The 54,859-nt window shown below is 74.5% G+C and carries 60 protein-coding genes and 1 pseudogene (2 of these 61 cut by a window edge); 22 read left to right on the forward strand and 39 right to left on the reverse strand.

Annotated elements, in window-relative coordinates; genetic code table 11:
• A protein-coding gene (locus tag FE634_RS18455) for an Fpg/Nei family DNA glycosylase (RefSeq protein WP_148240865.1) crosses the window boundary here: on the forward strand, positions 1 to 552 show its 3' portion. It extends 270 nt beyond the left edge of the window; 552 of the gene's 822 nt are visible here — the last part of the coding sequence; its start codon lies off the left edge, out of view; its stop codon occupies positions 550 to 552.
• Positions 553 to 570: 18 nt separating this feature from the next.
• Here FE634_RS18455 and FE634_RS18460 read toward each other — a convergent pair whose 3' ends face one another.
• From FE634_RS18460 to FE634_RS18475, 4 genes are read right to left on the reverse strand one after another with little or no spacing between them, the layout of a single operon-like run.
• Positions 571 to 2,268, reverse strand: a complete 1,698-nt coding sequence (locus tag FE634_RS18460) for an alkaline phosphatase D family protein (RefSeq protein ID WP_148240866.1) — start codon at positions 2,266 to 2,268, stop codon at positions 571 to 573.
• Between the two features lie 25 nt (positions 2,269 to 2,293).
• The gene (locus FE634_RS18465) at positions 2,294 to 2,602 is read right to left on the reverse strand and encodes a DUF4235 domain-containing protein (RefSeq protein ID WP_137294510.1); all 309 of its coding nucleotides are present in this window, start codon (positions 2,600 to 2,602) and stop codon (positions 2,294 to 2,296) included.
• On the reverse strand, positions 2,599 to 2,808 hold the full coding sequence (locus FE634_RS18470; protein WP_138876722.1) for a DUF3618 domain-containing protein: 210 nt from the start codon (positions 2,806 to 2,808) through the stop codon (positions 2,599 to 2,601). Before FE634_RS18470 ends, FE634_RS18465 begins: the two co-directional genes overlap by 4 nt.
• Positions 2,801 to 3,220, reverse strand: coding sequence for a phage holin family protein (locus tag FE634_RS18475; protein WP_137294508.1), 420 nt, complete (start codon positions 3,218 to 3,220; stop codon positions 2,801 to 2,803). The genes FE634_RS18470 and FE634_RS18475 overlap by 8 nt, the downstream gene beginning before the upstream one ends.
• An 85-nt stretch (positions 3,221 to 3,305) precedes the next feature.
• Between FE634_RS18475 and FE634_RS18480 the strand changes: the two genes are divergently transcribed.
• The gene (locus FE634_RS18480) at positions 3,306 to 3,866 is read left to right on the forward strand and encodes a Dps family protein (RefSeq protein WP_137294507.1); all 561 of its coding nucleotides are present in this window, start codon (positions 3,306 to 3,308) and stop codon (positions 3,864 to 3,866) included.
• A gap of 85 nt (positions 3,867 to 3,951) precedes the next feature.
• On the opposite strand, the gene FE634_RS18485 is transcribed toward FE634_RS18480, so the two are convergent.
• The 9 genes from FE634_RS18485 to FE634_RS18525 all read right to left on the reverse strand — a co-directional run bounded on the left by FE634_RS18485 (position 3,952) and on the right by FE634_RS18525 (position 13,642).
• Complete coding sequence (locus tag FE634_RS18485) at positions 3,952 to 5,283, reverse strand: cytochrome P450 (protein ID WP_222847617.1); 1,332 nt, start codon at positions 5,281 to 5,283, stop codon at positions 3,952 to 3,954.
• Positions 5,284 to 5,293: 10 nt separating this feature from the next.
• Complete coding sequence (locus FE634_RS18490; RefSeq protein WP_138876724.1) at positions 5,294 to 7,543, reverse strand: heavy metal translocating P-type ATPase; 2,250 nt, start codon at positions 7,541 to 7,543, stop codon at positions 5,294 to 5,296.
• A complete protein-coding gene (locus FE634_RS18495; protein ID WP_138876725.1) occupies positions 7,530 to 8,456 on the reverse strand; it encodes a hypothetical protein in 927 nt (308 codons plus the stop codon). Before FE634_RS18495 ends, FE634_RS18490 begins: the two co-directional genes overlap by 14 nt.
• A complete protein-coding gene (locus FE634_RS18500) occupies positions 8,453 to 8,656 on the reverse strand; it encodes a heavy-metal-associated domain-containing protein (RefSeq protein WP_137294503.1) in 204 nt (67 codons plus the stop codon). The genes FE634_RS18495 and FE634_RS18500 overlap by 4 nt, the downstream gene beginning before the upstream one ends.
• A gap of 28 nt (positions 8,657 to 8,684) precedes the next feature.
• Entirely contained in the window at positions 8,685 to 8,975 is a 291-nt protein-coding gene (locus FE634_RS18505; protein ID WP_137294502.1) for a metal-sensitive transcriptional regulator, read from the reverse strand.
• Between the two features lie 88 nt (positions 8,976 to 9,063).
• Positions 9,064 to 9,954 (reverse strand): thioesterase family protein, encoded by an 891-nt coding sequence (locus FE634_RS18510; RefSeq protein WP_262347484.1) that lies wholly within the window; start codon positions 9,952 to 9,954, stop codon positions 9,064 to 9,066.
• A gap of 51 nt (positions 9,955 to 10,005) precedes the next feature.
• Entirely contained in the window at positions 10,006 to 11,661 is a 1,656-nt protein-coding gene (locus FE634_RS18515; RefSeq protein ID WP_137294501.1) for an AMP-binding protein, read from the reverse strand.
• Between the two features lie 6 nt (positions 11,662 to 11,667).
• On the reverse strand, positions 11,668 to 12,621 hold the full coding sequence (locus FE634_RS18520) for a cyclase family protein (RefSeq protein WP_137294500.1): 954 nt from the start codon (positions 12,619 to 12,621) through the stop codon (positions 11,668 to 11,670).
• A 172-nt stretch (positions 12,622 to 12,793) separates the two neighbouring features.
• On the reverse strand, positions 12,794 to 13,642 hold the full coding sequence (locus tag FE634_RS18525) for a TetR family transcriptional regulator (protein ID WP_262347485.1): 849 nt from the start codon (positions 13,640 to 13,642) through the stop codon (positions 12,794 to 12,796).
• Positions 13,643 to 13,758: 116 nt separating this feature from the next.
• Between FE634_RS18525 and FE634_RS18530 the strand changes: the two genes are divergently transcribed.
• The 4 genes from FE634_RS18530 to FE634_RS18545 all read left to right on the forward strand — a co-directional run bounded on the left by FE634_RS18530 (position 13,759) and on the right by FE634_RS18545 (position 19,076).
• Positions 13,759 to 15,372, forward strand: a complete 1,614-nt coding sequence (locus tag FE634_RS18530) for a class I adenylate-forming enzyme family protein (protein ID WP_137294498.1) — start codon at positions 13,759 to 13,761, stop codon at positions 15,370 to 15,372.
• A gap of 73 nt (positions 15,373 to 15,445) precedes the next feature.
• Entirely contained in the window at positions 15,446 to 16,537 is a 1,092-nt protein-coding gene (locus FE634_RS18535) for an NADH:flavin oxidoreductase (RefSeq protein WP_262347486.1), read from the forward strand.
• A gap of 94 nt (positions 16,538 to 16,631) precedes the next feature.
• Positions 16,632 to 17,615, forward strand: coding sequence for a TIGR01777 family oxidoreductase (locus FE634_RS18540; RefSeq protein ID WP_138876727.1), 984 nt, complete (start codon positions 16,632 to 16,634; stop codon positions 17,613 to 17,615).
• Between the two features lie 9 nt (positions 17,616 to 17,624).
• On the forward strand, positions 17,625 to 19,076 hold the full coding sequence (locus FE634_RS18545) for a protein adenylyltransferase SelO (protein ID WP_138876728.1): 1,452 nt from the start codon (positions 17,625 to 17,627) through the stop codon (positions 19,074 to 19,076).
• A gap of 4 nt (positions 19,077 to 19,080) precedes the next feature.
• Here the strand turns inward: FE634_RS18545 and rlmC are convergent, their stop codons facing one another.
• From rlmC to FE634_RS18555, 3 genes are all read right to left on the reverse strand, one after another.
• Positions 19,081 to 20,196, reverse strand: coding sequence for a 23S rRNA (uracil(747)-C(5))-methyltransferase RlmC (gene rlmC / locus FE634_RS18550; protein ID WP_138876729.1), 1,116 nt, complete (start codon positions 20,194 to 20,196; stop codon positions 19,081 to 19,083).
• A gap of 24 nt (positions 20,197 to 20,220) precedes the next feature.
• A complete protein-coding gene (locus FE634_RS21230) occupies positions 20,221 to 20,709 on the reverse strand; it encodes a hypothetical protein (RefSeq protein ID WP_170981628.1) in 489 nt (162 codons plus the stop codon).
• A 66-nt stretch (positions 20,710 to 20,775) separates the two neighbouring features.
• Positions 20,776 to 21,414, reverse strand: a complete 639-nt coding sequence (locus FE634_RS18555) for a helix-turn-helix transcriptional regulator (protein ID WP_137294493.1) — start codon at positions 21,412 to 21,414, stop codon at positions 20,776 to 20,778.
• A gap of 165 nt (positions 21,415 to 21,579) precedes the next feature.
• Here FE634_RS18555 and FE634_RS18560 point away from each other — a divergent pair, with 165 nt between their 5' ends.
• Positions 21,580 to 22,227 (forward strand): response regulator transcription factor, encoded by a 648-nt coding sequence (locus tag FE634_RS18560; RefSeq protein WP_137294492.1) that lies wholly within the window; start codon positions 21,580 to 21,582, stop codon positions 22,225 to 22,227.
• A gap of 73 nt (positions 22,228 to 22,300) precedes the next feature.
• The gene (locus FE634_RS18565; RefSeq protein ID WP_134766646.1) at positions 22,301 to 22,543 is read left to right on the forward strand and encodes a DUF6458 family protein; all 243 of its coding nucleotides are present in this window, start codon (positions 22,301 to 22,303) and stop codon (positions 22,541 to 22,543) included.
• A 9-nt stretch (positions 22,544 to 22,552) separates the two neighbouring features.
• On the opposite strand, the gene FE634_RS18570 is transcribed toward FE634_RS18565, so the two are convergent.
• The gene (locus FE634_RS18570; RefSeq protein WP_137294491.1) at positions 22,553 to 23,545 is read right to left on the reverse strand and encodes a TIGR03557 family F420-dependent LLM class oxidoreductase; all 993 of its coding nucleotides are present in this window, start codon (positions 23,543 to 23,545) and stop codon (positions 22,553 to 22,555) included.
• A 136-nt stretch (positions 23,546 to 23,681) separates the two neighbouring features.
• Between FE634_RS18570 and FE634_RS18575 the strand changes: the two genes are divergently transcribed.
• Entirely contained in the window at positions 23,682 to 24,335 is a 654-nt protein-coding gene (locus tag FE634_RS18575) for a helix-turn-helix transcriptional regulator (protein ID WP_138876730.1), read from the forward strand.
• Between the two features lie 12 nt (positions 24,336 to 24,347).
• Here FE634_RS18575 and FE634_RS18580 read toward each other — a convergent pair whose 3' ends face one another.
• Entirely contained in the window at positions 24,348 to 24,776 is a 429-nt protein-coding gene (locus FE634_RS18580; RefSeq protein ID WP_212721804.1) for an SRPBCC family protein, read from the reverse strand.
• 107 nt (positions 24,777 to 24,883) lie between these two features.
• Positions 24,884 to 27,271, reverse strand: a complete 2,388-nt coding sequence (gene lon, locus FE634_RS18585; protein ID WP_138876731.1) for an endopeptidase La — start codon at positions 27,269 to 27,271, stop codon at positions 24,884 to 24,886.
• Positions 27,272 to 27,362: 91 nt separating this feature from the next.
• Here lon and FE634_RS18590 point away from each other — a divergent pair, with 91 nt between their 5' ends.
• Positions 27,363 to 27,914: a TetR/AcrR family transcriptional regulator gene (locus FE634_RS18590; protein ID WP_138876732.1), complete on the forward strand. Its 552-nt coding sequence runs from the start codon at positions 27,363 to 27,365 to the stop codon at positions 27,912 to 27,914.
• A 27-nt stretch (positions 27,915 to 27,941) separates the two neighbouring features.
• Here the strand turns inward: FE634_RS18590 and FE634_RS18595 are convergent, their stop codons facing one another.
• The 6 genes from FE634_RS18595 to FE634_RS18620 all read right to left on the reverse strand — a co-directional run bounded on the left by FE634_RS18595 (position 27,942) and on the right by FE634_RS18620 (position 34,121).
• A complete protein-coding gene (locus FE634_RS18595) occupies positions 27,942 to 28,364 on the reverse strand; it encodes a Fur family transcriptional regulator (protein ID WP_137294487.1) in 423 nt (140 codons plus the stop codon).
• Between the two features lie 63 nt (positions 28,365 to 28,427).
• Entirely contained in the window at positions 28,428 to 28,802 is a 375-nt protein-coding gene (locus FE634_RS18600) for an STAS domain-containing protein (RefSeq protein ID WP_138876733.1), read from the reverse strand.
• Between the two features lie 192 nt (positions 28,803 to 28,994).
• On the reverse strand, positions 28,995 to 30,218 hold the full coding sequence (locus FE634_RS18605) for a glucose-1-phosphate adenylyltransferase family protein (RefSeq protein WP_138876734.1): 1,224 nt from the start codon (positions 30,216 to 30,218) through the stop codon (positions 28,995 to 28,997).
• A 235-nt stretch (positions 30,219 to 30,453) separates the two neighbouring features.
• Positions 30,454 to 31,566, reverse strand: a complete 1,113-nt coding sequence (locus tag FE634_RS18610; protein ID WP_138876735.1) for an FUSC family protein — start codon at positions 31,564 to 31,566, stop codon at positions 30,454 to 30,456.
• A gap of 46 nt (positions 31,567 to 31,612) precedes the next feature.
• Positions 31,613 to 32,605, reverse strand: coding sequence for an aldo/keto reductase (locus FE634_RS18615; RefSeq protein ID WP_187366752.1), 993 nt, complete (start codon positions 32,603 to 32,605; stop codon positions 31,613 to 31,615).
• A 22-nt stretch (positions 32,606 to 32,627) separates the two neighbouring features.
• On the reverse strand, positions 32,628 to 34,121 hold the full coding sequence (locus tag FE634_RS18620) for a hypothetical protein (protein ID WP_148240869.1): 1,494 nt from the start codon (positions 34,119 to 34,121) through the stop codon (positions 32,628 to 32,630).
• A 47-nt stretch (positions 34,122 to 34,168) separates the two neighbouring features.
• Between FE634_RS18620 and FE634_RS18625 the strand changes: the two genes are divergently transcribed.
• Complete coding sequence (locus FE634_RS18625) at positions 34,169 to 35,149, forward strand: 2-dehydropantoate 2-reductase (protein ID WP_148240870.1); 981 nt, start codon at positions 34,169 to 34,171, stop codon at positions 35,147 to 35,149.
• A gap of 108 nt (positions 35,150 to 35,257) precedes the next feature.
• Here the strand turns inward: FE634_RS18625 and FE634_RS18630 are convergent, their stop codons facing one another.
• The 4 genes from FE634_RS18630 to FE634_RS18645 form a co-directional block, all read right to left on the reverse strand.
• Complete coding sequence (locus tag FE634_RS18630) at positions 35,258 to 36,472, reverse strand: sensor histidine kinase (protein WP_148240871.1); 1,215 nt, start codon at positions 36,470 to 36,472, stop codon at positions 35,258 to 35,260.
• A 56-nt stretch (positions 36,473 to 36,528) separates the two neighbouring features.
• On the reverse strand, positions 36,529 to 37,335 hold the full coding sequence (gene yidC, locus FE634_RS18635; RefSeq protein WP_148240872.1) for a membrane protein insertase YidC: 807 nt from the start codon (positions 37,333 to 37,335) through the stop codon (positions 36,529 to 36,531).
• Between the two features lie 81 nt (positions 37,336 to 37,416).
• A complete protein-coding gene (locus FE634_RS18640) occupies positions 37,417 to 37,722 on the reverse strand; it encodes a hypothetical protein (protein WP_137295696.1) in 306 nt (101 codons plus the stop codon).
• A gap of 55 nt (positions 37,723 to 37,777) precedes the next feature.
• Complete coding sequence (locus FE634_RS18645; protein ID WP_137295695.1) at positions 37,778 to 38,362, reverse strand: hypothetical protein; 585 nt, start codon at positions 38,360 to 38,362, stop codon at positions 37,778 to 37,780.
• Positions 38,363 to 38,507: 145 nt separating this feature from the next.
• Between FE634_RS18645 and FE634_RS18650 the strand changes: the two genes are divergently transcribed.
• The 3 genes and pseudogenes from FE634_RS18650 (at position 38,508) to FE634_RS21740 (ending at position 41,037) form a co-directional block, all read left to right on the forward strand.
• A complete protein-coding gene (locus tag FE634_RS18650) occupies positions 38,508 to 39,863 on the forward strand; it encodes a protealysin inhibitor emfourin (protein ID WP_138876740.1) in 1,356 nt (451 codons plus the stop codon).
• 95 nt (positions 39,864 to 39,958) lie between these two features.
• Positions 39,959 to 40,558 (forward strand): annotated as a pseudogene (locus FE634_RS21905) (baeRF2 domain-containing protein); the annotation flags it as partial.
• Between the two features lie 59 nt (positions 40,559 to 40,617).
• Positions 40,618 to 41,037 (forward strand): hypothetical protein, encoded by a 420-nt coding sequence (locus FE634_RS21740; protein WP_138876742.1) that lies wholly within the window; start codon positions 40,618 to 40,620, stop codon positions 41,035 to 41,037.
• A 12-nt stretch (positions 41,038 to 41,049) separates the two neighbouring features.
• Here the strand turns inward: FE634_RS21740 and FE634_RS21745 are convergent, their stop codons facing one another.
• A complete protein-coding gene (locus FE634_RS21745; RefSeq protein ID WP_138876743.1) occupies positions 41,050 to 41,796 on the reverse strand; it encodes an SDR family oxidoreductase in 747 nt (248 codons plus the stop codon).
• 95 nt (positions 41,797 to 41,891) lie between these two features.
• Here FE634_RS21745 and FE634_RS18670 point away from each other — a divergent pair, with 95 nt between their 5' ends.
• The 5 genes from FE634_RS18670 to FE634_RS18690 all read left to right on the forward strand — a co-directional run bounded on the left by FE634_RS18670 (position 41,892) and on the right by FE634_RS18690 (position 46,429).
• Positions 41,892 to 42,365 carry an RrF2 family transcriptional regulator gene (locus tag FE634_RS18670; RefSeq protein ID WP_137293938.1) on the forward strand — a complete coding sequence of 158 codons (474 nt, stop codon included), beginning with the start codon at positions 41,892 to 41,894 and terminating at the stop codon, positions 42,363 to 42,365.
• A 41-nt stretch (positions 42,366 to 42,406) separates the two neighbouring features.
• Complete coding sequence (locus FE634_RS18675; RefSeq protein ID WP_138876744.1) at positions 42,407 to 43,813, forward strand: mycothione reductase; 1,407 nt, start codon at positions 42,407 to 42,409, stop codon at positions 43,811 to 43,813.
• A 110-nt stretch (positions 43,814 to 43,923) separates the two neighbouring features.
• Positions 43,924 to 44,988, forward strand: a complete 1,065-nt coding sequence (locus FE634_RS18680; RefSeq protein ID WP_246060695.1) for a phosphotransferase family protein — start codon at positions 43,924 to 43,926, stop codon at positions 44,986 to 44,988.
• Between the two features lie 5 nt (positions 44,989 to 44,993).
• Positions 44,994 to 45,671 carry a nitroreductase gene (locus FE634_RS18685; protein ID WP_137293940.1) on the forward strand — a complete coding sequence of 226 codons (678 nt, stop codon included), beginning with the start codon at positions 44,994 to 44,996 and terminating at the stop codon, positions 45,669 to 45,671.
• The gene (locus tag FE634_RS18690; RefSeq protein WP_138876745.1) at positions 45,668 to 46,429 is read left to right on the forward strand and encodes an enoyl-CoA hydratase-related protein; all 762 of its coding nucleotides are present in this window, start codon (positions 45,668 to 45,670) and stop codon (positions 46,427 to 46,429) included. The genes FE634_RS18685 and FE634_RS18690 overlap by 4 nt, the downstream gene beginning before the upstream one ends.
• 249 nt (positions 46,430 to 46,678) lie before the next feature.
• Here the strand turns inward: FE634_RS18690 and FE634_RS18695 are convergent, their stop codons facing one another.
• The 4 genes from FE634_RS18695 to FE634_RS21240 are packed head-to-tail and all read right to left on the reverse strand — an operon-like array spanning position 46,679 to position 48,351.
• Entirely contained in the window at positions 46,679 to 47,194 is a 516-nt protein-coding gene (locus FE634_RS18695) for a DUF3817 domain-containing protein (protein WP_138876746.1), read from the reverse strand.
• Positions 47,191 to 47,862 carry a phosphoribosylformylglycinamidine synthase subunit PurQ gene (purQ, locus tag FE634_RS18700; RefSeq protein ID WP_137293943.1) on the reverse strand — a complete coding sequence of 224 codons (672 nt, stop codon included), beginning with the start codon at positions 47,860 to 47,862 and terminating at the stop codon, positions 47,191 to 47,193. Before purQ ends, FE634_RS18695 begins: the two co-directional genes overlap by 4 nt.
• Positions 47,859 to 48,113: a phosphoribosylformylglycinamidine synthase subunit PurS gene (gene purS, locus FE634_RS18705; protein WP_137293944.1), complete on the reverse strand. Its 255-nt coding sequence runs from the start codon at positions 48,111 to 48,113 to the stop codon at positions 47,859 to 47,861. The genes purQ and purS overlap by 4 nt, the downstream gene beginning before the upstream one ends.
• 10 nt (positions 48,114 to 48,123) lie before the next feature.
• Positions 48,124 to 48,351 carry a hypothetical protein gene (locus FE634_RS21240; RefSeq protein WP_170981578.1) on the reverse strand — a complete coding sequence of 76 codons (228 nt, stop codon included), beginning with the start codon at positions 48,349 to 48,351 and terminating at the stop codon, positions 48,124 to 48,126.
• A gap of 70 nt (positions 48,352 to 48,421) precedes the next feature.
• Between FE634_RS21240 and FE634_RS18715 the strand changes: the two genes are divergently transcribed.
• Together FE634_RS18715 and FE634_RS18720 are read left to right on the forward strand one after the other, a co-directional pair.
• Positions 48,422 to 48,934: a general stress protein gene (locus FE634_RS18715; RefSeq protein ID WP_138877236.1), complete on the forward strand. Its 513-nt coding sequence runs from the start codon at positions 48,422 to 48,424 to the stop codon at positions 48,932 to 48,934.
• Positions 48,935 to 48,980: 46 nt separating this feature from the next.
• Positions 48,981 to 49,508, forward strand: a complete 528-nt coding sequence (locus tag FE634_RS18720; RefSeq protein ID WP_138876747.1) for a hypothetical protein — start codon at positions 48,981 to 48,983, stop codon at positions 49,506 to 49,508.
• A 42-nt stretch (positions 49,509 to 49,550) separates the two neighbouring features.
• Here the strand turns inward: FE634_RS18720 and FE634_RS18725 are convergent, their stop codons facing one another.
• From FE634_RS18725 to FE634_RS18745, 5 genes are read right to left on the reverse strand one after another with little or no spacing between them, the layout of a single operon-like run.
• Positions 49,551 to 49,994 (reverse strand): hypothetical protein, encoded by a 444-nt coding sequence (locus tag FE634_RS18725; RefSeq protein WP_138876748.1) that lies wholly within the window; start codon positions 49,992 to 49,994, stop codon positions 49,551 to 49,553.
• On the reverse strand, positions 49,991 to 50,737 hold the full coding sequence (locus FE634_RS18730; RefSeq protein WP_137293947.1) for a hypothetical protein: 747 nt from the start codon (positions 50,735 to 50,737) through the stop codon (positions 49,991 to 49,993). The genes FE634_RS18725 and FE634_RS18730 overlap by 4 nt, the downstream gene beginning before the upstream one ends.
• A gap of 52 nt (positions 50,738 to 50,789) precedes the next feature.
• Entirely contained in the window at positions 50,790 to 50,963 is a 174-nt protein-coding gene (locus tag FE634_RS18735; RefSeq protein WP_246060697.1) for a hypothetical protein, read from the reverse strand.
• 14 nt (positions 50,964 to 50,977) lie between these two features.
• On the reverse strand, positions 50,978 to 52,546 hold the full coding sequence (locus tag FE634_RS18740; RefSeq protein WP_138876749.1) for a long-chain-fatty-acid--CoA ligase: 1,569 nt from the start codon (positions 52,544 to 52,546) through the stop codon (positions 50,978 to 50,980).
• 9 nt (positions 52,547 to 52,555) lie between these two features.
• Positions 52,556 to 54,670 (reverse strand): MMPL family transporter, encoded by a 2,115-nt coding sequence (locus FE634_RS18745; RefSeq protein ID WP_262347487.1) that lies wholly within the window; start codon positions 54,668 to 54,670, stop codon positions 52,556 to 52,558.
• A 23-nt stretch (positions 54,671 to 54,693) separates the two neighbouring features.
• Between FE634_RS18745 and FE634_RS18750 the strand changes: the two genes are divergently transcribed.
• Positions 54,694 to 54,859: the start of a MarR family winged helix-turn-helix transcriptional regulator gene (locus FE634_RS18750; protein WP_170981579.1), read on the forward strand. 341 nt of this gene lie beyond the right edge of the window; the window shows 166 of its 507 coding nt (coding positions 1-166); it begins with the start codon at positions 54,694 to 54,696; the stop codon falls past the right edge of the window.

Below are 54,859 nucleotides of genomic sequence, written 5' to 3' on the forward strand. Positions count from 1 at the left end.
CGGCTGGTGCTGGTGCTCGACTCCGGCTCGACGGCGTGGGGACTGCGGCTGCACGACCTGGCCCTGGTGGCCACCACCGACGAGGCCTCGATCATCGGCCACCTCGGGCCCGACCCCCTGCGGGAGGACTGGGACGCCGCAGAGGCGGTGCGCCGGCTGCGCACCGACCCCTCGCTGCCGTTGGTCTCGGCGCTGCTCGACCAGACCCGGGTGGCCGGCCTCGGCAACCTGTGGGTCAACGAGCTCGCCTTCCTCACCGGCGTCAGCCCCTGGACGCCGATCGGCTCGGTCGACGTCGAGCGGCTGGTCGCGCGCGCCGCGACGGCGCTGCGCCACTCCGCCCTGGTGCCCGGGGCCTACCAGGTCACCACCGGCTCCAGCCGGCGCGGCGAGGACCACTGGGTCGCCGGCCGGCAGCGGCGTCCGTGCCTGCGCTGCGGCACCGAGGTGCGGATGGTCGCCGAGCTCGCGAACGACCCGGCGAACCGCCGCACCTGGTGGTGCCCGCACTGCCAGCCCGGCCCGGGCCCCGAGACGCGACGACCGGCCTGAGGGCCGCGCCGGTCAGGGTCAGGGGCAGTCGATCGAGACGTCGGAGACGCGCACCAGGCGCGGCCGGTCGACGTCGTCCTCGACCTTGCCGGTGGCCCACCAGAGCCGGATGCCCTCACCGTGGACCTCGAGGACGGCGAGGTTGTTGTCGAACCAGGGGCCCTCGACCAGCCGCCACGAGAACGGGGCGTCGGGCACCTTCGCCGACCGGGCCACGACGTGGCCGAGCGGGCCGGCGACGCCGTAGGAGAGGGCGGCGGTGGCGAAGCGCCACTTGCGCGAGAGCGGGTTGCGGATCGGCGAGCAGACCGCCTGGAGGATCCGGCTGCGCACGCCGGGCAGCGGCTTCACCGCCGACAGGTAGCTGTGGTGGACGTCGCCGGAGAGGAAGGTGATCGTCGCCGGGGCCCGGCCGCGCTCGCCGCGGCCGACCTCGAGGGTCATCCGGGCGACCTCGCCGAAGCCCTTCTGGAACGCCGCCCAGTGCTCGAGGTCGACGGTCTGGCGGATCTTCTCGCCCAGGCCGGTCAGACGCCGTCCCCAGCCGCCGCCGGCGAGGGCCTCGGAGAAGGCCTCCACGTAGTGCAGCCCCGGCGCCAGCAGGAACGGCAGCGAGGTCGCCACGAGCAGGTGGTCGACGTCGCCGCGCAGCTGGCCGTCGAGCCAGGCCAGCTCCTCGTCGTCGAGGATGCTGCGCTCGTCGTCCTCGAGCACCCGCGCCGCCCGGGAGTCGACGACGACCAGGCGGGCCTGCGGGCCGAGGTCGCGCGCGAAGCTCCAGCGGTACGACGTCGGCTCCTGGTCGGCGCGGTCGGCGAAGGCGTCGAGGACGTCGCTGACGTCGAAGCCCGGCTCGTCGGCGTGCTCGACGACCAGTGACCAGATCGCGTCGTCGGCGCGCTCGGACGGCGTCATGTTGCCCAGGTGCTGGTAGACCCAGTACGACGCCAGCCCGCCGACGATCCGGTCGTGCCACCACGAGGTGGCCTCCATCTCGTCCTTCCAGGCGCGCGAGGTGTTCCAGTCGTCGCGGATGTCGTGGTCGTCGAAGATCATCAGGCTGGGCAGCGTCGAGAGCAGCCAGCGGTTGACCGGGTCCGACCAGGCGAGCCGGTAGAGGTGGGCGTACTCCTCGTAGTCCTTGAGCTCGTCGCCCGGCTCGCTGTCGAGACCGCGGCGCTGCTCGATGAAGGCCTGCATCTCCTTCGTGGTCTCGTCGGCGTAGACCTGGTCGCCCAGGAACGCCACCAGGTCGGGCCAGCGCGGCCCGTCGCCGTGGGAGCGGTCCGGGTCGTCGGCGCCGGCGTCGGTGAGGCCCGCCATCCGCAGCGCGAAGGCCCGCAGGGCGTCGACGCCGTGGGTGGCGTTGCCCTTCTCGTCGTGACCGACCGAGGTGCGGCACGAGCCGTAGGCCAGGCGCAGGGGCTTGCCGTGGTCGAGGGTCGGCACCACCGACGGCGGCAGGTCGGAGCCGGGGTCGGGCCACACCACCTCGTCGTCGACGGTCACGACGTAGGGGTAGCGCCGGCCGCGCTCGAGCCCGTCGAGGCAGACCATCGCGTAGTGGTGGCCGTGGACGGCGAACGACGCCGCCTCGGCCGAGGGGCCGCCCTCGGTCGTCACCCGCACCCGGGCGGGGCCGTCGACCTCCACCCAGATCGAGGCGGAGACCTCGTCGACGTGCCGGAGGAGGGGACCGAGCACGAGGGAGGTCATGCGGACATGCCTACCAGGAGCGGCCTCAGTCGCCCGGCCACTCGCCGGTCCAACGCTGGAACCCGCGTGCGGAGGCCCGCTGGAACAGCGCCTTCACCACGGCGAAGATGGCCCCCTGGATGGTCGCGGCGAGCACGACCTGGCCGAGGGAGTACTCCGACTCGAGCGGCTTGGGCGGGTCCTCGCTGTCGACCGGGACGACCTTGGTCCACACCACGGTGAAGACCTGGCGGGCGATGAGGGCGGCCACGATACTGCCCACGATGCCCCACGGCTTGTAGAGCACGCGGGCGGCCTTGCCGCCCTGCGCCTCGACCTTCGGCTGCTGCCTCACGACGACCGCCTCGACCGGACGACGCGCACGACCACGACGAGCAGGAGGACGGCGGCGCCACCGGCGGCCACCTTCACCCCGAGGTCCTTGGCCTGCGTCTTGCGCTCCTGTAGCCGCCCGGTCAGCTGGTCGACGGTGGCGGCGAGGTCGGCGCGGGTGCGCTCGATGTCGGCCTGGATGGCCTCGGGGTCGTTGGAGTCACTCATGGTGTCCGCCCTTCAACGTGTCGACGTCCTGCTTGACGCCCTCGACGGCCCGGGTGGGGGCGACTCCCCCGACCTCGCCCATCTCCTTCTTGCCGAGCAGCGCGGCGACCGCCGCGGCGGCCAGGACGACCACCGACACGATCAGCGCCGAGAGCCAGGCGGGCAGCACCTCGGCCAGACCCAGGACGGCGGTCGCGAGCAACCCGAGGACGCCGTACAGCGCGAGCAGCCCGGCGACGCCGAAGCCCGCGATGCCGGTGACGCCGTGCTTGACCTTCTGCGCGGTCTCGGCCTGGGCCAGGCGGATCTCGTCACGGATCAGCTGGCTCGACTGGTCCGAGAGCCGGGAGATCAGCTCCCCGGTGCTGGTGGCCTCGCCGGGCTGACCGGCCGGCTGCTGGGGATGACTCATTCCAGCGACGCTAGGCGCGGGCCCGGGCCCGGGGTCCACCCCTTCCGGTGACGTGTGTCCACGCGCGCGTGGCTACGTTCGAAGCATGGCTACTAGCACCGGCAAGCTCCGATACACCACCCCCGGCATCCCGACCGAGGACGCCGAGCGGGTCGTCGAACTGCTGCAGGGGCGGCTCCACGCCACCAACGACCTGCACCTGACCCTCAAGCACGTCCACTGGAACGTCGTGGGCCCGCACTTCATCGCCGTCCACGAGATGATCGACCCGCAGGTCGACGAGGTCCGCGCCTTCAGCGACTCGCTGGCCGAGCGGATCGCGACCCTCGGCGGCTCCCCGCAGGGCACGCCCGGCGTGCTGGTCGCGGAGCGCACCTGGGAGGAGTACTCCATCGGTCGCGCGACCACGCAGGAGCACCTCGGCGCCCTCGACCTCGTCTACCAGGGCGTGATCACCAGCTACCGCGACGCGATCAAGGAGCTCGAGGAGCTCGACGTCGTCAGCCAGGACATGCTCATCGGGCAGACCGACAAGCTCGAGCTGTTCCACTGGTTCGTCCGCGCGCACCTCGAGGACAAGAGCGGCGCGCTCAGCACCGCCGGCGCCGGCTCCGAGCAGGAAGCCGCCAGCGCCGCGGCCGAGTGATCCGCCGACCCGTCAGTGATCACTGACGGGTCACCGCACGTCCACCGCTGACCCGTCGCTGATCAGCGACGGGTCAGCGGTGATCTCAGGGGCGGGTGCGCAGGTCGACGGGTTGGCCGTCGGTGGGGAACGGCAGGGAGTGGTTGTTGAGCGGGGCGACGTAGGACGGGTCGACGCTCCACTCGTGGCTGCGCAGCAGGTGGTGCATGACCGCCTTGACCTCCATGCCCGCGAAGAACAGCCCCAGGCACTTGTGGACGCCGCCGCCGAACGGCTCCCACGCGAAGCGGTGGCTGCGGTCCTCGCGGCGGGCCTCGGAGAACCGCTCGGGGTCGAACGAGGTGGGGTCGGTCCACAGGTCCGGGCGCAGGTGCGAGAACTGGGCGGCGACGATCACGAACGTGTCGGCCGGGATCCGCACCCCCTCGACGACGACGTCCTTGACCGTCTGGCGCACCACGACCGGCACCGGGGCGCGCAGCCGCAGGCACTCCTTCATCACCAGGTCGAGCGAGGTGAGTCCGTCGAGCTCGGCGAGGCTCGGCCGGGGGCCGAGGGCCGCCGACTCGGCGCGGCAGCGCTCCTGCCACCCGGGGTGCTGGCCCAGGTGCTGCAGCATCGTCGAGAGCGTGATGGTCGAGGTGTCGTGCGCGGCCATCATCAGGAAGATCATGTGGTTGACGACGTCGTCGTCGGAGAACCGCTCGCCACCGTCGGTCTCGATGTGGCACAGCTGGGAGAACAGGTCGTCGGTCAGCCGGGCCCGGCGCGAGGGCAGGTAGTGCCGCAGCCACTGCTCGAGCACCTCGCGGCCGCGGTGGGCGCGACCCCACCGGGTCAGCGGCAGGTCCTTGCGCACCATCGCCCCGGCGGCCTGCACGCACGCGACGAAGGCGCGATTCACCCGCTCCATCTCCTCCGGCGTCGCGTCCTCGGCGCCGCCCATGAAGATGTCGGCGGCGATGTCGAGGGTCAGCTGCTTGAGCGCCGGGTAGGACCGGAAGCCGGACGCCGGCGCCCACGTCGCGAGGCCCCGCTCGATCGCGGGGTGCATGCCGCCCGCGTACCCCTCCAGCCGTGGGCGGGTGAACGCCTCCTGCATGATCCGCCGGTGCAGCCGGTGCTCGTCGAAGTCGAGGAGCATCAGGCCGCGGTCGAAGAACGGGCCGACGAGCTGCGACCAGGCCGGGCCGTTGGCGAAGGCCTTCTCGCCGTTCTGGAACGCCGCCTGGCAGGCGTCCGGGCCGAGCAGCATCACCCACGTGCCGCCGAGCCCCCGCAGCGGCGCGACCGGCCCGTAGTGCTCCCACTGCCGCTCGAACAGCGCGACCGGGTCGCGGGCGTAGGCGAGGGCACGGCCCAGGACCGGCAGGCCGCGGTCCTCGCGTCGGATCTGCGGGAGCTCGCGGACGGTCACATAACTCAGGTTACGCTGCCGCGCCGGCCAACGCCCGGAACCGGCGCAGCCGCAGGCTGTTGAGCACCACGAAGACCGACGAGAACGCCATCGCGGCGCCGGCGATCATCGGGTTGAGCAGCCCGAGGGCGGCGAGCGGGATCGCGGCCACGTTGTAGCCGAACGCCCAGAACAGGTTGCCCCGGATCGTGGCGAGCGTGCGCCGCGAGAGCCGGACGGCGTCCGCGACGACCCGCAGGTCGCTGCGGACCAGCGTCAGGTCGCTGGCCTCGATGGCGACGTCGGACCCGCTGCCCATCGCGATGCCGAGGTCGGCCTGCGCGAGCGCGGCCGCGTCGTTGACGCCGTCGCCGACCATCGCGACCGCCCGGCCGGTGTCCTGGTAGCGGCGCACGACGTCGACCTTGCCGGCGGGCAGCACGCCGGCGACCACGCTGTCGGCGTCGATCCCGACGTCGGCCGCCACGGCCCGCGCGACCGTCTCGTGGTCACCGGTGAGCAGCACCGGGGTCAGGCCGAGGTCGCGCAGCCGGCGCACCGCCTCCGCGGCCTCGGGCTTGACGGCGTCCGCGACGACCAGGACGCCGCGCGCCGCGCCGTCCCAGCCCACGGCGACCGCGGTGCCGCCGTGCGCGCGGGCGTCGTCGAGCGCGGCCTCGAGGTCGGCCCCGAGCCGCAGGCCGTGGTCGGCCAGCAGTGACGGCCGGCCGACGACGACGTCGTGCCCGTCGACGCTGCCGGTGACGCCGAGGCCCTCGACGTTCACGAAGGAGGTCACCGGCAGCAGGCCCCCGACGGACCCGGCACCGGCCGCGACCGCGCGGGCGACCGGGTGCTCGGAGGCGTGCTCGAGCGAGGCCGCGAGCCGCAGCACGCGGTCGGCGTCCTCACCGGCGGCCGGGACGACGCCGCGCAGCGTCATCGTGCCGGTGGTGACGGTGCCGGTCTTGTCGAGCAGCACGACGTCGACGGCGCGGGCCCGCTCGAGCGCCTCCGGACCCTTGACCAGGATCCCGAGCTGGGCGCCGCGGCCGGTGCCGACGAGCAGCGCGGTCGGCGTCGCGAGCCCGAGCGCGCACGGGCAGGCGATCACCAGCACGGCGACCGCGGCGGTCACCGCGGCGGCGGTGCCGGCCCCGGTGCCGATCCAGAACCCGAGGGTGGACGCGGCCAGGGCGAGGACGACGGGCACGAAGACGCCGGAGATCCGGTCGGCGAGCCGCTGGGCGGCCGCCTTGCCGTTCTGCGCGTCCTCGACGAGCCGGGCCATCTGGGCCAGCTGGGTGTCGGAGCCGACCCGGGTCGCGCGGACGACGAGCCGCCCACCGACGTTCACGGTCGCACCGACGACGGCGTCACCGACGCCGACCTCCACCGGCACCGACTCGCCGGTCAGCAGCGAGGCGTCGACCGCCGAGCCGCCGTCGGTGACGACGCCGTCGGTGGCGACCTTCTCCCCCGGCCGGACGACGAACAGGTCGCCCACCGCCAGGTCGGCCGCCGGGACCCGCCGCTCGGGACCGCCGGGCCCGTCGGGCAGGACGGCGACGTCGCGGGCCCCGAGGTCGAGCAGCGCGCGCAGCGCGGCGCCGGCGCGGCGCTTCGAGCGCGCCTCGACGTAGCGGCCGGTGAGCACGAGCGTGGTGACGCCGGCCGCGGCCTCGAGGTAGATCATCGCGGCGCCGTCGCCGCGCTCGACCACGAACCGGAACGGGTGGGTCATGCCGATCTCGCCGGCGGTGCCGAGCAGCAGCGCGTACAGCGACCAGCCGAACGCCGCCAGCGTGCCGACCGAGACGAGGGTGTCCATGGTGGCCGCGCCGTGGCGCAGGTTGGTCCAGGCGGCGCGGTGGAAGGGCAGCGCTCCCCACACGACGACCGGCGCGGCCAGGGTGAGCGAGAGCCACTGCCACCCGTCGACCTGCAGCGCCGGCACCATCGCCATCGCCACGACCGGGATGCTGAGCGCGGCCGAGACGAGCACCCGCTCGCGCAGGCTGCGGGTCGGGTCGACGTCCGCCGCGGCGGGCGTCTGGTCGCCCTCGTTCCGGGCGACCGGGACGGTGGCGACGTACCCGGCGGCCTCGACGGCGCGCACCAGCTCGTCGGTCGTGACGCCGTCGGCGTGGGAGACGCGGGCCTTCTCGGTGGCGTAGTTGACCGACGCCTCGACGCCGTCGAGCTTGTTGAGCTTGCGCTCGATCCGGTTCGCGCAGGACGCGCAGGTCATGCCGGTGATGGCCAGGTCAGTGGTCGTCATGGTCAGCCTCCAGGAGGAAGGACGCGGTGCGGACGACGTCGTCGTGCCGGAAGTCGAGGTGGAGCCGGTAGCGGCCCGCGCTCGGCACCTCGGCGGTGAAGGCGACGGTGGGGCCGCTCGCCCCCTCCTCGGGGTGCACGTGCAGGTGGGCGAGGTCGCCCTCGCGGAGCGCGACGAGGTGGCCGAAGGCGCCGAGGTAGGGCTGGAGGTCGGTCACCGGGACGCCGTCGCGGGAGACGGTGAGCTCGAGCGTGGAGTGGTCGCCGGCGACGAGGTCGCCGGTCAGGGTCACGGTGTAGTCGTCGACGGTCGCGGTGCGGGTGACCGGCGGCGCGGGCGCGACGTCGGAGGGTCCGGGCACGAGCAGGTCGGCGCCGAGGACGAGGCCCGCGTCGTCCTGCCCGGTGTCGGCGGTGTCGGCGGGCGCGAAGTCGGCGATGAGTCGCCAGGCGGACGGGGTCAGGTCGAGCGGTACCCGCCAGGTGCCGTCGGCGCCGAGCTCGGGGTGGACGTGCTGGAAGCCGGTGCCGTCGCGCCGCACGGCGACCAGGTGCAGCCGCCTCTCGTGCTCGACGCGGTAGTCGGTGACGGCGTCGCCGTGCTCGTCGGTGATCCGGAAGGCGACCTCGCGGGTGCCGGGCCGCAGCGTCGTGCGGTCGAGCTCGAGGGTGTAGCCGTCCTGGCTGGTCGCGAGGCCGCCCGGGAGGCCGGGCTCCTCGGCGTCGGTGCCGTGCCCACCTCCGTCGTCGTCGCCGCCGTCGCCGGAGTGGACGTCGCCGGCGTGGGCGACCTCACGGCCGTCGGCCGGCCCGACGGGGCCGACCGGTCCGGTCGCCCGCCCGATGCCGACCGCCGCCGCGAAGACGACGACCAGGCCGAGGGCGAAGACCGCGAGTCGGCCTGGGGTGCTCATGTGAGGGTGTAGCCGGCTTCCTCGACGGCGGCGCGGACGGCGTCGTCGGGGAGGGGCTGGTCGCTGGTGACGGTCACGGCGCCGCTCCCCAGGTCGACCGCGACGTCGGTGACGCCGGGGACCTCGGTGAGCTCCTCGGTGACCGAGGCGACGCAGTGCTGGCAGGTCATGCCGGTGACGGTGTAGGTGCTGGTCGACATGGTGGTTCCTCTCGGTGTGGTGCGGGGGTCAGGACCGGACCAGGCGCGCGATCGCCGCGGACGCCTCCTTGAGCTTGTGCTCGGCCTCGGGTCCACCGGCCCTGGCGGCGTCGAGGACGCAGTGGGCCATGTGCTCGTCGACGAGCCCGAGCGCGACGGCCTGCAGCGCCTTCGTGGCCGCGGAGACCTGCGTGAGGATGTCGATGCAGTACGTGTCGTTCTCGATCATCCGCTCGATGCCGCGCACCTGGCCCTCGATGCGCTTCATCCGCTTGAGGTAGTCGTCCTTGCGGCTGGCGTAGCCCGGTGCGTGGTCCATGCCTCTACCGTACCCCCCTAGGGTACCCGAAACAAGCCCGGGCGTGCTCCACCTACGGCGCGCCCGGAGCGCGCCGTCCCGGCCCGGCTCAGGCCCGGTTCGGGTCGCGCTGCTCCTCGCGGTCGAAGCTGATCGACCGGCGGGCGTTGACCAGGGAGGTCACCACGACCTCGCCGACCGGCCCCTCCCGGTCGAAGACGGCCGCGGTGCCGACGGCGATCCCGTCGACCTCGACCCGGTCGAGCGCGGCCAGCCCGACCTCGGTGCCGCGCGGCAGCCGGGCGAGCGCGAGCGTGACGTCGGTGTTGATGTGCTGCACGCCGGCGCTGCCCCAGTTGAGCACCAGGCTGGCGCCGTCCGCCGTCGCCGCGGCGGCCTGGAACGGCGTCAACCGCTCGCCGGCGACCACCGGGACGGCGGCGTTCCACGACGTCTTGCGCCCGGCGTTCTGGTGCTGCCGGAAGTCCTGGGACCAGGGGGCGTCGCTGCGCAGGAACGGCACGGCGGGAGCGTCGGTCGGCGGGGCGACGTCCTCGGGCGGCGGGCTCGGCCGCTCGGTCGGCTCCCAGACCGACGCGTCGGTCGACTCGGTGGCCTTGAGGAAGAGCACCGAGGCCCGCGCGACGCGCTCGCCGTGCTGGCTCAGGGCGACGTCGACCAGGCAGATCCGCGCGCTCTCGCGCACCACCTCGGCCGTCAGGGTGCACGGCTCGAACCGCGCGGGCCGGAACAGGTCGACGGTGTGCCGCGCCGGCCGCAGGTCGTCGCGGCCCAGCGCGGCCAGGGTGCGCTCGGCGGTGCGGGCCAGCGCCCCGCTGACCGCGACGCCGTGCAGCTGCTCGCGCGACCACGAGCTGCGGGCCAGGTCGGTCGGCGCCAGCGCGCCATCGGACCCGCCGGCTGCCCCGTGAATGGGCCCCTCGGTGGGCCCGTCCGCGGGCTCGACGAGGGTGAAGAACGAGAGCGAGGAGAGGTCCACCCGGCGGACGTTAACCACCCCCGCCGGGCGGATCTCCCTCTGGGGCGCTCCCTAGACGCCCCGGGTCCGCAGCTCGCGGCGCAGGATCTTGCCGGTGACGGTCTTGGGCAGCTCGTCGATGACGACCACCTCGCGGGGGTACTTGTAGGCCGCCATCCGTTCCTTGCAGTGCGCGACGAGCTCCTCCGGCGTGGCGCTGGTGCCGGGCTTGAGGCTGACGAAGGCCTTGACGGTCTCGCCGCGCCGCTCGTCGGGCACCCCGATCACGGCGGCCTCACGGACGGCGGCGTGCTCGGCCAGGACGTCCTCGACCTCGCGCGGCCAGACCTTGTAGCCGGAGGCGTTGATCATGTCCTTCTTGCGGTCGACGATGAAGATCCAGCCCTCGGGGCTCATGAACCCCACGTCGCCGCTCTTCAACGCTCCCCCGGGCAGGTTCGCCGCCGTCTCGTCGGGCTTGCCCCAGTAGCCGGCCACCACCTGCGGCCCGTCGGCGACGATCTCGCCGACCTCGCCGAGCGGGACGTCGTGGCCCACCTCGTCCTGGATCCGCACGATCGTGCCGGGCACCGGGGTGCCGACCGAGAGCGCACCCGAGGTCGGGTCGACCGGCGACGGCGTCCCGAACGGCGTCAGGGTCATCGGGCTGGTCGTCTCGGTGAGGCCGTAGGCGTTGTGCACCTGCAGCCCGGTCGCGGCCAGGAAGGCCTTCTCGGCCGTCGGGGAGATCGCCGCCCCGCCCGAGTAGGTCGAGGTGAACGAGGCGAAGTGGTCCTTCGTGAACGCCGGGGCGTTGAACAGCGCGTTGAACGCGGTGATCGCCCCGATCGTGTAGGTGGGCCGGTGCTCGAGGAGCGCGTCGAGGACGACGTTCGGCTCGAAGCGGTAGGCCAGCACCAGCGGCGCCGGCGCGTCGAAGCTGGCGCCGATGTGCCCGATCAGCCCGGTGATGTGGAACAGGGGCGCGATCCCGAAGATCGACCCGCCGCGCTGGAACCGGGCCCACTCGCGGTAGACCCGCGAGGTGAACACGACGTTGCGGTGGGTGTTCATCGCGCCCTTGGGCACCCCGGTGGTGCCGGAGGTGTAGGTGAGGAAGGCGACGTCGTCGCCGGCCAGCACGACCGGCGGCGGCACCTCGCCGGCGTGCTGCGCGACGAGCGTGGCGAGGTCGGTCGTGCCCTCGTGCCGCTGCCGGGTGATCCCGGCGAAGAGCCGCGGGTCGTCGCGCGTCTGGTGGTCGAGCTCGCTGGTGGTGAGCACGAGCCGCACCGCGGTGTCGGGCACGACGTCGCGGCCGACCTCGTCGTACAGCGACTCGAGCGCGACCAGCACGGTCGCGCCCGAGTCCTGCAGCAGGTAGGACAGCTCGCGGGCGCGGCTCATCGGGTTGATCGAGACCAGCACGCCGCCGGCCTTCCAGGTCGCGAGCATGCAGACGACGAACTGCGGCACGTTCTGCAGGTAGACCGCGAGCCGCTCGCCGGCACCGAACCCGCCCGCCAGCAGGGCGCTGGCGAGCGCGTCGCTCTGGGCGTCGAGCTCGCGGCGGGTCAGCGTGCCGTCGAAGTAGACGACGGCGACGCCGTCCGGGTCGGCGGCCAGCCCGGCCCGGAACATCTCCAGCGCGTTCGGGTGCTCCGAGTCCAGGTCGGGCGGCAGGTCGCCGTACAGCGACAGCCAGGGCCGTTCGTCGTAGACGCTCACGGGCGACTACTTGATGACGATCGGGTTGACCGGCGAGCCGCTGCCGAGGGCCACCTTGAGGGGCGCGGCGGCGTAGAAGAGCTCGTAGACGCCGTCCTCGGCGCAGTCGGCGGCGAGCTTCTCGAGGTCGGCGATCTCGGTGAGGGTGACCCCGAGGTTGCGCATCAGCGCGTTGTGGAGCACCAGGGCCACGCCGTTGTTGGGGTCGAAGGTGACCTCGTTGGCGATCGTGTCGGTCACCAGGTTGGGGATCTCCATGTCGGCGAACCACTGCACCAGCTCGGGGCTGTAGACCAGGCCCGGCTCGCAGAAGCCCTCGTAGAACTTGTCGCCGAGCTCGAAGAAGAGCTGGAGGTAGTTGGTGCGGATGATGAGGATGTCGCGCTTGCGCAGCTCGACCCCCTGCGCCTCCGCGCACGCGACCAGGTCCTCGTGGGTGTAGGTCTCGGCCGCCTCGAGGGTCGGCTTGCCGCGGAAGCGGGCCATGTCGAGCAGCACCGCGCGCCCGACGACCCCCTTCTCGGCGATCGGCTGGATGCTGGCCTTGTCGAGGCCGCCGACGGTGGTGCGGGCGTCGTAGCCGTTCCAGATCTGGCCGCCGTACCAGACGTGGCCGAGGGCGTCGTACTGCGTGGAGCCCTGCAGGAAGGCGTTGATCTTGTCGTCGGCGTAGTGCAGTCCGCCGGGGAAGGCCGGCGCGTCGTCGCCGTCCCAGCTCGACTCGTCGAGGATCTGGGTGCGCTCGGCCGGCGTGCGGCCCGGCCACACCGGGTCGCCCTTGGGGTCGCCGATCAGGCGCTGCAGGGTGAACACCTTGCCGCTGGAGATCAGCGACGCCGCGGCGACGACCTGCTCCGGGCCGAGGTAGTTCAGCGCGCCGACCTCGTCGTCGTCGCCCCACTTGCCCCAGTTGGACGGCGAGTCGGCCAGGAGGTCGGTCAGGTCGGGTGCGTCGGTCATCGAGCATGCCTTTCGTCGGGCGGGTGCGCGGGAGTGCTGAACCGTGGTGATCGAACGTTCTGACGGGTTCAGTGAGATGAGCGTCACAACGATCCGGGCGCGCGTCAACCCCCGTTCTCGCCCGGCGACAGGGGCCCGGGCGGAGTTCGGTCAGGCTGAACGCGGGGGCGGCTCAGCGGGTCGGGCGCATCAGGTCGCGGGCCATGGCGGCGTACTCCGCGGCGATCTCGGCGGGCGGCTGCGACCCCTCGGGTGAGTACCAGTAGGGCAGCGCCATGCACATGGTGGCGACCGCCCGGGCCGCGTGGTGGGGCAGCGCGACCCCGAAGGTGCCGTCGTCGACGGCCGCGGCGGCGGCGGCGTCGAGGGCGGCCTGGATGCGGCGCCGCGTGGCGGCGTTGCGCCGGCGGTCGGGGGCCTCGAGGCTGCGCACCTCGGTGGCCACGATGAACGCCGCCTCGGCGCGCACGGCGTGGAAGAGGGCGAGCGCCTCGACCATCCGCTCGAAGCGGTCCGCGGGGGTGGCCGCCTCCGCGCCCGCGCTCAGCACGCGCCAGGTGAGGTCCTCCATCACCAGGTCCACCAGCGCGACCAGCAGGCTCTGCTTGCTGCGGTGGTGGTGGTAGATCCCGGCGATGCTGATGTCGGCGGCCGCGGCGATCATCCGCATGGTGGCGCCGTGGTAGCCGGTCTCGCGCAGGACGCCGACCGCGGCGGCCAGCACGGGGTCGAGGGCGAGCGGCGGGAACGCGCGCCAGTCCCGGTGCCCGGCCGGAGGGGTCGCGGGCCCGGCACCGACCGGTGGCGCGAGCAGTCGCGCCGGCGAGACGTCGAGCACCACCGCGATCTGCCGCAGCCGGACGACGGTGAGCCCGACCTTTCCGTTCTCGACCGCGCTCATGGTGCCGACGCTGACGCCGACCCGGTCGGCCAGCTCGCGCAGGGTCAGGCCCGCGGCGCGCCGCGCCTGCCGGACCGCGGCGCCGGCGTGCCGCTCGTCGTCCGCCGCGAGTTCAGTCACGCTGAACATCCTAGACCGGCGGACGGTCGCCCCGTCGCCACGCACCGGCGCCGGACGGGCGTCGGGCAGAATCGGGGCACGGGTGACCGAGCCACGACGAGGACCAGGGGGAACGGATGCTCCACGACGCGCGCCCGTGGCTCGCGCACTACCCGCCCGGCCGCCCCGCGACGTTCGTGCCCGACCACCCCGACGGGCTCTCGATGCTCGCCGCCGCCGTCGACGCCGTCCCCGACGGCGCGGCCGCCCACTACCGCGGGACGTCGCTCACCTGGGCCGAGCTCGACCGCGGCTCCGACGCCCTCGCCGCCCTGCTCGTGGCGCGGGGTTTCCGGCACGGCGACCGGCTCGCCCTGTGCGTGCAGAACGACCCCGCGTTCCTCCTCGGCCTCCTCGCGGCGTGGAAGGCCGGCGGGGCGGCCGCGCTGGTGAGCCCGATGCTCCGCGCGCGCGAGCTCGACCAGACCCTGCGCGACTGCGAGCCCGCCGCGCTGCTGGTCCTGGCCGACCTCTACGAGGACGTCACCCGCGCCGTGCTGGCCCCCGGTGACCTCGGCGTGCACACGGTCGTCACCGTCGCCGGCCCCGACACCGACCGCGGCGAGCCGGGCGACACGCTCGACCTGGCCGCGGTGCTGGCGACCGGCGCCGCGCCGCCCGCGCCGGCCCGCCCGCGACCCGGCGACGTCGCCGTCCTCGCCTACACCTCGGGCACGACCGGGCGGCCCAAGGCGGCGATGCTCACCCACGCGAACCTCGCCCACAGCGCCCAGACCTACCGCGACTGGTACGGCATCGCGCCCGGCGAGCCCGTGCTGGCGCTGTCGCCGGTCTTCCACGTCACGGGCCTGGTCGGCGGGGTGGTGCTCGCGCTGCTGCTCGGGTCGCCGGTCGTGCTCACCCACCGGATCACCCCGGACGCCGTCCTCGCGGCGGTCCGGGCCCACCGGCCGGCGTTCGCCGTCGCCTCGGTGACGGCCTACCTGGCCCTGGTCGACGACGGCCGCGCCGTCCCGGCGGACTTCACCTCCTTCCGGGTGCTCGCCTCCGGCGGGGCGCCCATCGAGCCGGCCGTCGCCGACCGCATCGAGGCGGCGACGGGGCACTACCTCCACAACGTCTACGGGCAGACCGAGACCACCTCGCCCTCGCACGCCGTGCCGCCCGGCGTCCGGGCCCCGGTCGACGAGGCGACCCGCTCGCTGTCGGTCGGCCTCCCGGTCTTCGGCACCGTCACCCGGGTCGTCGACGACCGCGGTCACGACGTGCCGGTCGGCGAGATCGGCGAGCTCGTCACCACCGGCCCCCAGGTGGCGGCCGGCTACTGGCGCAACCCCGAGGCCTCCGCCGAGTCGCTGCCCGACGGCGCGCTGCACACCGGCGACGTCGGCTTCATGTCGCCCGAGGGCTGGTTCCACGTCGTCGACCGGCGCACCGACATGATCATCGCCTCCGGCTACAAGGTGTGGCCGCGCGAGGTCGAGCAGGTGCTCGCCGGCCACCCCGCCGTCCGGGAGGTGGCCGTGGTGGGGATCCCCGACGACTACCGCGGCGAGTCGGTCAAGGCGTTCGTGGCCCTCCGCCCGGACGCCGTGGTGAGCGAGGCCGAGCTCGTGGGCTACTGCCGGGAGCGGATGGCGGCGTTCAAGTACCCGCGCGAGATCGAGCTGGTCGCGCGGCTCCCCCGCACCCTCACCGGCAAGGTGCTGCGGCGCGAGCTGCGCGCCTGACCGCGCGGGGGCGCCCCGCGCCCGCGGCGGCGGGGCCGGGCCGCCCTCGGCCGCACCCGGCGGCTCCGTCACCATGGGTCGGGTGACCCACCTCGCCGACCCCCTGTCCCTCCGTCGCGGCTCCGCGTGGTCGAACCGGCTGGCGCTCGCGCCGCTGACCAACCAGCAGAGCAACCTCGACGGCACCCTCGGCGACGACGAGTACGAGTGGCTCGTCGCCCGCGGCGAGGGCGGGTTCGGCCTGACGATGACCTGCGCCGCCTACGTCGCCCGCGCCGGCAACCCGTGGCCGGGCCAGCTCGGCATCGCCGACGACGCGCACCTGCCCGGCCTGACCCGGCTCGCCGACGGGCTGCGCGCCACCGGCACCGTGTCGTCGGTGCAGCTGCACCACGGCGGGATCCGCGCCAACGCCGCCGTCTCCGGCGAGCAGCTCGTCGCGCCCTGGGACGACCCCGACAAGGGTGCCCGCGCGCTGAGCACCGCGGAGGTGCGCGAGACCGTCGCCGACTTCGTCGCGGCCGCCGGTCGCGCGGAGCGGGCCGGCTTCGACGGCGTCGAGGTGCACGGCGCGCACGGCTACCTCGCCGCGCAGTTCCTCGACGCCCGCAAGAACCACCGCACCGACGAGTACGGCGGCGACCTGGCCGGGCGCTCCCGCTTCCTGCTCGAGGTGCTGCGCGGCATCCGGGAGTCGACGCCCACCCTGCAGCTCGGCGTCCGGCTCAGCCCGGAGCGGTTCGGCATGGTGCTCGACGAGGCGACGTCGCTGGCGGAGCAGGTGATGGCCGAGGACCTCGTCGACTACCTCGACCTGTCGCTCTGGGACGTCCGCAAGCCCGTGCACGGCGCCGAGGACGAGGACGAGGACGACACGCTCCTCATCGACCACTTCATGGAGCTCCCCCGGCACGGCGCCCGGGTGGGCGTCGCCGGCAAGGTCCTGGGCGCTGCCGACGCCGACTGGTGCCTGGTCAGGGGCGCCGACTTCGTGACGATCGGGACCGGCGCGATCATCCACCACGACTTCGCCCGCCGCGCCGTCACGCACCCGACGTTCGTGAGCATGTCCCAGCCCGTGTCGCGCGAGCACCTCGCGGCCGAGCGGGTCTCGCCCTCGTTCGTCGACTACCTGGCCGCCGGCTGGGACGACTTCGTCGCCTGAGCCGCCCGGGTCGCCCGGGTCGCCCGGGTCGCACCGGGTCCCCGACGTGCGGGACCCAATTGAACATGTTCAAAAGTTGGCCTACGGTGGTGCCGTGAAGATCGTGATCCCCGGTGGGACCGGCCAGGTCGGCGGCGTCCTGCGCCGCGCACTCCTCGAGTCCGGGCACGAGGTCGTCGTCCTGAGCCGGCACCCGGTCCCCCTCGAGGCGGGCGTCCGCCACGTCGGCTGGGACGGGCGGACGCTCGGCGCGTGGGCCGAGGAGGTCGACGGCGCCGACGCGGTCGTCAACCTGGCCGGCCGCACGGTCAGCTGCCGCTACACCGACGAGCACCTGCGCCAGATGATGGACTCGCGCGTGGAGTCCGCGCGCGTGGTCGGACGGGCGATCCGGGCCGCGGCGCAGCCGCCCCGCGTCTGGCTGCAGATGAGCACCGCGACCATCTACGCCGACACCCGCGGCCCGGCGCACGACGAGGCGACCGGTGTGATCGGCGGCGAGGAGCCCGACGTCCCCCTCTACTGGGAGTACAGCGTCCGGATCGCCCGGCGCTGGGAGGCCGCCCAGGCCGAGGCCGCGCTGCCGGCGACCCGGCGGGTCGCGCTGCGCACCGCGATGGTGATGACCCCCGACCGCGGCGGCGTCCTCGACCACCTGCTGTGGATGGCCCGGCTCGGGCTCGGCGGACCCGTGGCCGGCGGCGGGCAGTACGTGTCCTGGATCCACGGCGACGACTTCTGCCGCGCGGTCGCGTTCCTGCTCGACCGCGACGACGTCGAGGGGCCGGTCAACCTGGCCGCACCGGACCCGCTCCCCCAGCGCGAGCTGATGGACCGGCTGCGGGACGCGTGGGGCCGTCGTCCCGCCCTGCCCGCGACGCGGTGGATGGCCGAGGTCGGCGCGCTGGCCCTGCGCAGCGACACCGAGCTGCTCCTCAAGAGCCGCCGCGTGGTGCCGGGCCGGCTGCTCGACGCCGGCTTCGCCTTCGACCACCCGACCTGGGACGACGCCGCCGCCGCCCTGGTGCGCGACGTCCGCGACCGCCGGTCCCTGGGGCGGGCTCGCAGCGCCGCGTAACCTCGACACGTGAGCATCTCCACCTCCTCGCTCGAGCTCGGCACCACCTTCGCGACCGAGCTGCCCGAGCTCGCGCTGCCCTGGAGGGCCGAGGAGGCCCCCGAGCCCCGGCTGCTCGTGCTGAACCAGCCGCTCGCCGTCGAGCTGGGCCTCGACCCGGCGTGGCTGCGCTCCGACGACGGCGTCCGGCTGCTCGTCGGCAACGCCGTCCCCGCAGGCGCCACGCCGGTCGCGCAGGCCTACGCCGGGCACCAGTTCGGTGGCTACTCCCCCCGGCTCGGCGACGGCAGGGCCCTCCTGCTCGGGGAGCTCGGCGGCCCCGGACAGCGGCGCGACCTGCACCTCAAGGGCTCCGGCCGGACGCCGTTCGCGCGCGGCGGCGACGGGCGCGCGGTCGTCGGCCCGATGCTGCGCGAGTACGTCGTCAGCGAGGCCATGCACGCCCTCGGCATCCCGACGACCCGCTCCCTCGCCGTCGTGGCGACCGGCCGCCGGGTCCAGCGCGAGGTGCCGATGCCGGGTGCCGTGCTGGCCCGCGTCGCCGCCAGCCACCTGCGCGTCGGAAGCTTCCAGCTGGCCCGCTCCACCGACGACGCCGACCTGCTCCGCCGCCTCGCCGACCACGCCATCGCCCGTCACCACCCCGCCGCCGCCGACGCCGCCAACCCGGCGCTCGCGCTCTTCGAGGCCGTCGTGGCGGCCCAGGCGTCGCTGGTCGCGCGCTGGATGCTGGTCGGGTTCGTGCACGGGGTGATGAACACCGACAACGTCACCATCTCCGGCGAGACCATCGACTACGGCCCGTGCGCCTTCCTCGAGTCCTTCGACCCGACGACCACCTTCAGCTCGATCGACGCGCAGGGCCGCTACGCCTACGGCAACCAGCCGGTCGTCATGGAGTGGAACCTCGCCCGGCTCGGCGAGGCCCTGCTCCCGCTGGTCCACGACGACGAGGCCGAGGCCGTGACCCTGGTGACCGACGCCCTCGGCGGCTTCCGGCGCCAGTACTCCGCCGCCTGGTCCGCCGGCCTCGGCGCCAAGCTCGGCCTCACGGGCGCCGCCTCCGAGGAGCCGGTCGTCGACGACCTGCTGCGCCTGCTCCAGGAGAACCACCCCGACCTCACCTCGTTCTTCCGCGCGCTCACCACCGCCGCCGGCACCGGCGACCGCGAGCCCGCCCGCAGCCTGGTCGTCGACCTCGCCGGCATCGATGCCTGGCTCGACCGCTGGCTGGCCCTCGGCCCGGACGCCGACCTGATGCGCCGCACCAACCCCGTCGTCGTCCCGCGCAACCACCTGGTCGAGGAGGCGCTGGACGCCGCCACCGCCGGTGACCTGGAGCCGTTCGGCCGCCTGGTCGAGGCCGTCACGCACCCGTTCGAGGAGCGGCCGGGCCTCGAGCGGTACGCCGAGCCCGCGCCCGACTCCTTCGGCGGCTACACGACCTACTGCGGCACCTGACCGCTCACCGGCGGCGCAGCAGGACCGCGACCTCGTAGTGCCCGGTCTGCGGGAACATGTCGAGCAGCCGCGCCCGCTCGGCGACGTAGGACGGCAGGGCGGCGAGGTCGCGGGCCAGCGACTCCGCCCGGCAGCTGGAGTAGATCAGCGTCCGGGCCGGTGAGCGCTCGAGCCACGCGCACAGCTCGGGCCCCAGGCCCCGTCGCGGCGGGTTGACGACCACGAGGTCGGCGGCGGAGTCCGGCGGCGTCGTCGCGTCGCCGGCCAGGAAGGCGACGTCGCGCAGGCCCAGCTCGGCGGCGGTCGTCGTGGCGCTCGCGACCGCCTGGTCGCTCACCTCGACGCCGAGCACCCGCCGGCCCGGCGCCGCGAGGTGCAGGGCGAAGCCGCCGACCCCGCAGTACAGGTCGAGGACGTCGGTCGGGGCGACCTCGTCGGCCCACGCCGCGGCCTGCCGGTAGAGCGCCGCGGCCACCTCGGTGTTGGTCTGGAAGAAGCTCTGCGGACCGAGGTGCAGCGCGATGTCGTTGACGGCGACCCGCAGCGTCGACCGCTCGGTCAGCACGACCTCCTCCGGGCCCTCGAGCACCGCCTTGTGCTCGGGCTGGAGGTTGGCGCTGACCACGACGACGTCCGGGCGCGCCGCGAGGAGGGCCGGCAGGTGCTTGCGCAGCCGCGGCAGCGCCTCGCTCGAGCGGAGCACGAACCGCACCAGGTGCTCGCCGTCGGGCGACTCGGTCACCAGCAGGTGCTTGAGCTCACCGCGGCGCGACGGCACGTCGTACGGCGTCAGCCCGGCCCGTCCGACCAGGTCGGCGAGCGCGGGCAGCAGCGCCTGCATCCGGGGCGAGTAGAGCCCGCAGGTGCGCAGGTCGGTGCCGTGGCCGTGCGGGTCGAGGATCCCGAGCGTGGGCCGCTCGGCGGTGCCGCCGACGGCCATCTTGGCCTTGTTGCGGAACCCGCTCGGCCGGCTCGTCACCGGCGGCAGCCACGCGAGGCCCGGGTGGTCGCCCAGCACCCGCCGGCAGTGCTCGACCTTCGCCGCGACCTGCGCGTCGTACGGCGTCCGGAGCTCGGTGCACGAACCGCACCGGCCGTCCTCGAAGTAGCCGCACCGCACCCGGTGACGGTAGCCGGTCGCTGCTCAGAACATCGCGTCGCGGCGCGCGGAGCGGTGCACCACCAGGGCCGCCGCGAGCGGCAGCACGGCGACGACCACGGCCGCGACCGCCCACGGGACCTGGTCGCCGGCCGTGCGGGACCCCTCGAGCGCGGGGTCGCCGGCGGAGGCCAGGGTGACCAGCAGGGTGAGGCCGACGCCGGCAGCAGCCGTCCAGGCGGCGCCGCCGACGGCGACCCCGGTCGAGAGCGCGACGGTGCTGCGGAAGCAGTGCAGCGCGGCCAGCACCAGGTTGACCGCGCCGATCACGACGGCACCGGCCACGACGAACAGCGGGGTCAGCCCGTACAGCGGGTCGAGGTCGTCGACCCCCGCTGTCAGGGCAGCGTCGGCCCGCAGGAGGCAGGCCGCCGTCACGGCGACCGCGGCGAGCGGCAGCAGGAAGGTGGCGACGGCCAGCGCACGGGGCGCGACGACGGCGGGTACGGACCAGGTCTCACGGGAGGACGACACGACGGTGAGCCTGGTACCGCCGCCGCCCCCCGGACAGAGTCGTCGTACTCAGGCCGCGCCGGGGACCTAGGCCGACCGGTCGGAGGAGAAGCCGTGCTGCAGGCACCACACGACGGCCTGGCTGCGGCTGGAGACGCCGATGCGGCGGTAGGCGCTGCGGATGTAGGTCTTGACCGAGTTGATGCTCAGGTAGCTGCGCTCGGCGATCTCCTGGTTGCTGAGCCCCTGGGTGATGAGCGACAGCACGTCGACCTCGCGCGGGGTGAGCCCGACGTCGTGCCCGAGCCGGTGGCCGACGGCCTCGGCGTCGGTCGACCCGACCGCACCGGAGGTCGCCGCGACGCCGACCCCGACGGGCGTGGCCGAGAGCACCGCGCTGAGCAGCTCGTCGTCGTCGACGCCGAGGGAGAAGAAGCCGTCGGCGCCGCGGGCCAGGGCCCGGGCGGCGAGGTCGGGACGCAGGTCCTGCGAGACGACGAGGACGGCGGAGACGGTGGAGTTGACGTAGAACTCCAGGTCGGCGCCGTCGCCCTGGTGCAGGCCGACGGCGTCGTACAGGATCACGTCGGGGTCGTGGGCGTCGGCGCCGGTGGACAGCTCGACGACCGCGACCCGGTCGGGGTGGTGGGAGAGCATCGCGGTCAGCCCGGCCGACACGACGTCGAGGGGACTGACGACCGCGACCGTGCTCACGGGGGAGGTCATGACCCAGGTCTATCGGAGATGGACACCGGCCCGGCGCACGGTCACCCCTGAGGGTGAACCCGGGTGTCGCGCCACCTCCGGCACTGCCACGCCCGGCACGGCCGACCGGGAAGCCCGGTGGTCGTCACCCCCGTGGGCGGGTGCGCCTGCCTCTACGATCCTCCCATGGCACGCCCGCTCCGCATCGCGATCGTCAACGACTACCAGATCGTGGTGGCGGGCGTCGCCGCCGTCCTGCACCCCTTCGCCAGCCGGGTCGAGGTCGTCGAGCTCGACGTCAAGGCGCCGGTGCGGAGCGCGGTCGACCTGGTGCTCTACGACTCCTTCGGCCAGCCGCAGGGCGACGCCGTCCCGCTCGACGACATGGGGGCCGTCGCCGCCGGCCAGGTCGTCATCTTCAGCTGGAACACCGACCCGCGCCTCGTCGAGCGGGCCATGGCCGCCGGGGTCGCCGGCTACCTGTCCAAGTCCCTCTCCGGGGGCGAGCTCGTGGCCGCACTGGAGGCCGCGCACTCCGGACGGCGCGTGGTCCCCAAGCCCGACACGGAGGCTGCCGACGAGTTCGGTCGCTGGCCGGGCGACGAGCACGGCCTCAGCGCCCGCGAGGCGGAGGTGCTGGCGCTGATCTGCCAGGGCCTGAGCAACCAGGAGATCACCGAGCGGGCCTTCATCGGCATGAACACCGTCAAGACCTACATCCGCACGCTGTACCGGAAGATCGGCGTCGAGAGCCGCACCCAGGCCGTGCTCTGGGGCGTCGAGCACGGTTTCGAGCCGGTCCCGGCCCGGATCGTGCGTCACCCCCGGTCCTGACCGGCTCTTTACCCGGCTCCTCTTCACCCGCAGAGGCGGACCGGTCCCCGCCGCCGACTGTCATGGTCGCCGGATGGGATATGGATTCGGAGCATTTCTGCTCGTCGTCGGCCTGGTGCTCGCTCTCGCCGTCAAGGACTCCGTCGACGCAGTCGACCTCGTCACCGTCGGTTGGATCATGGCTGCCGTCGGCGTCGCCGTGATCGCGCTCACCGCGATCACCTTCAGCAGCAGCCGGCGCCGCAAGTCCGTCGTGGCGACCACGCACCCGGACGGCTCGCAGACCGTGCAGGAGCGCCGCGACACCCAGATGTGAGGACGCCGGTCAGGCCCGCAGCTTCTCCAGCAGCGGGCCGGCCGCCTCGTCGAGGAACTGCTGCTGCCACCGGTCGCCGACCTGGACCAGCGCGACGTCGGTGAACCCGGCGTCCACGAACTCGCGGACGGCGTCGGCGATCGCGTCGAGGTCGGGACCGCACGGGATCGAGTCGGCGACGTCCTCGGGGCGGACGAACTGGGTCGCGCCCGCGAAGCCGGCGGTCGTGGGCAGGTCGGCGTTGACCTTCCACCCGCCGGCGAACCAGCGAAACTGCTCGTGGGCCAGCTCGACGGCGGCGCCGGCGCCCTCGGACGCCGGGGCCCAGCAGATCGGGATCTGCCCGATCGCGCGGCCGGGGCCCTCGGGCCCGATCCGCGGCGCCCCGTCGACGGCGTTCCACGTCTCGACCAGCGAGGCGTCGGGCTCGACGGCGACCAGGTGGTCGGCCAGGGGGCCGAAGGTCTCGATCGAGCGGTCGCCGGAGACCGCGACGGCCAGGTCGACGCCGTCGTCGGGCAGGTCCCAGATCCGCGCCGACTCGACGCGGAAGTGCTCGCCGTCGTGGTCGACCAGGTCGCCGGTGTGCAGGCGCCGGATGACCTCGATGGCCTCCACGAGCATCGCCTGCCGGGTGGCGACCCCGGGCCAGCCCTGACCGACGACGTGCTCGTTGAGGCTCTCCCCCGAGCCGAGGCCCAGGGTGAAGCGTCCCTCGGCCAGCAGCTGGAGCGTCGCGGACTTCTGGGCCACGACGGCCGGGTGGTAGCGCAGGGTCGGGCAGGTCACGTAGGTCATCAGCCCGACCCGCTCGGTGGCGTGCGCGACCGCCCCGAGCACCGTCCAGGCGTGTGGTGCGTGCCCCTGGGCGGCCAGCCAGGGCGAGAAGTGGTCGCTCGACACCTCGAAGTCGAAGCCGGCCTCCTCCGCGCCGACCGCGTAGGACACCAGCTCCCGGGGGCCGCTCTGCTCGGTCATCAACGTGTAGCCGAATCTCGTCATGGCTCCAGCCTCACCGCCGCCGGAGGCTCGGGGAGCACCCCTGCGGATGACTCGGCGGCACCCGGCACCGGCGGGACCGGCCCGCCCCGTGGGCAGGCGGGCAGCGCGGGCGGCCGCGCTCTGGCATCCTCTGCAGATGAGCAGTGCAGCACCCGTGCGCGTCGCCGTCGTCAACGACTACGAGATCGTGGTCGTCGGCGTCGCCGCCGCACTGGCCCCCTTCGTCGACCGGATCCGGGTCGTGGAGGTCGCGGCCGGGACCCGCGCGGTCAGCGACGTCGACGTCGTCCTGGTCGACACCTTCGGCCAGCGCCAGCGCGGCCTGCGGCCGGTGACGGCGAGCAGGGGCGACGGCGCCCGGGTCGTGGTGTTCAGCTGGGACGAGGACCCGGCCCTCGTCGCGGCCTCGGTGGCGGCCGGGGCGGCCGGCTTCGTGTCCAAGCGTGCCTCGGCCGAGGAGCTCGCCTCGGCCCTCGAGCGGGTCCACGCCGGCGAGACCGTGGTGCCGGCGGACCCGCGGCCCGGCGAGCCGCCGGCCGCCGACGTCCTGGGGCGCTGGCCCGGCGACCGGCTCGGGCTGAGCCCGCGCGAGGCGGAGGTGCTCTCGCTGATCTGCCAGGGGCTCAGCAACGACGACATCACCGAGCACGCCTTCATCGGCATCAACACCGTCAAGACCCACATCCGCACGCTCTACCGCAAGATCGGCGTCGAGAGCCGCACCCAGGCCGTCGTCTGGGGCCTGCAGCACGGCTTCGAGCCCGACCGGGTCCGCGTCCTCGAGTCCTGAGGCCGCGGGGGCCTACAGGTGCTCGAGGGAGTCGAGCAGGCTCTCGGCCACGAAGTCCCCCAGCACCATCAGCCCGTCGCGGTCGAGGACGACCGACGACGAGGCGTGGCGCGGGCTGAAGACCGCGTGGTAGGTCACGCGGGTGCCGCCGGGGACGTCCTCGACGGTGATGGTGTCGAGCAGCGCCAGGCCGGCGCCCCGGCCGCGCAGCTGGAGCCGCTCGTGCTCGACGTACTCGGTGACGACGTAGTCGATCTCCGTGCTGAGCCCGTCGAACTTCGAGACGTTGTGGTAGGTCGTGCCGACGCCGCCGTCACCGCTGAGCCGCTCGGTCGACAGCGTGGGCGGGTCCCACTCCTCGGTGGTGGTGAAGTCGGCCAGGAACGCCCATACCGCCCGGAGCGGTCGGTCGACGGTGATCGTGCGCTCCACGACCGGCACGACGACTCCCCCGAGCTCCCTGGTCCGGCACCACGGCGGCGACGGGACTGCCCCGACCCTGTCCCGGATGCCCCCGCCGCGTCCGCACCCCGAGGGGTGGCCGCCGCTCAGGCGGCCTCGGCAGCGGCGCCCGCGGGCGCAGCCGCGGACGGCTCCTCCAGCGCACCCCGGACGACGTCGAGGACGTCGCCGACGACGTGCACCGTGAGCGCCTCCAGCACCTCGGCCGGGACGTCGTCGAGGTCCGGCTCGTTGCGCAGCGGCACGAACACGTCGGTCAGGCCGGCCCGCTGCGCGGCGAGCAGCTTCTGCTTGAGCCCGCCGATCGGGAGCACCCGCCCGTTGAGCGTGACCTCGCCGGTCATGCCCACCGTCGAGCGCACCGGGCGCCCGGTGGCCAGCGACGTCAGGGCGGTGACCATCGTGATGCCGGCCGACGGGCCGTCCTTCGGCGTCGCGCCGGCGGGCACGTGCACGTGGATCGCCTTGTCGAAGAACGCCGGGTCGACGCCGAGCTCGCCGGCGTGCGAGTGCACGAACGAGAGCGCGATCTGGGCCGACTCCTTCATCACCTCGCCCAGCTGCCCGGTCAGGGTCAGCCCGGCCCCGCCGGTGCCGGCGTCGTGGGCACTGGCCTCGATGAACAGGACGTCGCCGCCCAGCCCGGTGACCGCGAGGCCGGTGGCCACGCCGGGCACCGAGGTCCGCTCGGCCGACTCGGGCATGAAGCGCGGGCGCCCGACCAGCTCGGGGAGGTCGTCGACGCCGATGTCGACGTGGGTGGCCGCCCCGGTCGCGAGGCGGGTCGCCGCCTTGCGCAGCGCGCGGGCGATCAGCCGCTCCATCTGGCGCACGCCGGCCTCGCGGGTGTGGTTGGCCGCGAGCTCGTGCAGGGCCTCGTCGCTGACGGTGACCTCGTCGGTCGTCAGCGCGGTCCGCTCCAGCTGGCGCGGGAGCAGGAAGTCGCGGGCGATGGCGACCTTGTCGTCCTCGGTGTAGCCGTCGAGGGTGACCAGCTCCATCCGGTCGAGCAGCGCGCTCGGGATCTGCTCGACGACGTTCGCCGTGGCGACGAACAGCACGTCGGAGAGGTCGAGGTCGAGCTCGAGGTAGTGGTCGCGGAAGGTGTGGTTCTGCGCCGGGTCGAGCACCTCGAGCAGGGCGGCGGCGGGGTCGCCGCGGTGGTCGGCGCCGACCTTGTCGACCTCGTCGAGCAGCACGACCGGGTTCATCGAGCCGGACTCCTTGATCGCCCGGACGATCCGGCCGGGCAGGGCACCCACGTAGGTGCGCCGGTGGCCGCGGATCTCGGCCTCGTCCCGGACGCCGCCCAGGGCGACGCGCACGAAGTTGCGGCCCAGGGCGCGAGCCACGGACTCACCGAGCGACGTCTTGCCGACGCCGGGAGGCCCGGCCAGGAGCACGACCGCGCCGGAGCCGCGGCCGCCGACGACCTGCAGGCCGCGCTCGGCGCGGCGGGAGCGGACGGCGAGGTACTCCACGATCCGGTCCTTGACCTCCTCGAGGCCGTGGTGGTCGGCGTCGAGGACCGCCCGGGCGGCGACGACGTCGGTGGAGTCGTCGGTGACCACGCCCCAGGGCAGGTCGAGCACGGTGTCGAGCCAGGTGCGGATCCAGCCGGCCTCGGGGTTCTGGTCGCTGGCGCGCTCGAGCTTGTCGACCTCGCGCAGCGCGGCCTCGCGGACGGCGTCCGGCAGGCCGGTGTGGGCCTCGACCCGGGCGCGGTAGTCGTCGGAGCCCTCGGGCTCGCCCTCGCCGAGCTCCTTGCGGATCGCGGCGAGCTGCTGGCGCAGCAGGTACTCGCGCTGGGTCTTCTCCATGCCGTCGCGGACGTCCTCGCCGATCTTGTCGGTGAGCTCGACCTCGGCGAGGTGCTCGCGGGTCCACTCGACCAGCCTGGCGAGCCGCTGCTCGACGTCGGGGGTCTCGAGGAGCTCGCGCTTGCGCTCGTCGGAGAGGTAGGGCGCGTAGCCGGCGGCGTCGGCGATCGCGCTGGCGTCGGTCATCCGGTGCACGGTGTCGATGACCTGCCAGGCCTCGCGGCGCTGGAGGACGGCGACGACGAGCCGCTTGTAGTCCTCGGCGAGCTCACGGGCCCGGTCGGTGACGTGCTCGTCGACGGCCTCGACCTCGACCCAGAGGGCCGCGCCGGGTCCGGTGACGCCGCTGCCGATGCGACCGCGCCGCTCGGCCTTCAGCACCGCGGCAGGCGCGCCGCCGGAGAGCTGGCCGACCCGCTCGACGGAGGCGATGACGCCGTGGGAGGCGTAGCGGTCCTCCAGGCGGGGGGCGACGAGGAGCCGGCCGTCGCTGGAGGCGCGGGCGGCGTCGATCGCGGCGCGGGCGGCGTCGTCGAGCTCGACCGGGACCACCATGCCCGGCAGCACGACGAGGTCGGTGACGAAGAGGACCGGCAGCGCGGTCGTGCCGGGCTGGCCGGAGAGGTCGGTGGCGTTCGTGTCGGTTGTGCTCATGTCCGCTCAACCACGCAGGTTCGGTGCGCTGTTCCGCTGTTCGTCGTGGGCGAACAGCGGTGCGGACCGGGCGCCGTCCTAGGGTGGGTCGATGACCACGGGCGGGTTGCGCGCGGCGTACTTCGGTGCCGGCCAGGCGATCCTGGCGAGCGAGGGGTACGGCGGCCTCAAGCTGGCCGCGGTCGTCGGCCGCCTCGGCGTCACGACCGGCAGCTTCTACCACTCGTTCGCGAGCTGGCAGGAGTACACCGACGCGCTGCTCGAGAACTGGCGCGAGGAGCGGACCACCCAGCTGGTCGCCCTCGCGCGCGGGCACGCCCACCCCGTCGAGCGGCTCCGCGTGCTGGCCCGGATGAGTGCCGACCTGCCGCACCGCAGCGAGGCCGCGATCCGGGTCTGGGCCGCGGTCGAGCCGCGGGTCCGGGCGGTGCAGGAGCGCGTCGACGACGACCGCCGGGCGATCGTCGTCGAGGCCCTCGAGGAGCTGGTCGGGCCCGAGGACGCCGCCCACCACGCCGTGCTGGCGATGTGCACGCTCGTGGGCTACGAGATGCTCGCCGACCGGGTCAGCCCGGAGGAGCTGGCGTGGTCGTTGGACGCGATCCTGCGCTCGGCGGTCGACGGGCGGGGCCGGGACGGCTGACCCGGCCCTGTCGGGCCGCCGGCCCGGTCAGGCCCGAGCGGCCCGGCACTCCGGGCAGGTGCCGAAGAGCTCGATGGTGTGGCTCACGTCGACGTAGTCGTTCTCGGCCGCCTTGGACGCCGCCCAGCGCTCCACGGCCGGGCCCTCGATCTCGACGGTGCGGCCGCAGTGGCGGCACACCAGGTGGTGGTGGTGGGTCGTGCTGCAGCGCCGGTAGACCGCCTCGCCGCCGTCGGTCTTGACGACGTCGACCTCGCCGGCGTCGGTGAGGGCCTGGAGGGTCCGGTAGACCGTCGCCAGGCCGACCGACTCACCGTCGCGACGCAGCGCGTCGTGGATCTCCTGGGCGGTGCGGAAGTCGTCGGAGGCGAGCAGCGCGGCCTCGACGGCGCGCTTCTGCCGGGTGGAGCGCGTCCCTGCTGTCGGGCGGTCCACCGACTGGTCGTTCATGCCCGCCACCGTACCGTCCGGCCCCCGGACCCCGCGTCCGCGACCACCGCGTCCGGGGCGGTCTCAGGGCCGGCGCACCGCGGTGTCGCCCTCGCCGGCGAGGGCCTGGGCGCGGGTGGCGGCGACGCGGAACACCCGGTCGAGACCGGTCAGGCGCAGCAGCCGGGTCACCGGGTCGCCGTCGACGACGAGGATCATGCCGCCGCGCAGGCCCCGGGTCCGGCGGTGCGCGGAGACGAGCACGCCGAGCCCGACGGAGTCGACGAAGTCGATGTCGGTCAGGTCGACGACCAGCCGCACCCGGGCCTCGACGAGCAGCTCGTTCACCAGGCGGCGGAAGCCGGTCGCGGAGGCGATGTCGAGGGAGCCGGCGACGGACAGCACGACGGCCCCGTCGACGTGGGCGACCGACATCGCCGCGGACGGGTCAGGGACCACCGGTCACCACCGGGGCGGGCCGGCACCTGGAGTCGTCGTGGCCGGGGGTGCTCCGACCACGACGACTCCGAAGTATCCCTATCGGGACACTGCAATTAAAGGCGGTGGGGGGCGGCGTGCCAACCCGCCGGGCATCGGATCGCTCGACCCCGCGGAAGGCAGCGCCTCTCACGCAGCGTCCCGGGCGGGGCGTCACGCCGACGTCCCGGGCTCGAGCCGGGACCCCACCCCCACGTGGACGCCGGTTCCGACCGTGCTGCCCCGACCGACGACGGTGATCGCGTCGTCGTCGTCGAGGTCGGCGTCGGGTCCGCCGACGACGGCGTCCGCGCCGATGTCGCAGCGCATGTCGACGATCGAGCGGTGCACCGAGGCCCCGGCGCGCACGACGGTGTCGGCGAAGAGCACGCTGTCGACGACCTCGGCGCCGGCCTCGACGACCACCCCGGGCGAGAGCACGCTGCTGCGCACCGTGCCGGCCACCGTGCACCCGGGACTCACCAGGCTGTCGCTCAGCACTGCGCCGTCGAGGAACCGCGCCGGCGGCCGCTGCGGCTGGTGGGTGATGATCGGCCAGTCCTCGACGCCGAGCACGCCGACGTCGTCGAGCAGCACGTCGCGGTGCGCGGCGAGGAACTTGCTCGGCGTCCCGAGGTCGCGCCAGTAGCCGGGCAGGGCGAACGCCGCGGTCCGCCCGCGCGCGACCAGGCGGGGCAGCAGGTGCTCGCCGAAGTCGCCGAGACCGCTGTCACCGGGGCCGGCGTCGGCCCCGAGCTCGCGGTGCAGCTCCTCGAGCACCTCCACCAGCACGGCGGGGTCGTAGGCGAAGATCTCGGTCGCCACGACGCCCGAGGCGGGGTCCTCGGGCTTGTAGGCGAAGTCGACCACGCGCCCGTCCTCGACCCGCACGACGGCGTGGTCGCTCGCCTGCTCGACCGGGACCTCGGTGGTGACGACCGTGCACTCGGCCCCGGCGTCGAGGTGCGCGCGGACGACGTCGTCGAGGTCGGCGCGGTAGACGTGGTCGGCGCTCAGCACGAGCAGCACGTCGGGTCGCGCCGCCTGGACCCGGTCGCGGATGCGGTAGAGCTCGTCGGCGTTGCCGGTGGCGAAGCCGTCCTCGTCGAGGCTGCCGGTGCCCTGCTCGGGCATCAGCAGCCGCAGGCCCTCGTGGTTGCGGTCGAGGTCCCACGGACGGCCGTTGGCGACCTGCTCCTCCATCGAGGAGGCGCGGAACTGCACCGACAGCCAGATGTGGTTGACCCCGCTGTTGGCGAGGTTGGACAGCGGGAAGTCGACGAGCTGGAAGACCCCGGCGAAGGGCAGTGCCGGCTTCGCCCGCTCCCGGGTGAGGACGTCCATCCGGCTGCCGGCGCCGCCGGCCTGGATGATGGCGAGCACGCGGGACCTGGGCACGGGGTGATCGTGGCACCTGCCGCGCGGCCGCTGCACCCACCGTCGGGGTGGTACGCACGACTGAGACCCCCCGACCGCGATGCGGGAGAGGAGCCTCAGACGAACCCCGGACGACGTTGCGTCCCACCGGGAGTCGGACGTCGGTGCCGGCTGCGTGAGCCGGCGACGCCAGGTCGAACCTAACCCCGGGAGGAGCCCGCCGACCACCACCCGCAGGTGTGACCGGCCGCGGGTCTCAACGCGGCGGCGGGGGCAGCGCGTCGGTGGCCTCGAGCTGCTCCATCCCGGTGAGCATCAGCAGGTCGGCGACGACCGAGCGGATCTGGGCGAGCACCACCTCGGCGGTCATCTCCTCGGAGCGCTCGACCGCGCCCGAGCCGGCCCCCACCGCGAGCAGCGCGGGGCGGGCCGCGGTCGCCTGCCGGTTGGCCCGGAGCTCGGCGACGCAGGTGTCGACCGCGGCGGCCAGCTCGTCGGCCAGGACGGCGTACGAGTGCGGCACCGCGATGTCGTGGTAGGCCGCGACCGTCACCTGCCGCACCAGCACCCGGGTGCTGCGCAGGGCGCGGTCGAGCGGGTCCACGAGGTCGGCCATCTTCCGGATGCCGGGTCGATGTCGCACGCGGAACGGCGAGGAGGTGGCCACCGCCATCCCCTCGTCGGCAGCCGCCTCGAGCCGGCGCACCAGGTGGTCGGTCGAGCGGGCGTCGGCCAGCAGGAGCAGGGCGCGCTCGGCGTCGCCGTCGACGAGCACGGACGCCGACCCGCGCAGCAGCTCGGCCACCTTCTCCAGGACGGCGGCGGCCTGCTCGCGCGGGCGGCGCAGCGGCGCGGCCGGGACCACGGTGGCCGCGACCAGCGCGACCGCCCCGCCGACGAGGGCGTCGGTCCACCGGGTCAGCGACGCCCCGGTGCCCGGCACCAGCGCGGCGACGAAGAGGCCCTGGATGGCGGCCTGGTTGATGAACAGGGTGCCGGCGTCGAGCATCACCGCCGCCGTCATCGAGAGCCCGACGACGAGCGCGATCTGCCAGGCCCCCGAGCCGAGCCCGGCGACGAGCAGGTCACCGAGGAAGACGCCGATCGCCACGCCGGCCGTCACCTCGACCACCCGGCGCAGCCGCTGCGCGTAGGACGTCCCGAGGCTGACCACCGCCGCGATCGGCGCGAACACCGGGACGTCGTGACCCAGCACGTCCTTGGCGAGGAACCAGGCGACGCCCGCCGCGACCGCGCACTGCGCGATCTGCCAGCGCTTGTCGCGGAAGCGCTGCCGCCGCGCCGCGAACGACCGGCGGCCGCGCCGCCGCGCCCTGCCGATCGGGGTGGCGAACGGGGACGCCTCCATGGAGCGATCCTGTCAGACCGACCGGACCGGGTGGGTCACCCGCGACTCACCAGCGGTCGTGGATGGCGGCCCGGAAGTGCTCGTCGTAGATCGCCCGGACGCCGTCGAGCACGTCGGCCGGCAGCGGGTCGACCGAGCCGGCGGCGGCGTTGGCGGCGGCCTGGGCGGCGTCGCGTGCCCCCGGGATGACGCTGCTGACGCCCGGCTGCTGCCACACCCAGGCCAGGGCGGCCTGGGCCGGGGTGAGGTCGAGGCCGGCGCCGGCGACGAGCGCGGAGAACTCCTGCGCCGCGGCCACGCCGGTCTCGAAGTCGACGCCCGAGAAGGTCTCGCCGACGTCGAAGGCACTGCCGTCGCGGTTGTAGGTGCGGTGGTCGTCAACGGCGAAGGTGGTCGTGCGGTCGTAGCGCCCCGACAGCAGGCCGGAGGCCAGCGGCACCCGGGCGATGATCGCGACCCCGGCCTCGGCGGCCGCCGGCAGGACGACGTCGAGGGGCTTGAGCCGGAAGGCGTTGAGGATGATCTGGATCGAGGCGACGTGCGGGCGGCGGATCGCCGCGAGCGCCTGGTCGACGGTCTCCACGCTGAGCCCGTAGGCCGCGATCGAGCCGTCGGCGACGAGCGCGTCGAGGGCGTCGTAGGTGGCGTCGTCGTCGACGGTCTCCGAGGGCGGGCAGTGCAGCTGGACGAGGTCGAGGGTGTCGACGCCGAGGTTCGCCCGGGACTGGTCCACCCAGGTGCGGAAGTTCTCGGCGCTGTAGTTCTCGGGACGCTGCTCGACCGAGCGGCCCATCTTGGTCGCGACGGTGAGGCCGGCGTCGCGGTGCTCGGCGAGGAACCGGCCGATGACCTGCTCGCTCCGCCCGCCCCCGTACACGTCGGCGGTGTCGAAGAAGGTGACCCCGGCCTCGACCGACGCCTCGAGCACGGCGCGGGCGTCGTCCTCGCTCACCTCGCCCCAGTCGGCTCCGAGCTGCCACGTGCCCAGCCCGACGACCGACACCTCCCGACCGGTGCGACCCAGGGTGCGTGTCTCCATGCCGCCCAAGGTAGCGGTCGGCTCACTCCGGGGAGGTCGGGGCCGGGTCGGGAGCGGGGGTCGGGGCGGGCTCGGGAGCGGGGCTCGGCTCCGGCGGCGTCGGGGCGGGGGTGGGCTCGGGAGCGGGGGCCGGGGCGGGCTCGGGCGCGGGGGCCGGGGCGGGTTCGGGAGCGGCACTCGGCTCGGTGGTCGTGGCGGGGCCAGGGGCAGCCGCGTCGGCCTGACGGGGGCCGCCGCGACCGCGACCGCGGCGCGACCCGCCGCCGGACTTCTCGCCCTGCCCGGACCTCTCACCCTGGCCGGACCTCTCGCCCTGGCCGGGCTGCTCGCCCCGCCCGGACCGCTCGCCGCGGCCGGGCCGCTCGCCGCGACCGGGCCCGGCACCGCGGCCGGGGCGCGGGCCACGGCCGTGCGCCTGGCCGGGGCCCTGTGCCTGGGCGCGCGGCTCGGAACCACCGAGGAAGAGGTCGGCCGAGCCGAGGAGGAGCGGGCCGGCAAGGGCCTCGGGCGAGAGCCAGAGCCGGCCGAAGGCGTCGTCGTCGAGGACCGGGACGGCGACGCGCACGTCGGTGACGTCGACCTGGTGGTCGAACATCTCCAGCACGATCGGGTCGATGTCGCGCAGCGAGGCGACGACGTCGGCGACGGTGCGCCTGCGGGCCGAGACGAGCCGGTGCGCGAGCACGTCGATGGACGAGGACGAGCGCCCGCGCGGACGCTGGCCGGTGTCGAGCTGGTGCATCGCGGTGCCGAGGGCGTCGAGCGCGATCTCGAAGACGTCGGTCCACCCGTCGGCGCGCAGCACGACCTGCTGCGGCTCGTTCCGGCCGCCCTTGCGGGCGAGCTCGTCGCGGCTGCGGCGGTGCGGGCGGGTGAGGGCAACGGGGACGTCGACCCAGGACCCGCCGGCGGCCGGGGTGGTGCCGATGGCGACGGCGGTGACCCGGCCCGCGGCGAGCACGAGCGCGTCGGCGCGGCTGAGCTGGCGTCGGTCGAGCCGGCTGAGGTCGGAGCGGTGCTGGCCGGTGGCGACCCCGTCGACGACGGCGGTGACGGTGCTCGACGCACGGGCCGACGTCCAGAACTCCTTGTCGGAGGACGGCACCCGGTCGAGGCCGAGCGCGACCATCACGAGCGGCTCGCGCCCGGTGACGCCGAGGCGGCGCAGGGCGTCGCGCAGCGGGTCGACGGCGGCCGGGACGCCGGCGTTGACGGCCTCGATGACCGACAGCCGGAACGCCTGGGCCGAGAGCCCGACGTGCGGGGCGAACAGCCGGGCGACGTCGCCGAGGGTGGCCTTCTCCGGGTCGACGTCGGGCGAGCCCGCGACGTGGGCGGAGAGGACGGCGGCCACGGCGAGCCGGACGACCTGCTGCGTGGTCCAGTCGCGCGGGCTGGTGGTCCACTCCCCCTCGCTCCGCTCGGCGAGCAGCGCCAGCTGCCGCTCGGACGGGCGGGGCGGCACGCCGAGCCTCCGCGCCGGCAGGATCAGCTCACGGGACATCGACTCGGCCATGGCGAGAACCGTAGGCCATCTCCCCTCGCCCCCTATCGTCACTGTCCGTGAGGGTGTGCATCGTGGGAGCCGGCGCGATCGGCGGATGGATCGGGACGCGGCTGGCCGCGTCGGGCGCCGCCGAGGTGAGCGCCCTCGCGCGCGGCGCCACGCTCGGGGCGCTCCGGACGCACGGCTGGCGGCTCGACCAGGACGGCGTCCGCACCACGGCGCCGGCGCGGGTCTCCGAGAGCACGGCCGACCTCGGCGAGCAGGACGTCGTCGTCCTGACCGTGAAGGCGACCGCGCTCGCGGCGGTGGTCGACCGGCTGGAGCCCCTGCTCGGCGCGGACACCGTGGTGCTGCCGTTCCTCAACGGCGTGCCGTGGTGGTTCACCCACGGCAGCGACCTCGGCTCCCTCGAGAGCGTCGACCCGGGCGGCCGGGTCGCCGCGGCGGTGCCGTTCGAGCGGGTCCTGGGCGGCGTCGTGCACGCCAGCTGCGCCGCCGTCGAGCCGGGCCTGGTGCGCCACCACCTCGGCAACGGTCTGATCGTCGGCGAGCCGGGCGGCGGTGCGTCGGCGCGCGTGGACGCCGTCGCCGGCGTCCTGGGCGCCGCGGGCTTCGACGTCACCTCGAGCACCGACGTGCGCCGCGACGCCTGGTACAAGCTGTGGGGCAACATGACGATGAACCCGGTCACCGCGCTGACCGGCGCGACCGGTGACCGCGTGCTCGACGACCCCCTCGTGCGCGGGCTCTGCTCCTCGGCGATGCTCGAGGCCCAGCGCATCGGCGACCTGGTCGGCTGCCCGGTCCGGGAGACGCCCGAGGACCGGCACGTCGTCACCTCCCGGCTCGGCGCCCTGCGCACCTCGATGCTGCTCGACGTCGAGGCCGGCCGACCCCTCGAGCTCGACGCGCTGATCGGCGCCGTCCACGAGCTCGGCCGCCGCCTCGACGTCCCGACACCGGCGGTCGACGCCATCTTCGGGCTGACCCGCCTCTTCGGCCGCGTCCACGGCCTCTACCCCGACGAGCCCACCTGACCAACCCGACGACTGGGCGGCCCACACCTGAACTGGGGGGCCGCTACAGCGGCCCCCCAGTTCAGGTTTCCCCGGTCGACCGGGGAAATCCCGCCCCCCGGGGACCGCTCAGCTGGCGGTCAGCCCCGCCCGGCGCGGGAGCCGGACGCGGACCGTGGTGCCGCCGCCGGGGGTCTCGTCGAGACCGATCGTGCCGTGGTGGGCGGCGACGACCCGCCGGCAGGTCGCCAGGCCCAGGCCGGAGCCGGGGACGGAGTGGTCGAGGCGCTCGTGGGCGGCGAAGACCCGGTCCCGGGCCTCCGGCGGGATGCCCCGGCCGTGGTCGACGATCTCGAGCACCCAGCTCTCGCCGTCGCCGCCGGCGTCGACGTGGGCCTGGACCTCCACCGGTCCGCCACCGGCGTGCTTGGCGACGTTGGCGAGCAGGTTCTGCAGGAGCAGCCGCAGCTGGAGCGCGTCGGCGTTGACCGAGGGGAGCTCCCCGACCCCCACCTGCACCCCGGCGAGGGCCGGGACGTCGTCGAGCACCGAGGTGACCAGGTCGGCCACGTCGACCTCGCGGATCGTCAGCTCGCCGCCGACGACGGCGTAGCGCAGGACGTCGCGCACGAGCACCGACATCCGCGACACGCAGCGGTGGGAGCGCGCCAGCAGCATCCGCACCGTGTCGACGTCGGGGGTCTCGGCGGCGACCTCGTCCTCGAGCAGCTCGAGCGTGCCCGAGAGCGCCCCGATCGGGTTCTGCAGGTCGTGGCTCACCTGGGCGCCGAGGGTCTCGAGGTGCTCGTTGCTGCGCTCGAGCTCCGAGACCAGGCTGGCGGAGGCGAGCACCAGCTCGCGCTGGGCGATCTCGGCCGAGCAGGCCGCGGCCAGGTCGGACAGGTTCTCGAGGTCGACCACGGTCCACGCCCGCGGCTCGCCGTCGATGGCGCACAGGGAGCCCACGACCTGGCCGAGGCTGTTGGTGATCGGCCAGCCGGCGTAGGCGATGACGCCCAGGACCGGGATCGCGAGGTTGTCGGCCAGACGCGGCTCCTCGCGCGCGTCCTCGATGATGAGCGGCTTCTCCTCCGCCACGACGTACTTGCAGAACGAGTGGGTCAGCGGGGTCTCGCGCTCCTCCTGCCACGGGTCGGGCAGGCCGAGGGCGCCGGGGAAGACCTGGCGGTAGTCCTCGACGATGCTGACGAGGCCGACCGGGACGCCGAGGCTGCGGCGCACCAGCCGGGCGTAGTGGTCGAAGGAGCCGAGCTCGGGGATGGTGTCCGAGCCGTTCCGCGGGGGGGCGGGGTCCGGAGCGATGGTGCCTGCCTGGGGGGACATGGGGCTCAAGATACGCGGTCCGGCCAGCCCGGCGGGCCATGTCGTCGACAACCGGGTCAGGCGGCTGCCGGCGCAGCGTTCCTCAGCGCCGCGGGTGAGCCCGGGGTCGGGAACCAGCGCCACACGACGGCGGACTGGGCGAGGGTCCAGGTGGAGTTGGCGACCCAGTAGACGAGCAGCGCGACCGGCACGACCCCGCCGGCGAACAGCAGCCCGCCGGCCGAGAGCACCGGCATCATCCGCTGGGCCGAGGCCATCGCCTCCGGCAGGTCGGCGGTGACGACGTTGGGGGCCACGAGGTAGCGCTGGGTGACGAACGACAGGGTGGCCGCGGTGAGCGCGAGCCCGGCGACGACGGCGAGGTGGCCGGGCCCGGCGCCGGCGTAGCCCCGGTCCGCGAGCGGCACGCCGGCGATGGTGGCCTGGCCGAGCGAGGCGACCAGGTCGGAGCCCATCGCGCCCACGGACCGGCCGCGGCCGACGTTCGACATCAGGTGGTACAGCCCGAGCCAGATCGGCAGCTGGACCAGCAGCGGCAGGCAGCCGAGCCGCGACATGCCGTGCTCGGCGGCGATCGCGCGCCGCTCCTCGGTCAGGGCGCGCAGGCTGTCGGCGTCACGCTGGCCCCGGTAGCGCGCGGTGAGCTCCTTGAGCGCCGGCCGGGCGCGGGCGGCGGCGTGGGCGGACCGGACGCCGTGCACGACGAGCGGCAGCAGCGCGCACCGCACGACGAGGACGACGGCCGCGATCGAGGCCACCCAGGTGGCGCCGGCGTCGGGGTCGGACCCGACGGCGCCCAGTCCGGCGTGGGCGCCGGAGACGACGACGGCGAGGGCGTGCTGCAGTGGTTCGAGGACGGACATGGTGGCTCCTGGAAGGACGAGCGGGGTGGGTGGACGCCTCTGCTCGCCTCGTCGACCACCGAGCGGGGTCGCGAGGGAGCGTCAGTCCGTTCCAGGAGCGCGTGGGCGCAGCGGGTGGTGCACCGGGTCGGTGACCCGGCTGGTCAGGGCGACGGGCGGGACCCGTCGCGTGGCCGTGGCGATCGCCGTCGTGCGCAGCTGCACGACGCCGGACGCCGCCGACCCACTGGTGAGCGCCGCCGCCGCGAGGGCCACGACCGCCAGGGCCACGGTGGCCGAGGTGTCGGTGGTGACCGCGATCGACGGGACGACGAGCGCGAACGCCGCCGCGAGGGCGAGCGCCAGCGCCGCGCGCAGCTGCGCGATCACCGAGGTCGTCCCACCCATGCCGCGATGCTACGTCAACGGGACCGCGACCCGGCGACGTCGGCGACCCGGCCGGTCAGCCCCGGGCGACCCACGGCGTGAAGCTGCGGGGCGCACCGAGCCAGTCGACGACGGCCTCGCCGCTGCCGTCGGACCGCGTCCCCGACGACGTCACCGCGACGCGGACGTCCTCGGGGTTGCCGAGGGCGGCGCGCGACATGCGCATCACGACGCGGTCCCCCCGGTAGTCCAGCGTGAGCTCGTAGCTGCCCTCGACCGGCTCGCCCCAGGTGCGGCGGTTGAACCCGTCCGTCTCGAGGAGCTGGTAGTCGGTGCCCTCGAAGTAGCCGCCCACGAAGACGCGCTCCGGACCCTTGTCGGCCGGGTCGGTGTCGAGGAACACCGCGCCGCCCGAGCCCGACGCGGAGTCGCGACGCAGGTTGGTGTGGGTGGTGACCACGACGACCCGTCGCTCGAGGTTGCGGACCTCGACCGAGCGCAGGTCGGAGCCGTGGGCGGTGTCGCGGGGGTCGGAGACCTCGATGCTCCCGGCCGACGCCGGGCCGGCGAGGCCCAGCGTGAGCGCGGCGACCGAGAGGCCGACCGCCACGGCGGTCGACCGGGTGGCGAGGGTGCGGGTGCGGAACGGGTGGGTGGGCATGGCGGTTCTTCCTTCTCGGACGAGGTCGGCGGCGCGGCCGGGCCCCGGCGGGGCACACCCCCCAGACGCGGGATCGCGGCAGAAGGTTGCCACCCCGGCCGTGGATCTCTTGTGGGGTGTCGGTGGCGTGGGCGACGGTGGGCCCATGTCTCGGACCCGCTGCTTCCTCCCGCCGTACCTGATCACCACCCTGGCGCAGACCCGCCCCGAGGTCGCCGCCCGCTGGGCGCACACCCTCGCCGAGGACCACCGGCTCCGCACGGCGCGCGGCACCGGCGCGGTGAGCGGGCCCCGGGCCGGCGCCGCGACCGGGACCGGGACCGCCACCGCGACCGGGCCCGCGTGGGTCGTGCACACGGCCGGTGGCCGCACGGTGCTGCCCGGCGACGTCGTCCGCTCGGCCGGCGACCCGGAGACCGGTGACCTCGCCGTCGACGAGGCCGCCACCGGCGTCGCGGCCTCCCTCGCGCTCTTCGAGGAGGTCTACGGGCGCCGTTCGTACGACGACCGTGGGGCCACGGTGTCGGTGAGCGTCCACTACGGCACCGACTACGTGAACGCGTTCTGGGACGGCACCCAGCTGGTCTTCGGCGACGGCGACGGCGAGGTGTTCGACCGGTTCACCAAGCCGGTCGACGTGCTGGCCCACGAGCTCACCCACGCGGTCACCGAGCACACCGCGGGCCTCGTCTACCAGGGTCAGTCCGGCGCCCTCAACGAGTCGGTGAGCGACGTCTTCGCCGCGTGCCTCAAGCAGCGGCTCCTCGGGCAGTCCCCCGCCGAGGCCGACTGGCTCGTCGGCGCGGGCCTCTTCCTCCCGGGCGTCGACGCCCGCGGCCTGCGCGACATGGCGGCCCCCGGCACCGCCTACGACGACCCGGCCCTCGGCCGGGACCCGCAGCCGGCCCACCTGCGCGACTACGTCGAGACCACCGACGACAACGGCGGGGTGCACCTGAACTCCGGGATCCCCAACCGGGCCTTCCACCTCGCCGCGGTCGCGCTCGGCGGCTCGTCCTGGGAGCGCGCCGGGCGGGTCTGGTACACCGCGCTCACCGGCGGCGACCTCGGCCCGCGGGTCGACTTCGCGGGCTTCGCGGCGGCCACCGTCGCCGCCGCCGAGCGGCTCGACGGGGTGCGACCGGGCCCGGTCGAGCAGGCCTGGGCCGAGGTCGGCGTCACCCCCGACGGCGCCGGGCCGGCGTCCCCCGCCCCGGCGCCCCCGCGGGCGGGCGACCGGGTGGTGGTCCGCCGCAGCGGCGGGTTCGCGGGCCGCACGACGGCCGGCGCGGTCGACCTGACCGGCGACGACGCGCGGGCCGGCGAGCTGCGCGACCTGGTCGGCCGCATCGACGTCCGCCGGGTCGGCTCGAGCGCCCCGCAGCCCGACCGGTTCGTCTACGCCTTCGAGCTCGGGGACGTGCAGGTGACGGTGCCCGAGCAGGACCTCACCTCCGAGCTGCGCCGGGTCGCCGACCTGGTGCTGCGCGACGACCTCTGAGCACCGGCCCCGAGGACCGGCTCCACGCACGGGCGAGGTGCGCGCCGGTCGGGCCGGGCGTGTGACGGCGCGGCGATCGGGCACCGGGGGTGGTGATGACCTCAGCCCTCGCCCCCGTCCTCCAGGTCGACGGGCCGTTCGCCTCGGCCCTCGTCGACGTCAGCCACGACAGCGAGAACGGTGAGCACGAGCACGCCCTCCGGGTCCGTGCCGTGTGCGACCGGCTCGCCGAGGCCGGTGCCGGCGCCGGGGTGGTCGACGTCGTCTCGCGCGCGCTGCTCGAGCCCGCCGACCTGCCCGCCCCGGCCGCCCGGTTCGTGATCGCCACCGACGCCGGCGTGTGCCACGAGGCGGTGGTCGGCGCCCGGGTCGACCAGGCGCAGGCGACCTGGGGCGCGCTGCCCGACCTCGCCCCCTGGATCACCCACGCCGACACCACGGTGACCTTCGTGCTGGCCCTGGTCGACCACGCCGGCGGCGACGTGTCGCTGCACTCCAGCGCCCTCCCGACCGCGCTCGAGGAGGAGAGCGTGGGGGGCGGCGACCAGCGTGAGGACGACCTCCACAAGGTCTCGGTCGGCGGGTGGGCCGAGCGCCGCAACCAGCTGCGGTCCGAGAACGCGTGGCGCGAGAGCGCCGAGCAGGTCGTCGAGGCGATCACCTCGCACGTGCGCGCCGGCCACCGACTCGTGCTGCTGTCCGGGGACCCGACCTCGGTCGCCCTCGTCCGGGACCGTCTCGGGGAGGGGCCGAGGTGGTCGAGATCAAGAGCGGTCAGCGGGCCGAGGACGGCGGCGACGAGGCCCTGGAGCGGGCCGTGCAGCACGCCCTCACCGCCCAGGTGGTGCGCCGCCGGCTGGACCAGGTGCACGAGGTCAGGGCCCGGCTCGGCCGCGGCGAGGGAGTCGCGACCGGTGTCAAGGACGTCGCCGAGGCCTTCGTCCGGGGACAGGTCGCCCACCTGGTGCTCGACCCGGCCGGGGCCGCCGACCTCGAGCTCGACCCCGACCGGGTCGAGGGCCTCGCGCTCGGGGAGACCGGGGCGCACGGTCCGATGCCCGCCGACCGGGTCCTCCTCGCGGCCGCCGTCCTCACCGACGCCGAGGTCACCGTCCTGCCCGCCTCCGTGCTCGGGGGAGCCCCCGTGGCGGCGCTGCTGCGCTGGCAGCAGTGAGCCCCCGCGACCTCACGCCCGGGCGAGCCACTGCTCCAGCGTCGTGACCCCGGTGTGTCCGGGCTTCCCGCGCGGGGCCAGTGCGCCGCCGGCGACGTCCGCGCCGAAGTACCTCGCCCCCTCGTCGACGACGACCGGCCGCGCGTCGCCGCGAGCCGCCAGGACGCGGGAGGCCACCTCCGCCATCGTCGACAGCTCCGGGCCGGCGACCTCGACGTAGCCGTCGAGCGGGGCCGAGGTGACGACGTCGGCCAGCGCGTCGGCGACGTCGGAGGCAGCGACCGGCTGGAACGGCGCGGGCGGCAGGTGGATCTCGTCGCCGACCAGGCCGGCCTCGGCGATGCCGCCCACGAACTCGAAGAACTGCGTCGCACGCAGCACCGAGAACGGCACCCCGCCGCCGGCGATGGCGTCCTCCTGGGCGACCTTGGCCCGCAGGTAGCCGCTCGTGGGCAGGTCGCGGGCACCGACGATCGAGACTGCGACGTGGTGCCCCACGCCGGCCTGCTTCTCGGCGGCCAGCTGGTTGCCGGTCGAGGTCACGAAGAAGTCGAGGACGGCGTCGTCGTCCCAGACCGGCGAGTTGGTCACGTCGACGACGACGTCGATGCCGGCCATCGCCTCGACCAGGCCGGTGCCGGTGATCGTGTCGACGCCGGAGGCGGGCGAGGCGGGGGTGACCTCGTGACCCGCGGTCCGCAACCGTTCGGTGAGGAGGGAGCCGATGAGTCCGGTGCCGCCGATGACCAGTACGCGCATGTCGATGCTTCTCTCGAGAGGTGGGATAAACGTGGACACAACATATCCACGTTGAACGTGGATGGCAATAGTCCGCGTTCCGGTAGGGTGGTGGCGTGAAGCTGGCAGCGGGGGTCGAGTGGGCACTGCACTGCTGCGTCGTGCTGAGCCGGGCCACCGCGCCGGTGCCGGGCGCCCGTCTCGCCGAGCTGCACGACGTCTCCCGCAGCTACCTGGCCAAGACCCTCCAGTCGCTGTCGCGCGCCGGCCTGGTCTCCACGACCGAGGGGCGCGACGGCGGCTACCTCCTGGTGCGACCGGCGTCCGAGATCTCCGTGCTCGACGTGGTCCGCGCCGTCGACGGCACCGAGCCGGCGTTCCGCTGCACCGAGATCCGCCAGCAGGGCCCGTTCCCGACGACCGGCGAGGCCTGCCTGTCGCCGTGCGGGATCGCGAAGGTGATGCACGAGGCCGAGCAGGCCTGGCAGACGTCGCTGCGGCAGGTGAGCGTGGCCGACCTCGCGGCGACCTTTGAGGCCACGAGCGGCAGCGCGGCCCTGCGACAGCTCAGCGGCTGGCTCGCGGGCTGACCCACCCCAAGGCAGGGGGTCGGGTCTGGCACCGTTCGCCCATGACCTCCACCCACTACGACCTCGTGGTCGTCGGCACCGGCTCGGGCAACACCATCGTCGACCGCCGCTTCGCCGGCTGGCGGGTCGCGATCGTCGAGAGGTGGACCTACGGCGGCACCTGCCTCAACCGGGGCTGCATCCCCTCGAAGATGTACGTCGCGACCGCCGACCACGCCCACGACGCGGCCGACGGCGTGCGCTTCGACCTCGACACGTCCTTCGACGGCGCCGACTGGCCCGCGATCCGCGACCGGATCTTCGGCCGCGTCGACCTCCTCGCCGCGTCGGGTCGCTCCTACCGCGAGGGCCAGGAGCACGTCGACGCCCTCGCCGGCACGGCGCGGTTCACGGGCCCGCGCGCGCTCACCGTCGACCTCGAGGACGGCGGCTCGGTCGACCTCACCGCCGACCACGTCGTGCTCGCCACCGGCAGCCGGCCCATCGTCCCCGACATCCCCGGCCTCGACGAGGTCGAGCACCACACGAGCGACACCGTGCTGCGGCTGGAGACGCTCCCGGCCCGGATCGGCATCCTCGGCGGCGGCTACATCGGCGCCGAGCTGGCCCACGTCTTCTCCAGCCTCGGCTCCCGCGTGGTGCAGGTCGACGCCGCGAAGACGCTCCTCAAGCGCCACGACGCCGACATCGCGCAGGCCTACACCGCCGAGGCCGCCACGCGCTGGGACGTCCGCCTCGGCGTCGAGCTCGCCCGGGTGACCGGCCACGACGACGCCACCACCACCCTGCACCTCAGCGACGGCAGCAGCGTCGACGTCGACGCCCTGCTGCTCGCCGTCGGACGCCGGCGCAACAGCGACCTGGTCGACGTCGCGCGGGGCGGCGTCGACGTCGACGAGCGCGGCCGGATCCTGGTCGACCAGCACCAGCGCACCAGCGCCGAGGGCGTCTGGGCCCTCGGCGACGCCTCCAGCCCCGAGCCGTTGAAGCACGTCGCCAACCAGGACGCCCGCGTCATCCAGCACAACCTGCTGCACCCCGACGACCTGGTCGTCAGCGACCACCGGTTCGTGCCGGCCGCGGTCTTCACCCACCCCCAGGTCGCCACCGTCGGGCTCACCGAGGAGCAGGCCCGCGACCAGGGGCTCGACGTCGCCGTCGTCCGCCAACGCTACGCCGACATCGCCCACGGGTGGGCGCTGCGCGAGGACGACCCGATCTCGGAGAACCACCAGGTCAAGCTGCTCGCCGACCGCGCGACCGGCCGCCTCGTCGGCGCCCACCTCATCGGGCCCCAGGCCTCCAACCTGATCCAGCCGCTCGTGCAGGCGATGAGCTTCGACCAGCCCGTCCGTGGCCTGGCCCGCGGTCAGTACTGGATCCACCCGGCCCTCAGCGAGGTCGTCGAGAACGCCCTCCTCAAGCTCGAGGCCGAGCTCGACTCCTGATGCCGGCCGGGCGCCCGGGTTGACCCGTCGCCGTCGCTGCGTCACCCTTAACCGAACGATCGCTAGGTTTTTCGGACGGGCCGGGCGGCAGGCGCACCAGAGGAGCAGACGTGGCAACCAACGACCTCACCCCGGTCGAGCTGGAGGCGGTGGCGGGCGTCATGCGCGACGCCGGCGTCACGCTCGAGGGTCCGCTCACGTCGCGGCTGATCGCCGGCGGGCGGTCCAACCTCACCTTCCGCCTCGACGACGGCGCCGCGGCCTGGGTGATGCGGACGCCGCCGCGCGCCGGCCGCACGCCCTCGGCGCACGACGTGGCCCGGGAGTTCCGGGTCGTCAAGGCGCTCGGACCCACCGACGTCCCGGTCGCGCCCGCGGTCGCGGTGTGCGAGGACGAGAGCCTGCTCGGCGGCGCCTTCGCCATCTGCGGCTTCGTCGAGGGCCGCGCCGTGCAGGCCCAGGACGAGCTGGAGGCGCTCGGCGACGCCCAGCTCGACCGCACGGTCGAGGCGCTCTCGGAGACCCTGGCCGCGCTGCACCGCGTCGACCACGTCGCCGTGGGCCTCGAGCGCTTCGGGCGCCCCGACGCCTACGCCGAGCGCCAGCACAAGCGCTGGTCGGGGCAGTGGGAGATCGTCGGCACCCACCTCGACGACGACGTCCGCGACCTGGCCGAGCGACTGTCGACCCGGCTCGCCGACCGGCTGCCCGAGCAGCTCTCGACCGGCATCGTGCACGGCGACTACCGCCTCGACAACACCCTCGTCCGCCTCGGCGACGGCACCGACGCCGGCCCCGGCGACGTCACCGTGGCCGCGGTCGTCGACTGGGAGCTGTCCACGATCGGCGACCCGGTGGCCGACGTCGCCAACATGTGCGTCTACCGCGACCCGGCCTTCGACCTGGTCATCGGCTCCCCGTGCGCCTGGACCAGCGACCGGCTGCCCGACGTCGACGGCCTCGCCGCGGCCTACGAGAAGGCCGGCGGGGTCCCGCTGCGCGACTTCGAGCAGCACCTCGCGCTCGCCTACTACAAGCTGGCCGTGATCTCGGCCGGCATCGACCACCGCTTCCGCGCCGGTGCCGCCCACGGCTCCGGCTTCGACACCGCCGGCCAGGCGGTGCCCCTCCTCCTGGGGGCCGGCCTGGCCCGCCTCGACCGCGTGGAAGGCTGAGCGCCATGGAGTTCACCGAGCTGATGGCCGAGCGCTGGAGCTGCCGGGCCTTCCGCCCCGAGGCGGTCGAGGAGGAGGTCCTGCGGGGGATCTTCGCGACCGCGCAGCAGACGGCGTCCTGGTGCAACACGCAGCCGTGGGGCGTGCACCTCCTCAGCGGCGACAGTGCGCAGTGGTTCGGCAAGGAGCTGTCGGAGCACGTGGTCGCGAACGCCTCCCCCGAGCAGCAGAGCCCCGACCTCGACCTGCCCGCGGCCTACACCGGCGTCTACCGGGAGCGCCGCCGCGAGGCCGGCTACGCGCTCTACGAGAGCCTCGGCATCGAGCGCTCCGACCTCGGCCGGCGCGCCGAGCAGATGCTGCTCAACTACACCTTCTTCGGCGCCCCGCACGTCGCGATCATCACCTCCGACCGCGCCCAGGGCACCTACGGCGCCCTCGACTGCGGCGGCTACGTCGCCAACCTGATGAACGCCGCCCTCGACGTCGGCGTGGCCTCGATCGCCCAGGGTGCGATCGGCATGTACGCCGGCGCCGTCCGCGAGCTGCTCGGGCTCGACGACGACCGCGTCGTCGTGTGCGGTGTCTCGCTGGGGCGCCCCGACGAGGAGCACCCGGTCAACACCTTCCGCACCAGCCGGGCGGCGCTCGAGGACCTCGTCACCGTCGTCGAGCGGCCGTGACCTCCGCCGCCGGCGTCCTGGAGGTCGAGCGGGACGGCGCCGTCCTCGTGCTGACGATGAACCGGCCGCGCCAGCGCAACGCCCTCGACCGCGAGCTCACCGACGCGCTGTCGGCCGCCCTCGACCTCCTCGACGACGACCCGTCGCTGCACGTCGGCATCCTGGCCGGCCGGGGGCCGGCGTTCTGCGCCGGCACCGACCTGCACGAGCCCAGCAGCCCGGCCACCGACCGCGGCGGCGAGTACGGCCTCGTCCGGCGGCGCCGGGGCACGCCGCTGGTGGCCGCGGTCGAGGGACCCGCCCTCGGCGGCGGCTTCGAGCTGGTGCTGGCCTGCGACCTGGTCGTCCCCGGCACGGACGCCCGCTTCGGCCTGCCCGAGGTGGCCCGCGGCCTGGTCGCCACCTGCGCCGGCCTCTTCCGGTCCGCCGACCGGCTGCCGCCCGCGATCGCGGCCGAGATGCTCCTCACCGGCGACCCCGTCGGGGCCGAGCGGGCCCACCAGGTCGGCCTGGTCAACGTGCTCGCCGAGCCCGGTCAGGCCCTCGAGCGGGCCCGCGAGCTCGCCGCCCGCATCACCCGCAACTCCCCGGACGCCGTGTCGGCGTCGCTGCGCGCGCTGCACGACTCGCGTGGCCCGGCCGAGGCCGCGGGGTGGACCGCGACCGACCTCGCCATCGCCCGGATCGCGCAGTCGCCCGACCCCGCCGAGGGCATCGGCGCGTTCTTCGACAAGCGCCCGCCGCGCTGGAGCCGCTGACCCAAACCGCGCGATCGCGCCGTTCGGGCACGCCACAGGCCCCCCGACCGACCCAAACCGCGCGATCGCGCCGTTCGGGCACGCCACAGACACCCCAACCGACCCAAACCGCGCGATTGCGCCGTTCGGGCACGCCACAGACCCCTCGACCGACCCACAACCGACCCAAACCGCGCGATCGCGCCATTCGGGCACGCCACCGACCCCCCGACCGACCCAAACCGCGCGATCGCGCCGTTTGGGTCGGGGTCAGGAGCCGACGGGCGGGCCGACGAGCAGCGCGAGGCCGGTCAGGACGGCGACGACGGCCAGGGCCGCGAGCAGGCCGCGGACGGGGTTGCGCAGCAGCCAGCCGACGGGCCGGTCGACGCCGCGCTCGGCGGGCCCGGTCGTGAGCCGCCAGGCCCCGAACGCGCCGCGCCGCTCGGCCAGGAGGTCGAAGACGACGGTCACGAACGGCGGGATCGAGGCGAGCAGGCCGAGCAGCGTCCGCCCGATCGTCCAGCGCTGGTCGACCGCGACGACGACGGTCGTGACGCAGTAGGCGACGAAGACGACGCCGTGCAGCGGGCCAAAGACCTGGACGCCGAGGTCGGTGGTCTCGGTGACCCGCTTCAGCACCATCCCCACGAGCAGCAGCGCCCACGTGATCGCCTCCGCCACCGCGACGGTGCGGAACAGCCGCTGCGGGGTGAGGAGGCGGTCGGGTTCCGGTCCGGCGGAGGCGCGGGACGCGGCACCCGTGGGACGCCCTGCGGTGCTCACGAGGCGAACGCGGCGGCGGCGAGCGAGGTGAAGAAGCCGAGGCCGTCGGTGCCGGCGCCGGTGAGCTCCTCGACGGCGTGCTCGGGGTGCGGCATCAGGCCGACGACGTTGCCGCGCTCGTTGGTGATGCCGGCGATGTCGCGCAGCGAGCCGTTGGGGTTCTGGTCGAGGTAGCGGGCCACGACGCGCCCCTCGCCCTCGAGCCGGTCGAGCGTGGCGACGTCGGCGACGAAGCCGCCCTCTCCGTTCTTGAGCACGACCGTCACCTCCTGCCCGTCGGTGTAGGACGCCGTCCACGGGGTCGCGACGTTCTCGATGCGCAGGCGCTGGTCGCGGCAGACGAACTTCTGGTGGTCGTTGCGCACGAGCGCACCGGGCAGCAGGTGCGACTCGCACAGGATCTGGAAGCCGTTGCAGATGCCGAGCACGGGCATCCCCCTCCCGGCGGCGGCGACGACCTCGGTCATCACCGGCGCGAAGCGGGAGATCGCGCCGCAGCGCAGGTAGTCGCCGTAGGAGAAGCCGCCGGGCAGGACGACGGCGTCGACCCCGCGCAGGTCGTGGTCGCCGTGCCACAGCGCGACGGCCTCGTGGCCGCCGATCCGGACGGCGCGCTGGGCGTCGGCGTCGTCGAGCGAGCCGGGGAAGGTGACGACCCCGACCCTCACCGGACGGCGTCCTCGACGCGGACGGTGAAGTCCTCGATCACGGGGTTCGACAGCAGCTTCTCGGCCATGTCGCGCACCTCGGCGAGGACGGCCTCGGTGACCTCGCCCTCGAAGTCGAGCTCGAAGCGCTTGCCCTGGCGGACGTCGGCCACGCCGACGAACCCGAGCCGCGGCAGGGCTCCGAGCACCGCCTTCCCCTGGGGGTCGAGGATCTCGGGCTTGGGCATCACGTCGACGACGACCTTGGGCACGGGCCCGATCCTATTCGGCCCCGGCGTCCGCACCGTCGTCGGGCCCACCGTCGGGCTCCCCGCCGGCCCGGTCGGCGGGCTCGGCCGCCGGCTCGACGGCCGCGGTGTCGCCGAAGGAGGACCCGGCCGCGCCGTCGTCCTCGAACGCCCCGGCCTGCACGGCCATGGCCAGCACGGCGGCCGAGGCCGACAGGCCCGCGGTCACGAAGACGCGACGACGACGGCGGGGTTCACTCACCCTCCCAGCATGCGGTCCCGGTCCAACCCGGCCCCGGCTTCAGGGGACGCGGCACAATGGACCCATGAGCATGTCGACACCCACCGGCCGCGGACGCCCCGGCCCCACCACCCCGCTGCGCCTGGAGTTCCCGCAGTCGCTGGCGGTGTACGACGACTACGCGCAGGCCCAGAAGACCGTCGACTTCCTGTCCGACGAGCACTTCCCGGTCGAGAACTGCATGATCGTCGGCACCGACCTCAAGCGCATCGAGCGGATCACCGGCCGCCTCACCACCGGCCGGGTCGCGCTGGCCGGGGCTGCGTCGGGCGCCTGGTTCGGCCTGTTCATCGGGGTCGTGCTGACCCTGTTCACCGACGAGAGCGCGGTCGCGACGATCCTGTCGACGGTGCTCTTCGGTGCGCTCTTCTTCCTGATCTGGTCGCTGCTCGGCTACGCGATGACCCGCGGCCAGCGCGACTTCCAGTCGGTCACGCAGGTCGTCGCCACCCGATACGAGGTCCTCGTCGAGCACAAGGTCGCCGGCCAGGCGCGCGAGCTCCTCGCCGGGCTGCCCGGGGCGCTGCCCGACCCGTTCGCCTGAGCGCGGCGGGCCGGTGGTGGTGCCGCGGCGGCGTAGCCTCCGGCCCATGACCCGCACCCGTCTCGGACTCGCCGTCGCCGGCGTCCTGGCCCTCGTCACCCTCGTCACCCCGGCCTCGCACGCCGAGACCGGCTCGGTCGGCGAGGCGCCGGAGGCCGGCGTCCCGGCCCACCTCGACCTCGCCGAGCTCACCGTCGCCAACCGCCAGCGCCGGCTCGAGGTCGACCTCGTCCTGGACGCCGTCGCGCCGCGGCGGACGTCGGCGTACGCGATCGTGGCGCCCGTCGCCGGCCGGCGGGGGCCGACCTTCGTCGTCGGCTGGAGCCAGCTGCGCGGCGAGCCCGACATCGACCGCGGACCGATCTTCGTGCGGATCGACGGCGAGGGCCTGACGCCGGTCCGCTGCCAGGGAGCGCGGGTCCGGCCCGTCCCTGCCCAGACCGCGATCCGGATCTCGGTCCCCCAGCGCTGTCTCGGCGCCACCGCGGGGACCGTGCGCGTCGACGCGCTCACCGAGCGCAGCGGCGGCGGCGACGTCGACGAGCTCGGTCCGGTCCGGGTGCGCCGGGGCTGACCCCCAGCCGGTGGCCTCAGCCGATGGCCCCAGCCGGCGGGCTCAGCCGGCGGGCGGGGCCGGCTCCGGCTTCCGCACGGTGGCGAAACCCAGCGCGACGCAGCCGAGCAGGCACGCGACCACGACGAGGACCGCGCCGAGACCGAACGACCACGCCGACACCGAGCCGACCGCCACGACGAGGACGACGGCGCCGGCGGTGGACACCAGCCACAGCAGCACCCGGGCCACCATCGCCCCCACGCCGCGCAGCGGCGCGATCCCGAGCAGCACCAGGGCGCACAGGGGCAGCGGCAGCAGGGCCAGGCCGAGGACCGGGGGGAGGTCGAGGACGCCGGTGCGGAGCAGCTCGGCGCCGCCCAGGGGCGACGTCCCGGCGGCCACGCCGTGGCGGAACCACGGCACCCACATCGCCGCCACCCAGGCGCCGGCGGCCAGCGCCCACAGCACGACGCCGACCAGCTCGTGGGCGCGCCGGTCGGTCACGGGCCCGTCCCGAGCAGGTCGTCGCCGCTCGACTCCAGGCTGACGTACCAGCGGCCGTCGCGGCGCACCGTGGTGAGGAACGGCTCGACGACCGGGTCCCCGTCGGCGCGCCAGCCCTCGGCCAGCGGCATCGAGTAGGTCGCGGCCTCCAGCCCGGCACCGGAGCCCGCCGGGAGCCGGCCGGGGTCGAGGACGACGTCGATCGCACCGTCGACGACGACGACGCGGACGGGGCCGGACCCGATCGAGTCGGCGTCCAGGCGCAGGTCGGCCAGGGAGAGGTCGACGGCGGCGAGCGTGGCCAGGGACCGCCGGTCGACGCCGTCGCCGAGCTGGGACTCCGCGGCCAGCAGCACCGCCGTCACCTCGTCGGGGACCTCCGCCCCGACGCGGAGCAACCGGCTGCTCAGCCGCTCGTAGGCGGTGCGGGCCCGGTCGGGGTCCGCGGTCTCCTCCGGGTCGACCACGGCGAGGACGGCGGCCGGGTCGACGTCGACGATCCCCTGGAGCAGCTGGGCGACGGCGTCCTCGGGCGAGTCGGCCCCGGTCTCGTCGACCCAGACCAGCGGCACCACCAGCGACAGCGCCAGCAGCCCGGCGACGACCCAGCACCCCACCTTCAGCGCCGTGCGCGCGGGCCCGTCCCACAGCGGACCCGTGGGCCGCGACGCCGACCGGCGGCGCTCGCGCGGCACCGCGGCCGGCTCGGCGTAGTCGACCTCCTGGCCGTGCGGTGCCGTCATGCGGCGAGCCTACGAGGGCCGCACCAGCACCCGCGGGCCTCCGCGCGCCGGGCTAGCGGCGGGGGCGCAGCAGCACGAAGCCGAGCGCGACGCCGAAGCCGGCGACGAGCGGACCGATCGTGGCCCAGGTGCGGCCGCTGGTGAAGCCGCCGTCGACGTAGCCCAGGCCCTGCAGGGTCCAGAGCACCCCGACGGCCACGAGGATCCCGGCCAGGAGCAGACCCACCCCACGCGCGGCCACTACGACAGCTCGCGCTTGAGGATCTTCCCGGTCGCCGTCATCGGCAGGGCCTCGACGAACTCGACGACGCGCGGGTACTTGTAGGCGGCCATCTGCTCCTTGCCCCAGGCGACGAGCTCGTCCTCGGTGACGGTGGCGTCCTTGGCGCGGATGACGACGGCCTTGATCTCCTCGCCGTGGCTCTCGTGCGGCACGCCGATGACGGCGGCGAGGGAGACGTCGGGGTGGGTGAGGAGCACCTCCTCGATCTCGCGGGGGTAGACGTTGAAGCCGCCGCGGATGATCATGTCCTTGGACCGGTCGACGATGTAGTACCAGCCGTCGTCGTCCTTGCGGCCGAGGTCGCCGGAGCGGAACCAGCCGTCCTGGATGGCCTCGGCGGTGGCGTCGGGGCGGCCGTGGTAGCCCTTCATGATGTTGTGGCCCCTGATGGCGATCTCGCCGACCCCGCCCGCGGGTCCGCCGGGCTCGATCTCCTCCCAGGACTCGGGCGCGAGCAGCTTCATCTCCACGCCCGGGATCGGCGTGCCGATCGAGCCGACCCGCACCGGCTCGCCGAGCCGGCTGAACGACGCGACCGGGCTGGTCTCGGAGAGCCCGTAGCCCTCGAGGATGGTCACCCCGAACCGCTTCTCGAAGTCCTTGTGCACCTCGACCGGCAGCGCCGAGCCACCGGCCGCGGCGATCCGCAGGTTCGCCGCGATGGCGCTGACGTCGACGCCGTCCTCGAGCGCACCGAGCAGGCCCCAGTACATCGTCGGGACGCCGGCGAAGAAGCTCACCTCGTGCTCGAGCATCAGCTCGAGCGCCGGCCGCGCCTCGAAGCGCGGCAGCATGACGACGGTCCCGCCGAAGGCGAAGGCGCCGTTCTGGATGACGGTCTGGCCGAAGGAGTGGAACAGCGGCAGGACGCAGAGGTAGGTGTCGGGCGTGGCCGCGTCGGCCCCGAAGAGGTCGGCCCCGGCCAGCGCGTTGTCGCGCATGTTGCGGTGCCGCAGCTCGGCACCCTTGGGCTGGCCCGTGGTGCCGGAGGTGTAGAGGATGACCGCGGTGTCGTCCTCGTCGGTGGCGACCGAGGCGAACGTCGGCGGCTGCCCGGCCATCGCGCGGCCCATCGTCTCGGTGCTCTCGATCGGGCTCTCCGCGGCCGGGTCGGCGGTGATGACGAGGAAGTGCTCGCACGACTCGGTGGCCTGGAAGCCGCTGTGGCCCTCCTGGCCGATCGGCAGCTCGGGCGTGCCCTGGAAGCAGAGGTAGGCCTTCGCCCCGGAGTCGGCGAGGTGGTAGGCCACCTCCCGGCCCTTGAGCAGCACGTTGAGCGGGACGACGGTCGCCCCCGCCTTGAGGATCCCGAAGTAGGCGATCGTGAAGTACGGCAGGTTCGGGCAGCTCAGCGCCACCTTGTCGCCGCGCTCGATGCCCCGGGAGGCCAGCAGCCCGGCGACCTGGTTGGCCGCGCCGTCGACCTGCGCGTAGGTCAGCCGGGTGGCCCCGAGGACGATCGCGTCGCGGTCGGGGTGGGCTGCGGCGCTGTCCTCGAGGAGGGTGGCCAGGTTGTAGTCCGTCACGCCGACAACCTACTCAGCCGTGGGTGAGGCCGCCACGCTCCCGCGGTGCCGGCCCGGGTCGTCCTCCGACCGGCGCGAGAGGTGGCCGGGCCACCAGAACCGGCGACCGAGCAGCGCCACCAGGGCCGGCACCAGCACGCTGCGCACCAGGAGGGTGTCGAGCAGCACGCCGAAGCCGACGATGACGCCGATCTGGGTGAGCACGATCAGCGGCAGCACGCCGAGCACGGTGAAGACCGCGGCGAGCAGGATCCCGGCGCTGGTGATGACGCCGCCGGTGACGGCGAGCGCCACCGAGATCGCCGTGGTCGTGTCGTGCTCCTCGGCCTCCTCCTTGGCCCGCGTGGTGAGGAAGATGTTGTAGTCGACGCCGAGCGCCACCAGGAAGAGGAAGCTCAGCAGCGGCACGCTCAGGTCGAGCGCCGGGAACCCGAACCACTGGGTGAAGGCGACCCAGCTGGCGCCGAGGCTCGCGGCGTACGTCGCCACCACCGTCAGCACGAGCACCACCGCGGCCACCACCGAGCGCAGCAGGACCAGCAGCACGACCAGCACCACCCCGAGGATCAGCGGCACGATCAGCCGCTGGTCGCGGTCGGCCGCGTCGGCCGCGTCGAGCGCCTCGGCGTCGGGGCCGCCGACCATCGCGGCGCCGTCGACCCCGGTGGCGGCCGCGCGGACCTGCTCGACGACGTCGAAGGCGGCCTCGGAGGCCGGCTCCGCGGTGAGGACGGCCGACAGCACGGCGCGCCCGTCCGCCTCACCGGACTCGTCGACGCGCTGCACGCCGTCGACGTCACCGATCGCGGCGGCGACGGCGTCCCGCGCGGCGGCCGGGACGACGACGACGGTCGGCTGGGAGGAGCCCGCCGGGAAGTGCTCGGCCAGGACCTCCTGGCCGGTGACGGCCTCGGGGGTGGCGCGGAACTGCTCGGTCTCGGACAGCCCCACCTTGAGGCCGATCACCGGGAGCGCCAGGACGACGAGCACCAGCACGCCGGCCACGCTGACCAGCACCGGTCGCCGGGTGACGGAGGCGCCGACCTTGGCCCACACCCCGGTGCGGGACGGGTCGTCCTGGCCCACCCTCGGGACGAAGGGCCAGAAGAGACGGCGTCCGAAGCAGGTCATCGCGGCCGGCAGCACCAGCAGCGCGTAGACGACCGCGGTGACGATGCCGATCGCCCCACCGAAGCCGATGTTCCGGCTGGTCGGGTTGTCGGCCAGGCCCAGGCAGAGCAGCGCCAGCACGACGGTGCCCGAGCTGGCCAGGATGGCCGGGGCGGCCCGTTCGAGGGCGCGGCGCATGGCGGCGTACCGGTCGTCCTCGCGGCGCAGCTCCTCGCGGTAGCGCGCGATGAGCAGCAGGGCGTAGTTGGTGCCGGCGCCGAACACCAGCACCGAGGTGATGCCGACCGAGGCGCCGTCGGTGGTGAAGCCGAAGAGCTTGGTGCCGATTGCGACGAGCTGGACGGCGACCTGGTCGGCCACCCCGACCACGCTCAGCGGCACCAGCCACAGCCAGGGGCTGCGGTAGGTGACGAGCAGGAGCAGCGCGACGACGGAGGCGGTCACGGCGAGCAGGCGCACGTCGGCGCCGTCGAAGACCTTCGACAGGTCGACGATGAACGCCGGCCCGCCGGTCACCTGGGCCTCCAACCCGTCGGGCAGACCCTCCGAGGCCGCCGCGCGCAGGTCCTCGATCGGGCCGGCGAGCTCGTCCTCGGGCGTGTCGGTCGCGAACGGGACGCCGATGAACGCGGCGGCGCCGTCCTCGGCGAGGACCGGGAAGGCCTGCTGGCCCTCGGCGGCGAACTCCTGGAGCGACCCGACCTTCTCCTCGACGGCCTGGCGGTCCGCCGCGGTGAGCTGCTCGCCGCCGCGGTCGAGGACGACGATCGCCGGGGTGTACTCGGCGGTGCCGAGCTGCTCCTGCAGGCGCGCGACCTGGGCCGACTCGGCGTCGGTCGGGAGGTTGGCGGTGGAGTTGTCGGACTCCTCGGCCTGGATCCCGGCACCCAGGAGCGCACCCGAGAACAGGATCGCCACCACGACGACGACCCAGCTGAGCCGGCGGCCGACCAGGTGCGGCAGACGGTACTTCCACGACTTAAGTAGTTCCACGCTCGAAAGAGTAAGGTATGTGCGTGCCTCCCGCCACATCCGCCCGCCGTCCCGATCCCGGCCGCTCCGAGGAGGCCCGCCGCGTGACGCGGGCCCTGCGCCGCTACGCGACGGAGTCCGACCTGTACGTCGCCGCGGCCGGCCGCGAGAGCGCGATGCACCGCACCGACCTCAACGGCCTGGCCCTGG

The sequence above is a fragment of the Nocardioides sp. S-1144 genome (assembly GCF_005954645.2).
GTDB classification, from domain to species: domain Bacteria; phylum Actinomycetota; class Actinomycetes; order Propionibacteriales; family Nocardioidaceae; genus Nocardioides; species Nocardioides dongxiaopingii.

Bases quoted from the DNA above. Each gene is read 5' to 3' on its own strand.
- FE634_RS18460 (WP_148240866.1), bottom strand. From the start codon at position 2,268: ATGACCTCCCTCGTGCTCGGTCCCCTCCTCCGGCACGTCGACGAGGTC.
- FE634_RS18470 (WP_138876722.1), bottom strand. From the start codon at position 2,808: ATGAGTGACTCCAACGACCCCGAGGCCATCCAGGCCGACATCGAGCGC.
- FE634_RS18475 (WP_137294508.1), bottom strand. From the start codon at position 3,220: ATGAGTCATCCCCAGCAGCCGGCCGGTCAGCCCGGCGAGGCCACCAGC.
- FE634_RS18480 (WP_137294507.1), top strand. From the start codon at position 3,306: ATGGCTACTAGCACCGGCAAGCTCCGATACACCACCCCCGGCATCCCG.
- FE634_RS18490 (WP_138876724.1), bottom strand. From the start codon at position 7,543: ATGACGACCACTGACCTGGCCATCACCGGCATGACCTGCGCGTCCTGC.
- FE634_RS18495 (WP_138876725.1), bottom strand. From the start codon at position 8,456: ATGAGCACCCCAGGCCGACTCGCGGTCTTCGCCCTCGGCCTGGTCGTC.
- FE634_RS18500 (WP_137294503.1), bottom strand. From the start codon at position 8,656: ATGTCGACCAGCACCTACACCGTCACCGGCATGACCTGCCAGCACTGC.
- FE634_RS18505 (WP_137294502.1), bottom strand. From the start codon at position 8,975: ATGGACCACGCACCGGGCTACGCCAGCCGCAAGGACGACTACCTCAAG.
- FE634_RS18520 (WP_137294500.1), bottom strand. From the start codon at position 12,621: ATGACCGACGCACCCGACCTGACCGACCTCCTGGCCGACTCGCCGTCC.
- FE634_RS18530 (WP_137294498.1), top strand. From the start codon at position 13,759: ATGCTCCACGACGCGCGCCCGTGGCTCGCGCACTACCCGCCCGGCCGC.
- FE634_RS18535 (WP_262347486.1), top strand. From the start codon at position 15,446: ATGGGTCGGGTGACCCACCTCGCCGACCCCCTGTCCCTCCGTCGCGGC.
- FE634_RS18555 (WP_137294493.1), bottom strand. From the start codon at position 21,414: ATGACCTCCCCCGTGAGCACGGTCGCGGTCGTCAGTCCCCTCGACGTC.
- FE634_RS18560 (WP_137294492.1), top strand. From the start codon at position 21,580: ATGGCACGCCCGCTCCGCATCGCGATCGTCAACGACTACCAGATCGTG.
- FE634_RS18565 (WP_134766646.1), top strand. From the start codon at position 22,301: ATGGGATATGGATTCGGAGCATTTCTGCTCGTCGTCGGCCTGGTGCTC.
- FE634_RS18570 (WP_137294491.1), bottom strand. From the start codon at position 23,545: ATGACGAGATTCGGCTACACGTTGATGACCGAGCAGAGCGGCCCCCGG.
- FE634_RS18575 (WP_138876730.1), top strand. From the start codon at position 23,682: ATGAGCAGTGCAGCACCCGTGCGCGTCGCCGTCGTCAACGACTACGAG.
- lon (WP_138876731.1), bottom strand. From the start codon at position 27,271: ATGAGCACAACCGACACGAACGCCACCGACCTCTCCGGCCAGCCCGGC.
- FE634_RS18590 (WP_138876732.1), top strand. From the start codon at position 27,363: ATGACCACGGGCGGGTTGCGCGCGGCGTACTTCGGTGCCGGCCAGGCG.
- FE634_RS18595 (WP_137294487.1), bottom strand. From the start codon at position 28,364: ATGAACGACCAGTCGGTGGACCGCCCGACAGCAGGGACGCGCTCCACC.
- FE634_RS18610 (WP_138876735.1), bottom strand. From the start codon at position 31,566: ATGGAGGCGTCCCCGTTCGCCACCCCGATCGGCAGGGCGCGGCGGCGC.
- FE634_RS18615 (WP_187366752.1), bottom strand. From the start codon at position 32,605: ATGGAGACACGCACCCTGGGTCGCACCGGTCGGGAGGTGTCGGTCGTC.
- FE634_RS18620 (WP_148240869.1), bottom strand. From the start codon at position 34,121: ATGGCCGAGTCGATGTCCCGTGAGCTGATCCTGCCGGCGCGGAGGCTC.
- FE634_RS18630 (WP_148240871.1), bottom strand. From the start codon at position 36,472: ATGTCCCCCCAGGCAGGCACCATCGCTCCGGACCCCGCCCCCCCGCGG.
- yidC (WP_148240872.1), bottom strand. From the start codon at position 37,335: ATGTCCGTCCTCGAACCACTGCAGCACGCCCTCGCCGTCGTCGTCTCC.
- FE634_RS18640 (WP_137295696.1), bottom strand. From the start codon at position 37,722: ATGGGTGGGACGACCTCGGTGATCGCGCAGCTGCGCGCGGCGCTGGCG.
- FE634_RS18645 (WP_137295695.1), bottom strand. From the start codon at position 38,362: ATGCCCACCCACCCGTTCCGCACCCGCACCCTCGCCACCCGGTCGACC.
- FE634_RS18650 (WP_138876740.1), top strand. From the start codon at position 38,508: ATGTCTCGGACCCGCTGCTTCCTCCCGCCGTACCTGATCACCACCCTG.
- FE634_RS21745 (WP_138876743.1), bottom strand. From the start codon at position 41,796: ATGCGCGTACTGGTCATCGGCGGCACCGGACTCATCGGCTCCCTCCTC.
- FE634_RS18675 (WP_138876744.1), top strand. From the start codon at position 42,407: ATGACCTCCACCCACTACGACCTCGTGGTCGTCGGCACCGGCTCGGGC.
- FE634_RS18685 (WP_137293940.1), top strand. From the start codon at position 44,994: ATGGAGTTCACCGAGCTGATGGCCGAGCGCTGGAGCTGCCGGGCCTTC.
- FE634_RS18715 (WP_138877236.1), top strand. From the start codon at position 48,422: ATGTCGACACCCACCGGCCGCGGACGCCCCGGCCCCACCACCCCGCTG.
- FE634_RS18720 (WP_138876747.1), top strand. From the start codon at position 48,981: ATGACCCGCACCCGTCTCGGACTCGCCGTCGCCGGCGTCCTGGCCCTC.
- FE634_RS18730 (WP_137293947.1), bottom strand. From the start codon at position 50,737: ATGACGGCACCGCACGGCCAGGAGGTCGACTACGCCGAGCCGGCCGCG.